The 56860-nt window shown below is 58.1% G+C and carries 56 protein-coding genes (2 of these 56 running past the window's edge); 27 read left to right on the forward strand and 29 right to left on the reverse strand.

Translation table 11 applies throughout. The features are described 5' to 3' along the window. A protein-coding gene (locus ACR0JG_RS15330) for a DUF2235 domain-containing protein (RefSeq protein WP_480570826.1) crosses the window boundary here: on the reverse strand, nucleotides 1–382 show its start. It extends 695 nt beyond the left edge of the window; the window shows 382 of its 1077 coding nt (coding positions 1–382); its start codon is at nucleotides 380–382; its stop codon lies beyond the left edge, outside the window. After that, nucleotides 360–2651, reverse strand: a complete 2292-nt coding sequence (locus ACR0JG_RS15335) for a xanthine dehydrogenase family protein molybdopterin-binding subunit (protein ID WP_480570829.1) — start codon at nucleotides 2649–2651, stop codon at nucleotides 360–362. Before ACR0JG_RS15335 ends, ACR0JG_RS15330 begins: the two co-directional genes overlap by 23 nt. 177 nt (nucleotides 2652–2828) lie before the next feature. Here ACR0JG_RS15335 and ACR0JG_RS15340 point away from each other — a divergent pair, with 177 nt between their 5' ends. The 4 genes from ACR0JG_RS15340 to ACR0JG_RS15355 all read left to right on the forward strand — a co-directional run bounded on the left by ACR0JG_RS15340 (nucleotide 2829) and on the right by ACR0JG_RS15355 (nucleotide 8662). After that, on the forward strand, nucleotides 2829–3728 hold the full coding sequence (locus ACR0JG_RS15340; protein ID WP_480570832.1) for a phytanoyl-CoA dioxygenase family protein: 900 nt from the start codon (nucleotides 2829–2831) through the stop codon (nucleotides 3726–3728). Between the two features lie 93 nt (nucleotides 3729–3821). Next, complete coding sequence (locus tag ACR0JG_RS15345) at nucleotides 3822–6983, forward strand: valine--tRNA ligase (protein ID WP_170424249.1); 3162 nt, start codon at nucleotides 3822–3824, stop codon at nucleotides 6981–6983. A 146-nt stretch (nucleotides 6984–7129) separates the two neighbouring features. Beyond that, entirely contained in the window at nucleotides 7130–8290 is a 1161-nt protein-coding gene (locus ACR0JG_RS15350) for a benzoate/H(+) symporter BenE family transporter (protein WP_480570835.1), read from the forward strand. A 39-nt stretch (nucleotides 8291–8329) separates the two neighbouring features. Beyond that, nucleotides 8330–8662, forward strand: a complete 333-nt coding sequence (locus ACR0JG_RS15355) for a DnaJ family domain-containing protein (protein ID WP_170663858.1) — start codon at nucleotides 8330–8332, stop codon at nucleotides 8660–8662. Here the strand turns inward: ACR0JG_RS15355 and ACR0JG_RS15360 are convergent, their stop codons facing one another. Further along, complete coding sequence (locus tag ACR0JG_RS15360) at nucleotides 8663–9445, reverse strand: crotonase/enoyl-CoA hydratase family protein (protein WP_170612155.1); 783 nt, start codon at nucleotides 9443–9445, stop codon at nucleotides 8663–8665. Between the two features lie 149 nt (nucleotides 9446–9594). Here ACR0JG_RS15360 and ACR0JG_RS15365 point away from each other — a divergent pair, with 149 nt between their 5' ends. Then, on the forward strand, nucleotides 9595–10704 hold the full coding sequence (locus tag ACR0JG_RS15365; protein WP_480570838.1) for a pyridoxal phosphate-dependent aminotransferase: 1110 nt from the start codon (nucleotides 9595–9597) through the stop codon (nucleotides 10702–10704). Between the two features lie 81 nt (nucleotides 10705–10785). Here the strand turns inward: ACR0JG_RS15365 and ACR0JG_RS15370 are convergent, their stop codons facing one another. The 6 genes from ACR0JG_RS15370 to ACR0JG_RS15395 form a co-directional block, all read right to left on the reverse strand. Then, entirely contained in the window at nucleotides 10786–11976 is a 1191-nt protein-coding gene (locus ACR0JG_RS15370; RefSeq protein ID WP_480570841.1) for a pyridoxal-phosphate-dependent aminotransferase family protein, read from the reverse strand. Between the two features lie 51 nt (nucleotides 11977–12027). Then, a complete protein-coding gene (locus tag ACR0JG_RS15375; protein WP_170397269.1) occupies nucleotides 12028–12660 on the reverse strand; it encodes a bifunctional 4-hydroxy-2-oxoglutarate aldolase/2-dehydro-3-deoxy-phosphogluconate aldolase in 633 nt (210 codons plus the stop codon). A gap of 4 nt (nucleotides 12661–12664) precedes the next feature. Continuing rightward, nucleotides 12665–14470, reverse strand: a complete 1806-nt coding sequence (gene edd / locus ACR0JG_RS15380; RefSeq protein WP_480570843.1) for a phosphogluconate dehydratase — start codon at nucleotides 14468–14470, stop codon at nucleotides 12665–12667. A gap of 2 nt (nucleotides 14471–14472) precedes the next feature. Continuing rightward, nucleotides 14473–15918: a glucose-6-phosphate dehydrogenase gene (gene zwf / locus ACR0JG_RS15385; protein WP_480570846.1), complete on the reverse strand. Its 1446-nt coding sequence runs from the start codon at nucleotides 15916–15918 to the stop codon at nucleotides 14473–14475. A 165-nt stretch (nucleotides 15919–16083) separates the two neighbouring features. After that, on the reverse strand, nucleotides 16084–18327 hold the full coding sequence (ptsP, locus tag ACR0JG_RS15390; RefSeq protein ID WP_170397273.1) for a phosphoenolpyruvate--protein phosphotransferase: 2244 nt from the start codon (nucleotides 18325–18327) through the stop codon (nucleotides 16084–16086). Between the two features lie 45 nt (nucleotides 18328–18372). Then, nucleotides 18373–19611: an aspartate kinase gene (locus tag ACR0JG_RS15395; protein WP_170397275.1), complete on the reverse strand. Its 1239-nt coding sequence runs from the start codon at nucleotides 19609–19611 to the stop codon at nucleotides 18373–18375. Nucleotides 19612–19766: 155 nt separating this feature from the next. Here ACR0JG_RS15395 and ACR0JG_RS15400 point away from each other — a divergent pair, with 155 nt between their 5' ends. Beyond that, nucleotides 19767–20123: a hypothetical protein gene (locus tag ACR0JG_RS15400; protein WP_170397277.1), complete on the forward strand. Its 357-nt coding sequence runs from the start codon at nucleotides 19767–19769 to the stop codon at nucleotides 20121–20123. Here the strand turns inward: ACR0JG_RS15400 and ACR0JG_RS15405 are convergent. The 5 genes from ACR0JG_RS15405 to ACR0JG_RS15425 all read right to left on the reverse strand — a co-directional run bounded on the left by ACR0JG_RS15405 (nucleotide 20117) and on the right by ACR0JG_RS15425 (nucleotide 23167). Beyond that, nucleotides 20117–20755 carry an SDR family NAD(P)-dependent oxidoreductase gene (locus ACR0JG_RS15405; protein ID WP_480570848.1) on the reverse strand — a complete coding sequence of 213 codons (639 nt, stop codon included), beginning with the start codon at nucleotides 20753–20755 and terminating at the stop codon, nucleotides 20117–20119. The genes ACR0JG_RS15400 and ACR0JG_RS15405 overlap by 7 nt on opposite strands. Nucleotides 20756–20758: 3 nt before the next feature. Next, complete coding sequence (locus tag ACR0JG_RS15410; protein ID WP_170799855.1) at nucleotides 20759–21214, reverse strand: DUF1178 family protein; 456 nt, start codon at nucleotides 21212–21214, stop codon at nucleotides 20759–20761. A 71-nt stretch (nucleotides 21215–21285) separates the two neighbouring features. Beyond that, nucleotides 21286–21771: an NUDIX hydrolase gene (locus ACR0JG_RS15415; protein WP_170799852.1), complete on the reverse strand. Its 486-nt coding sequence runs from the start codon at nucleotides 21769–21771 to the stop codon at nucleotides 21286–21288. An 80-nt stretch (nucleotides 21772–21851) separates the two neighbouring features. Beyond that, nucleotides 21852–22619: an EcsC family protein gene (locus ACR0JG_RS15420; protein WP_170404266.1), complete on the reverse strand. Its 768-nt coding sequence runs from the start codon at nucleotides 22617–22619 to the stop codon at nucleotides 21852–21854. Nucleotides 22620–22672: 53 nt separating this feature from the next. Beyond that, nucleotides 22673–23167, reverse strand: a complete 495-nt coding sequence (locus ACR0JG_RS15425; protein ID WP_170397287.1) for a GNAT family N-acetyltransferase — start codon at nucleotides 23165–23167, stop codon at nucleotides 22673–22675. 72 nt (nucleotides 23168–23239) lie between these two features. On the opposite strand from ACR0JG_RS15425, the gene ACR0JG_RS15430 reads away from it, so the two are divergent. Next, nucleotides 23240–23845, forward strand: coding sequence for a flavin reductase family protein (locus tag ACR0JG_RS15430; protein WP_170397289.1), 606 nt, complete (start codon nucleotides 23240–23242; stop codon nucleotides 23843–23845). Beyond that, the gene (locus ACR0JG_RS15435; protein ID WP_480570851.1) at nucleotides 23845–24489 is read left to right on the forward strand and encodes a CatB-related O-acetyltransferase; all 645 of its coding nucleotides are present in this window, start codon (nucleotides 23845–23847) and stop codon (nucleotides 24487–24489) included. The genes ACR0JG_RS15430 and ACR0JG_RS15435 overlap by 1 nt, the downstream gene beginning before the upstream one ends. A gap of 30 nt (nucleotides 24490–24519) precedes the next feature. On the opposite strand, the gene ACR0JG_RS15440 is transcribed toward ACR0JG_RS15435, so the two are convergent. Then, on the reverse strand, nucleotides 24520–26154 hold the full coding sequence (locus tag ACR0JG_RS15440) for a SulP family inorganic anion transporter (RefSeq protein WP_170404268.1): 1635 nt from the start codon (nucleotides 26152–26154) through the stop codon (nucleotides 24520–24522). Nucleotides 26155–26359: 205 nt separating this feature from the next. Between ACR0JG_RS15440 and ACR0JG_RS15445 the strand changes: the two genes are divergently transcribed. Next, a complete protein-coding gene (locus ACR0JG_RS15445) occupies nucleotides 26360–27232 on the forward strand; it encodes an S-methyl-5'-thioadenosine phosphorylase (RefSeq protein WP_480570854.1) in 873 nt (290 codons plus the stop codon). A 2-nt stretch (nucleotides 27233–27234) separates the two neighbouring features. On the opposite strand, the gene ACR0JG_RS15450 is transcribed toward ACR0JG_RS15445, so the two are convergent. After that, nucleotides 27235–28092 carry an alpha/beta hydrolase gene (locus ACR0JG_RS15450; RefSeq protein WP_480570857.1) on the reverse strand — a complete coding sequence of 286 codons (858 nt, stop codon included), beginning with the start codon at nucleotides 28090–28092 and terminating at the stop codon, nucleotides 27235–27237. Nucleotides 28093–28376: 284 nt separating this feature from the next. Between ACR0JG_RS15450 and ACR0JG_RS15455 the strand changes: the two genes are divergently transcribed. Beyond that, a complete protein-coding gene (locus ACR0JG_RS15455; protein ID WP_170397298.1) occupies nucleotides 28377–29006 on the forward strand; it encodes a LysE family translocator in 630 nt (209 codons plus the stop codon). Nucleotides 29007–29008: 2 nt separating this feature from the next. Here the strand turns inward: ACR0JG_RS15455 and ACR0JG_RS15460 are convergent, their stop codons facing one another. Further along, entirely contained in the window at nucleotides 29009–29182 is a 174-nt protein-coding gene (locus ACR0JG_RS15460; protein ID WP_170397300.1) for a hypothetical protein, read from the reverse strand. A 107-nt stretch (nucleotides 29183–29289) separates the two neighbouring features. Here ACR0JG_RS15460 and ACR0JG_RS15465 point away from each other — a divergent pair, with 107 nt between their 5' ends. From ACR0JG_RS15465 to ACR0JG_RS15475, 3 genes are all read left to right on the forward strand, one after another. Continuing rightward, on the forward strand, nucleotides 29290–29424 hold the full coding sequence (locus ACR0JG_RS15465; protein ID WP_480570860.1) for a hypothetical protein: 135 nt from the start codon (nucleotides 29290–29292) through the stop codon (nucleotides 29422–29424). 82 nt (nucleotides 29425–29506) lie between these two features. Then, nucleotides 29507–30046: an adenine phosphoribosyltransferase gene (locus ACR0JG_RS15470; protein WP_010441681.1), complete on the forward strand. Its 540-nt coding sequence runs from the start codon at nucleotides 29507–29509 to the stop codon at nucleotides 30044–30046. A gap of 171 nt (nucleotides 30047–30217) precedes the next feature. After that, nucleotides 30218–30700 carry a fasciclin domain-containing protein gene (locus tag ACR0JG_RS15475; RefSeq protein ID WP_480570863.1) on the forward strand — a complete coding sequence of 161 codons (483 nt, stop codon included), beginning with the start codon at nucleotides 30218–30220 and terminating at the stop codon, nucleotides 30698–30700. A 39-nt stretch (nucleotides 30701–30739) separates the two neighbouring features. On the opposite strand, the gene ACR0JG_RS15480 is transcribed toward ACR0JG_RS15475, so the two are convergent. The 11 genes from ACR0JG_RS15480 to coxB form a co-directional block, all read right to left on the reverse strand. Further along, on the reverse strand, nucleotides 30740–32152 hold the full coding sequence (locus tag ACR0JG_RS15480) for an FAD-binding oxidoreductase (RefSeq protein ID WP_480570866.1): 1413 nt from the start codon (nucleotides 32150–32152) through the stop codon (nucleotides 30740–30742). Between the two features lie 38 nt (nucleotides 32153–32190). Beyond that, complete coding sequence (locus tag ACR0JG_RS15485) at nucleotides 32191–32982, reverse strand: MBL fold metallo-hydrolase (RefSeq protein ID WP_480503856.1); 792 nt, start codon at nucleotides 32980–32982, stop codon at nucleotides 32191–32193. 128 nt (nucleotides 32983–33110) lie between these two features. Further along, on the reverse strand, nucleotides 33111–33695 hold the full coding sequence (locus tag ACR0JG_RS15490) for a GNAT family N-acetyltransferase (RefSeq protein WP_170397308.1): 585 nt from the start codon (nucleotides 33693–33695) through the stop codon (nucleotides 33111–33113). Continuing rightward, on the reverse strand, nucleotides 33695–34957 hold the full coding sequence (locus ACR0JG_RS15495) for a M16 family metallopeptidase (protein WP_170626462.1): 1263 nt from the start codon (nucleotides 34955–34957) through the stop codon (nucleotides 33695–33697). Before ACR0JG_RS15495 ends, ACR0JG_RS15490 begins: the two co-directional genes overlap by 1 nt. Then, nucleotides 34954–36342, reverse strand: a complete 1389-nt coding sequence (gene thrC / locus ACR0JG_RS15500; protein ID WP_170397312.1) for a threonine synthase — start codon at nucleotides 36340–36342, stop codon at nucleotides 34954–34956. The genes ACR0JG_RS15495 and thrC overlap by 4 nt, the downstream gene beginning before the upstream one ends. Continuing rightward, nucleotides 36339–37016: an SURF1 family protein gene (locus ACR0JG_RS15505; protein WP_170424281.1), complete on the reverse strand. Its 678-nt coding sequence runs from the start codon at nucleotides 37014–37016 to the stop codon at nucleotides 36339–36341. Before ACR0JG_RS15505 ends, thrC begins: the two co-directional genes overlap by 4 nt. A 156-nt stretch (nucleotides 37017–37172) precedes the next feature. Next, nucleotides 37173–37988 carry a cytochrome c oxidase subunit 3 gene (locus ACR0JG_RS15510; protein WP_170397316.1) on the reverse strand — a complete coding sequence of 272 codons (816 nt, stop codon included), beginning with the start codon at nucleotides 37986–37988 and terminating at the stop codon, nucleotides 37173–37175. Nucleotides 37989–38010: 22 nt separating this feature from the next. Further along, a complete protein-coding gene (locus ACR0JG_RS15515; RefSeq protein WP_170466145.1) occupies nucleotides 38011–38586 on the reverse strand; it encodes a cytochrome c oxidase assembly protein in 576 nt (191 codons plus the stop codon). Continuing rightward, nucleotides 38586–38747: a hypothetical protein gene (locus ACR0JG_RS15520; protein WP_010441671.1), complete on the reverse strand. Its 162-nt coding sequence runs from the start codon at nucleotides 38745–38747 to the stop codon at nucleotides 38586–38588. The genes ACR0JG_RS15515 and ACR0JG_RS15520 overlap by 1 nt, the downstream gene beginning before the upstream one ends. Next, nucleotides 38744–39700 carry a heme o synthase gene (gene cyoE / locus ACR0JG_RS15525; protein ID WP_170466148.1) on the reverse strand — a complete coding sequence of 319 codons (957 nt, stop codon included), beginning with the start codon at nucleotides 39698–39700 and terminating at the stop codon, nucleotides 38744–38746. The genes ACR0JG_RS15520 and cyoE overlap by 4 nt, the downstream gene beginning before the upstream one ends. Before the next feature lie 74 nt (nucleotides 39701–39774). Beyond that, complete coding sequence (coxB, locus tag ACR0JG_RS15530) at nucleotides 39775–40686, reverse strand: cytochrome c oxidase subunit II (protein WP_170466151.1); 912 nt, start codon at nucleotides 40684–40686, stop codon at nucleotides 39775–39777. A 176-nt stretch (nucleotides 40687–40862) separates the two neighbouring features. On the opposite strand from coxB, the gene tldD reads away from it, so the two are divergent. From tldD to ACR0JG_RS15555, 5 genes are all read left to right on the forward strand, one after another. After that, a complete protein-coding gene (gene tldD, locus ACR0JG_RS15535; RefSeq protein WP_480570869.1) occupies nucleotides 40863–42284 on the forward strand; it encodes a metalloprotease TldD in 1422 nt (473 codons plus the stop codon). Nucleotides 42285–42525: 241 nt separating this feature from the next. Continuing rightward, nucleotides 42526–43662, forward strand: coding sequence for a DNA-processing protein DprA (dprA, locus tag ACR0JG_RS15540; protein ID WP_480570872.1), 1137 nt, complete (start codon nucleotides 42526–42528; stop codon nucleotides 43660–43662). Nucleotides 43663–43831: 169 nt separating this feature from the next. Next, nucleotides 43832–46456, forward strand: a complete 2625-nt coding sequence (gene topA, locus ACR0JG_RS15545; RefSeq protein WP_480570875.1) for a type I DNA topoisomerase — start codon at nucleotides 43832–43834, stop codon at nucleotides 46454–46456. A 92-nt stretch (nucleotides 46457–46548) separates the two neighbouring features. Then, on the forward strand, nucleotides 46549–47253 hold the full coding sequence (locus ACR0JG_RS15550; protein ID WP_170404323.1) for a CoA transferase subunit A: 705 nt from the start codon (nucleotides 46549–46551) through the stop codon (nucleotides 47251–47253). Further along, nucleotides 47253–47879 carry a 3-oxoacid CoA-transferase subunit B gene (locus ACR0JG_RS15555; protein WP_170397333.1) on the forward strand — a complete coding sequence of 209 codons (627 nt, stop codon included), beginning with the start codon at nucleotides 47253–47255 and terminating at the stop codon, nucleotides 47877–47879. Before ACR0JG_RS15550 ends, ACR0JG_RS15555 begins: the two co-directional genes overlap by 1 nt. Before the next feature lie 45 nt (nucleotides 47880–47924). Here ACR0JG_RS15555 and ACR0JG_RS15560 read toward each other — a convergent pair whose 3' ends face one another. Then, complete coding sequence (locus ACR0JG_RS15560; protein ID WP_480570878.1) at nucleotides 47925–48791, reverse strand: lytic transglycosylase domain-containing protein; 867 nt, start codon at nucleotides 48789–48791, stop codon at nucleotides 47925–47927. Between the two features lie 352 nt (nucleotides 48792–49143). Between ACR0JG_RS15560 and ACR0JG_RS15565 the strand changes: the two genes are divergently transcribed. From ACR0JG_RS15565 to ACR0JG_RS15605, 9 genes are all read left to right on the forward strand, one after another. Next, a complete protein-coding gene (locus tag ACR0JG_RS15565) occupies nucleotides 49144–49341 on the forward strand; it encodes a hypothetical protein (protein WP_480570881.1) in 198 nt (65 codons plus the stop codon). Between the two features lie 94 nt (nucleotides 49342–49435). Beyond that, nucleotides 49436–49618, forward strand: a complete 183-nt coding sequence (locus ACR0JG_RS15570) for a hypothetical protein (protein WP_480570884.1) — start codon at nucleotides 49436–49438, stop codon at nucleotides 49616–49618. Nucleotides 49619–49784: 166 nt separating this feature from the next. Continuing rightward, nucleotides 49785–50666: a Flp pilus assembly protein CpaB gene (cpaB, locus tag ACR0JG_RS15575; protein ID WP_170424295.1), complete on the forward strand. Its 882-nt coding sequence runs from the start codon at nucleotides 49785–49787 to the stop codon at nucleotides 50664–50666. 196 nt (nucleotides 50667–50862) lie between these two features. Continuing rightward, nucleotides 50863–52269, forward strand: a complete 1407-nt coding sequence (locus tag ACR0JG_RS15580; protein ID WP_170397343.1) for a type II and III secretion system protein family protein — start codon at nucleotides 50863–50865, stop codon at nucleotides 52267–52269. A 17-nt stretch (nucleotides 52270–52286) separates the two neighbouring features. Further along, nucleotides 52287–52913 carry an OmpA family protein gene (locus ACR0JG_RS15585; protein WP_480570887.1) on the forward strand — a complete coding sequence of 209 codons (627 nt, stop codon included), beginning with the start codon at nucleotides 52287–52289 and terminating at the stop codon, nucleotides 52911–52913. Nucleotides 52914–53114: 201 nt separating this feature from the next. Next, complete coding sequence (locus ACR0JG_RS15590; RefSeq protein WP_170424297.1) at nucleotides 53115–54347, forward strand: CpaE/TadZ family protein; 1233 nt, start codon at nucleotides 53115–53117, stop codon at nucleotides 54345–54347. Between the two features lie 17 nt (nucleotides 54348–54364). Further along, nucleotides 54365–55804 carry a TadA family conjugal transfer-associated ATPase gene (locus ACR0JG_RS15595; protein ID WP_170397349.1) on the forward strand — a complete coding sequence of 480 codons (1440 nt, stop codon included), beginning with the start codon at nucleotides 54365–54367 and terminating at the stop codon, nucleotides 55802–55804. Between the two features lie 12 nt (nucleotides 55805–55816). Next, complete coding sequence (locus tag ACR0JG_RS15600; RefSeq protein ID WP_170397358.1) at nucleotides 55817–56785, forward strand: type II secretion system F family protein; 969 nt, start codon at nucleotides 55817–55819, stop codon at nucleotides 56783–56785. 11 nt (nucleotides 56786–56796) lie between these two features. Beyond that, a protein-coding gene (locus tag ACR0JG_RS15605) for a type II secretion system F family protein (RefSeq protein ID WP_170397360.1) crosses the window boundary here: on the forward strand, nucleotides 56797–56860 show its 5' portion. The gene runs 914 nt beyond the window's last position; only the first 64 of its 978 coding nucleotides appear in the window; the start codon lies at nucleotides 56797–56799; its stop codon lies off the right edge, out of view.

The following is a 56860-nucleotide window of genomic DNA, read 5'->3' on the forward strand; positions in this document are numbered from 1 at the left end:
GGCTGCGGACCCCGTATGCGCCGCGCGAATAGCCGATGAAAAAGATCTTGTCGCCGGGTTTGTAACGCGAAGCCAAATAACCATAGGCCCGACGAATCTGACGGTTGATACCCCGCCCCATCATCACGTCCATAGTGGACTTCCAGCTTTCCCACTGCACGCCGGATTCGTAGAAAACCGAAACCTGGCTGCCCATCTCGCAGCACAGGCGCAGAGTCTGGCCCGCGTGGGTTTCCCGCCCTGCTTCCAGCGTCGACATGGTGCCGTCAAGAATGATGACATGGCTGACAGGTTCGCGGTGGCGCGTTTCGGCCGAGTGCTCGGACCGCAGAGGCCGTCCGAGCCATCCCAGTACCTTTCTACTCAGCCGCGACAGAACCATGCGTCAACAATTCCCAAACTTTGTGAGGTGTGAAAGGCATATCCGCCTGCCGCACCCCGTGATCCCAGAGCGCATCCTGTACCGCGTTCGCCACTGCGGCCAGTGCGCCCACGGTGCCTGCCTCGCCACAGCCTTTCATCCCCATCGGGTTGGCGGTTGACGGAACCGGCGCCGAGGTAAACTCTATCATGGGTATCTCAGCAGCGCGGGGCAAGGCGTAGTCCATGAACGAAGCCGTGAGCAGTTGCCCCTCGGCATCATGAACAACATGCTCGGTCAGTGCTTGGCCGATACCCTGCACTACCCCGCCATGCACCTGCCCCTCGGCCAGCATCGGGTTGATAAGATTGCCGAAATCATCCACCACCGTGTAGCGGTCGACCCATGTTTCACCAGTGAAAGAATCGATAACGACTTCGGCAACATGTGCACCATTGGGATAGCTGCGTGCATCTAGCGTGGCGCGGGCTTCGTGCTGCAACAGATCGGTGCGCCCGTCGGCGCGCGCCATCTCGGCCGCCTCGGTCAGCGTGGGGGTCAGGTTGGACCCCGGCGCGCGGAAGGTTTCATGGTCGAAGGTCACATCGCTTTCCTCGACCCCCATCTTATCCGCAAGATAGGGCGTGAATGCGGCGATCATCGTATCAACTGTGACCAGTGTCGCGTTGCTTTGGGTCGTGACCGAGCGTGATCCGCCGGTTCCGCCGCCCTGCGCCAGCCTGTCCGTGTCGCCTTGCACAACATTGATCAGGTGCGAAGGAATCCCTGTCTGGTCCGATAGGAACTGGGCATAGACGGTCTCGTGCCCTTGCCCATTGGACTGAGTGCCGACATAGAGGTTCACCGTTCCGTCCTCGCAAAACTCGATCTTCGCGCCTTCGGAAGGGTCTCCCAAAATACTTTCGATATAGTAACAAAGCCCCTGACCCCGGATCAGACCGTTTTCGGCATCCGCCGCCTTGCGGGCCTCGAAGCCCGTAGTCTGTTCGGCGGCGCGGCTGAGGACCATGTTGAACTCACCCACATCATAGGTTTCGCCGGTTGCGGTCTTATAGGGGAAAGCTTCGGGTCGGATGAAATTCTTGCGCCGCAACTCCCACGGATCAATCCCCAACTCACGCGCAGCACGGTCCATGACGCGTTCCAGCACATAGATTGCCTCGGGTCGCCCGGCACCGCGATAGGCGTCGACCTGCGTGGTGTTGGTGAAGAATCCTTCGACCCGCAAGTAGGTGGTCTGAACATCGTAGACACCCATCAAAACCTTACTGAACAGGCTGGTCTGGATCGCCTGCGCGAAATGGCTGTTATAAGCGCCAAGGTTGATCTTGCTGTGGACCCGGTAAGCAGTGATCTTGTGATCGGCATCAAAGGCGAGCTCCGCCAGTGAGGTCAGGTCGCGGCCGTGGTGATCGGACAACATCGCTTCGGACCGGTCCGACATCCAGTGCACGGGCTGGCCCAGTTTCATGGCAGCAACAGCAACGGTGAAATATTCGGGATAAGGCATCGCCTTCATACCAAATCCGCCGCCGACATCTGGCGTAGTAACACGGATCGCCTCGGGGTCCAGTTTCAGCTTTTGTGCCAGTTGCGCTTTCATCCCCCAGACACCCTGCCCGCCATATGAGAAATGCATACGGCCACCCGACCAATCGGCCTGACAGCCACGCGGTTCGATCGAGCTCACGATGACCCGGTTGTCATGCACGTTCAGCGCGACGGTGCGCGCCGCTGCCTGAAAGGCGGCATTGGTCGCCTTCTCATCACCCAAGCCCCAGTCAAAGGCGCGGTTGTCGGGGGCTTGTGGATGCAAAGGTTCGCCACCCGCAGCGACATCCATCTTGACCGGCAGGTCTTCGGTTTCCATCCAGATCAATTCGGCTGCATCGCGGGCCTGTAACAACGAGTCGGCAATGACGACCGCAACGGGTTCTCCGACGAAACGCACGCGGTCCTTGGCCAGCATGTTCCGCTCGGACGCAGCGCCTTGACTGCCGTCGCGGTTGGCGACTGTAGTCGCGTTCATCACCGTATCGATCCCGGCAGCAGTCAGATCTTCCAGCGTCATGACCAAGCGCACCCCATCCGCTGTACGTGCATCTTCAAGGTCCAGCGACGTGATCGTGGCATGCGCCACCGGGCTGCGAAAGAATGCTGCGAACAGCGCATTCTCGGGCACAGAATCGTCCATGTATTGTCCCTGCCCGGTCAGAAACCGCTGGTCCTCGGTCCGTTTGATGGGCTGGCTTTTGCCGAATTTTTCCATGAGATGATCCTCTGGCTGCCTGAATGCGCGACCCTAGCGTGAAGCAGGACCTTGTCCAGTGGCTGAGAAAATTAACCCCGCACGGTCTGAAAGCGACATTCATGTCTGGAAACAGCGTTGCGCGCCGATCTGGGCCGCGCCTAGGCTGAACCTAAATTCAGTCGAGTGGAGGTTTCCATGCCCAAAGAAATCAAGCTGACGAATGGCCGATTGGACAGCCAAAGTGCCGAGGCCTATTGGGATGATGGGTTTATATTTCCGATCCCCGTGTTCTCTGCCGCAGAAGCCGCCGGGTACCGTGCCGAGTTGGAAGATGTCGAGGCCAGCTGGCGCGAGGATGACCTGCCGCTACCCCTGAACATGTACAAACGCATCAACGCGCATGTGGTGATGCCATTTGCCACTCGCATCGCGTTGGACCCGCGCGTTTTGGACGTTGTCGAAGGTGTTTTGGGCCCAGACCTGCTGTTGTGGTCGGCTGAGCTGTTCATCAAGGAACCGCGCACGACGCAAGTGGTGGGCATGCATCAGGACCTGACATATTGGGGTATGGGTGAAACCTCGGACCAGTTGACCGCCTGGATCGCCCTATCCCCTGCGACGGTTGAGAGTGGCTGTATGGATTTCGTGAAGGCCAGCCACAAGAACCCGATCCTGCCGCATAATGATACGTTTTCCGACAACAACCTTCTGTCGCGTGGGCAAGAGGTAGCAGTCGATGTCGCGGAGGAAGACAAAACCCATATCGAGTTGCAGCCCGGCCAGATGTCGCTGCACCATGGGCTGACCATTCACGGGTCAGGGCCGAACGTATCTGATGATCGTCGAATTGGCCTGGCTATCCGTTATCTCAACCCCAATGCGCAGCAAAAAGTGGCGGATCGCGACTATGCCATTCTGGCGCGGGGCGAGGACCGGGTGGGGAATTTCATCCATATCCCTGAGCCGACCGAGCTGTTTGCTCCTGAGGCGCTGGACCTGCACGCGCGCATCCGCAGCGATCAGGCCAAGGCGATGGGGCAAGGGGCCAGCAAAAAGCTGGATCTTTATGCGCCCGCCCCATCAAATCCCGGCTGATCATTGCAGGACCGCCGCGCAGGGCCTTCCCCTTCCTGCGTCCATTCGCTATTGCAGGCGCTGACCCGATATTGTTGACGCAGGACGCATCCCATGGCGATGGAAAAGACATTCAACGCGGCCGAGGCCGAGGCCCGCATCTATCAGGCCTGGGAAGCGGCCGGAGCCTTCAAGGCAGGCGCGAACAAATCGCGCGACGAGAGCTTTACCATCATGATCCCGCCACCGAACGTGACGGGTGCGCTGCATGTGGGCCACGCGTTCAACAACACACTGCAGGATATACTAACCCGCTGGCACCGGATGCGCGGGTTCGACACGCTATGGCAGCCCGGTCAGGACCACGCTGGTATCGCCACGCAGATGCAGGTGGAAAAGATGTTGGCCAACACCCAGCAGCCGGGACGTCGTGAGCTGGGACGTGAGGCGTTTCTGGACAAGGTCTGGGAATGGAAGGGAGAATACGGCGGCACGATCATCGAGCAGCTCAAGCGCCTGGGCTCGTCCTGTGATTGGTCGCGCAACGCCTTCACTATGGCGGGTGCGCCGCGTGACCCGCGCACGGGCCACGAAAATTCTGCGAATTTTCACGACGCGGTGATCAAGGTCTTTGTCGACATGTACGAAAAGGGACTGATCTATCGCGGCAAGCGGTTGGTCAACTGGGACCCGCATTTCGAGACCGCGATTTCGGACCTTGAGGTCGAGAATATCGAAGTTGCGGGCCATATGTGGCACTTCAAGTATCCGCTGGCGGGCGGTGAGACCTATACCTACGTCGAGAAAGATGAGGACGGGAATATCGTGCTGGAGGAAGAGCGCGACTATATCTCGATCGCCACGACCCGCCCCGAAACCATGCTCGGCGACGGCGCAGTTGCGGTTCACCCATCCGATGAGCGCTATGCGCCCATCGTCGGAAAACTTTGCGAAATCCCGGTAGGCCCGAAAGAGCATCGCCGTCAGATCCCGATCATCACCGATGATTACCCTGATCCAGATTTCGGCTCGGGCGCGGTGAAAATCACCGGTGCACATGACTTCAACGACAATATGGTCGCCAAGCGCGGCGGCATTCCAATGTATCGCCTGATGGACACCAAAGGCGCAATGCGCGCCGATGGTGCGCCTTATGCCGAAGAGGCGGACAAGGCGCAGGAATACGCGCGCGGGCGAGAGTTCACCGAGAACGAGATCGACGCGATCAACCTGATCCCTGATCATCTGCGCGGCCTCGACCGGTTCGAGGCACGTGCGAAGGTGGTTGAGGAGATCACTGCAGACGGTCTGGCTGTCATGACTCGCGCCGATGACCCACGTCTGGGTTCGACCGCTTTAAAGCCGGAACACGAAGGCGCGGACAAGCTGGTGCCGCTGGTCGAAAGCAAACCGATCATGCAGCCCTTCGGCGACCGCTCGAAAGTCGTCATCGAGCCGATGTTCACCGACCAATGGTTCGTCGACGCCGCCAAGGTCGTCGGCCCTGCGCTGGACGCGGTCAAGGACGGCACTGTCAAGATCATCCCCGAGTCGGGCGAGAAGACCTATTACCACTGGCTGGAAAACATCGAGCCGTGGTGCATCTCGCGCCAGCTATGGTGGGGGCATCAGATACCGGTTTGGTATGGCCTCGATCTCTCGGCTGAGAATTTCAAGGACGACGAAAACGACGGCGACCTTGATTTGGTCGAATTGGGTCGTTTGCTGAACGAAGGCGGCATGCTGCATCGTGGCAATGTCATGGAATGCGCGGCAAGCCTTGAGGCCGTTACAGAGAAATTCCTCGACGACAATGCCAATATACCCAGCCCGCTGAGCCACGCGACGGTCATCGAAGTTGCCGATAAGCAGGAAGCGATCCATCAGTTCGCCGAAAGCCTTGCTCAATACGCAGTCGAACAAGACCCGACCAAGCTGGTCTACCCGGTCTGGCGCGACCCCGACGTGCTCGACACATGGTTCTCTTCCGGCCTCTGGCCTATCGGCACGCTGGGCTGGCCCGAAAAGACCGAAGAGTTAGAGCGCTATTTCCCAACCGATGTGTTGATCACCGGCTTTGACATCCTGTTCTTCTGGGTCGCGCGGATGATGATGATGCAACTGGCCGTAGTGAACGAGATCCCGTTCCACACCGTCTATCTGCACCAGCTCGTCCGCGACGAGAAGGGCAAGAAGATGTCCAAAACCACCGGCAACGTGATCGACCCGTTGGAGATCGTGGACGAATTCGGTGCTGACGCGCTGCGCTTTACCAATGCCTCGATGGCGGCTATTGGCGGGGTACTGAAACTGTCGCGCGAGCGCATCACAGGTTACCGTAACTTCGGCACCAAACTGTGGAACGCTGTCCGCTTTGCCGAGATGAATGAGGTCTTCACCGACGCTGTCCCGCAACTGGACGTGGCTGACCTGAAACCCAAAGCCGCCGTGAACCGCTGGATCATCGGTGAAACCGCCCGTGTGCGGGAAGAGGTCGACGCGGCGCTGGAAAGCTATCGTTTCAACGACGCGGCCAACGGGCTTTATGCCTTTGTCTGGGGCAAGGTCTGCGACTGGTACGTGGAACTCTCTAAACCCTTGCTGCAAGGCGATGACGCCGAGGCACAGGCCGAGACCCGCGCCACCATGCGCTGGGTTCTGGACCAGTGCATGGTTCTGCTGCACCCGATCATGCCTTTCATCACCGAAGAGCTGTGGGGCCTGACCGGTAAGCGTGCCAAAATGGTCGTACACGCAGATTGGCCGACCTATGCCGCTGCCGACCTGATCGACGCGGATGCGGATCGAGAAATGAACTGGGTGATCTCGGTGATCGAAAACACCCGCTCGGCCCGCGCACAGATGCGGGTTCCTGCTGGCCTCTATGTGCCGATGCTGGTGACTGAGATTGACGCGCACGGCCAAGCGGCATGGGACCGCAACGAAGCGCTGATCAAACGTCTGGCGCGGATCGACAGCCTGACCAAGGCGGATGAACTGCCCAAGGGCACGATCTCGATTGCCGCACCCGGCGCCTCCTTTGGCCTGCCACTGGCGGACATCATCGACATTGGTGCGGAAAAGGAACGGCTGGAAAAAGCCAAAGGCAAGTTGGCCAAGGAACTCGGCGGTCTGCGCGGGCGCCTGAACAACCCGAAATTCGTGGCATCGGCCCCGGAAGAGGTTGTTGCGGAAGCCAAAGCTAACCTTGCCGCCCGCGAAGAAGAAGAAGCCAAGCTAAACGAAGCTCTCGCCCGTTTGGCTGAAATCGCCTGATCTTTTTCCTGCTGCTGATATATTGAAATCGAACCTCACCACCCAACCGGCGGTGAGGTTTTTCTTTACCCTCAGAGCTTTCCCCTTGTTCACGCCACGCCCCGCTTGTTAGCACTTCGACGACACAACCTGGCGAGGCACTGACGATGCGATCTTTCCCTCCGATGCAGACCGTCTCAACCGGGTTGGTTGTGGCCATTGTCGGGTTCTTCAGCTCGTTTCCCATCGTATTGCAAGGGTTGGGCGCAATGGGAGCTTCATCGCAGGAAGCCGCCTCGGGTCTGATGAGTGCGGCGATTGCCATGGGGCTTGCAGCCATTGTCCTCAGCCTGCGATACAAAATGCCGATCAGCGTTGCGTGGTCGACTCCGGGGGCCGCTCTGTTAGCCGTCTCGGCCACCCCGGTCGAGGGATTTTCAGGCGCGATTGGTGCGTTCCTGTGCGCCGGAGCATTAACGGTTCTGGCAGGGCTGTGGAAGCCGTTGGGACGATTGGCAGCAGCAATTCCCACAACACTGGCGCAAGCAATGCTGGCAGGCGTGCTCTCGCCACTATGCCTTGTGCCCTTCAAGGCGGCGATCGAGATTCCATGGCAGGCGTTGCCGGTGATCCTGACGTGGTTTGTCGCGGGCCGTTTCAATCGGTTGATCGCGGTTCCGGCAGCTGTGGTCGCGGCGGCTATCATTGTGTCGCTGAACGCAGGAGATGCCCAATTGATGCCGGATCGTTTGATCGCGGCTCCGATCTGGACCATGCCATCATTCTCGGTCGCGTCGGCCATCGGGATCGGCGTACCGCTGTTTATCGTCACGATGGCGACACAGAATATCCCCGGCGTCGCGGTGATGCGCAGCTTTGGCTTTGATCCTGTTCCCGGCCGGTTGTTTTCATCCGTCGGTGGCGCAAGCATGCTTTCGGCCCCTTTCGGGGCGCCCGCAACCTGCCTGGCCGCAATCACCGCAGCGATGTGTTCCAACGAGGAAAGCCACCCCGAACCGGCGCAGCGTTATTGGTCGGCAATCATGGGTGGCGTGTTCTACTGCCTCTTCGGTATCTTTGCCGTGGCGATCACCAGTTTTGCCGCCCATGCCGACCCGCTGCTTATGGGCACTCTGGCAGGTGTGGCCCTGATCGGGGTCCTGGCCAATGCCATGCATGCCGCGCTGGACGTCCCTGTCGAGCGCGAAGCGGCTATTTTGACACTGGCCATCACAGCCTCTGGCATAACGGTTTTTGGGTTGGGCGCGGCAGTCTGGGGGCTGTTGGCTGGGGGTATCGCATATCTGGCAACAAAACGAGTGCGCTGAGCCCTTTCATCAGAACCCCTCAGGCGGTAAAATGAGCGCATGTTCGGATCGCTTGGAAAACTGATTGAACGCCAGATCAAAAAGGCGCAAGCCGAGGGCCAACTGCAGGGTCTTGAAGGCGAAGGTGCCCCGTTGCCCGACCGCTCGGGCGAGGCACAAGGCGATCCCGCCATTGCTGCGGGTCATCGGATCATGGCGCAGGCCGGAGTTCTGCCCGAGGAGTTCGACATCAAGAAACAGCTCGACGCCGCCCGCAAGGAGTTTGCAGCGCTGACTGCCAATCAGGACCGCAGGGCAGCAATGAAAAAGATTGCTGATCTTGAGATGCGATACAACATGGCCCGCGATGCACGGCGCGCATTCATGCGGTGATCATTTGAACTCGGGCTTTCGGCCCTGCATCTGTGCCATGACAACTTCCATTTGATCCGACTTACCGATCAGATCGACCTGTTCGGTAGATTCGGCCAACAGCACATCAGCACGGTCACGGGTTTCGGCCACATCAATCAACCGTTTGGCGGCGCGGATGGCGGACGGGCTTTTACCCGCGATGTCCTCGGCCAGCGCCAGCGCTTCGGTCAGGGGATCATCCGACAGTTTGGTAACAAGCCCCCAATCTGCCGCCTGTGGCGCTCCGATAGGCCGGGCGGTATAGGTCAGCAGGCGCAGCACGTCCGAGCGCACGAGCTCTGGCAGCAGAACCATGCCGCCCATGTCGGGGATAATGCCCCATTTCATCTCCATCACTGCCAGCTTGGCTTCGGGATGCGCGATGCGGATGTCAGCACCCAGCGCAATCTGTAGCCCACCGCCATAGGCGACGCCTTGAATAGCGCAGATCACCGGCACCGGGACGCGCCGCCAGATCAAGGCAAGTTCCTGCATTTCATTGGCATCTTCGTGGCTGCGGGTCATCAGCCATTCGGTTGGGTCTGTGTGCGCCATGCTGGCAAAGCTGGCCATATCGAGCCCAGCGCAAAAGCTTTTGCCTTCCCCCGATAGCACCACGGCGCGGATGTCGGCTGCGGCGACCTCTTGACCGGCCGAAAGGATCGCCTTGATCATCGCATCGTCCAGCGCGTTCATCTTGTCGCCACGGGTCAGCGTGACACGTGCGATGTGGTCTTTGTATTCGATGGATACGCGGGACATGGGACCTCCGGGGCGTGATTTGCTGTATAAACATGCCAGCAAGACGCCAGCAGCACCACAGCGACGTCAGGGCAAACCGCGCATCCGAAGCCTCCTTTGAACTTCTGGCAAGGCTTGCCCCGCCTGATCGGTTGCGCTTATCTGCGGCCATGACTGGTCCTCGTTATACCCCGCTTGCCCTCACGCTGCCCGCGACCGTGCCTTTTGTCGGCCCCGAAACGCAGGAGCGCCAACGTGGCGCGCCCTTCGTGGCCCGGATCGGTGCGAATGAAAGCGTGTTTGGCCCGTCCCCGCGCGCCATCGATGCAATGCAACGGGCCGCGGGCGAGATATGGATGTATGGCGATCCCGAGAATTACGAACTACGCCATGCGCTGGCGGTACATCATGGGGTCGCGCCTGAAAACATCGTGGTTGGCGAAGGCATTGACGGGTTGCTCGGCTATCTGGTGCGCCTGCTGGTTGGTCACGGCGATGCAGTTGTGACTTCGGATGGAGCTTATCCGACTTTCAATTACCACGTGGCCGGGTTTGGTGGGGTATTGCACAAGGTCCCCTACCACGACGATCACGAGGACCCGACGGCGCTGTTCGCCAAAGCGGCGGAGGTAGACGCCAAGTTGGTCTATCTGGCCAACCCGGACAACCCGATGGGAACATGGCATTCAGGTAAGGATATCGTGTCCGCTCTGGAGGCTTTGCCAGAGGGCTGTTTGGTGGTTCTTGACGAGGCATATGTCGAATGCGCGCCCGAGGGGACCGCTGCACCTGTCGCTGCTGATGATTCACGTGTGATCCGGATGCGAACGTTTTCCAAGGTTTATGGCATGGCCGGGGCGCGGGTAGGCTATGCTATCGGCTCATCCGAGTTGATTGCGAGCTTCAACAAAGTGCGCAACCATTTCGGCATGAACCGAGCCGCGCAGGCAGGGGCATTGGCCGCGCTAAAAGATGAAGATTGGCTGACGCATGTGCAGCAAAGGATTGCCGGGTCCCGGAACCGCATCGAAGAGATTTCACGGTCGAATGGTCTGCTGCCTTTGCCGTCTGCGACAAACTTTGTGGCGATTGATTGTGGGCGCGATGGGGTGTTTGCCAAGGCCGTGTTGGACACGCTCGTTGAACAAGGCGTGTTCGTGCGGATGCCATTTGCCGCGCCCCAGAACCGGTGCATTCGGGTCAGCTGCGGAGGTGAGGTGGAAATGACGGCGTTTGAAGCTGCTCTGCCCACGGCCCTGGCAAAAGCCCGAGCCTCGTAATGGGGGCTGTCTGCCCCCTATCGCGCCCATGCGCGATTTCCCCCGAAGGTATTTCGAGCCAGATGAAGAGGCGGATCGGGCTTATCCGGCCAGCGTCGCGGCGGCGGCTTCGAGCGCACCCTGACCACGGGGGATATCGAGCGCAGCCATAGCGGTTTCGACGCCACCCAGCATGGCCATGACCATTTGAGCGTTTACGTGCCCCATGTGGCCAAGGCGGAAGCAGCCGTCCCAATCCTCCATTCCCAGACCGATGCCCAGCGTCAGACCCAGTTGGGTTTCGGTATAGCTGCGCAACGGCGTGCCGCGCCCCACGGTCAGGCGGAGGGCAGTGACCGCGTGGCTGCGATGGGCCGGGTCGGTGACGTTGAAATGCAGCGCGCCACTTTGCGCCCAGATTTCACAGGCGGCCCAGATGGCCGTTGCCAGGTGTTCATGGCGGGCCCAGACCTGTTCGATCCCTTCGCCATGGATCAGGTCGAGCGCCGCGCGCAGGCCATACAGGTGGTGGGTTGGCGCGGTGCCGTTGAAATACTGATAGAACAGATCGGGATTGGCGCGCGGCTGCCAGTCCCAATAATGCGAGACGCGGGGCATTGTGGCGCGCTTGGCTTGCGCCTTGTCGTTGAAGAAGACAAAGCCGGTGCCCGCCGGGGTCATAAGCCCCTTTTGGCAAGCCGTGACAGTGACGTCGACACCCCAGGCATCCATCTCGAACCGGTCGCAGCCCATCGACGCGATGCAGTCAGCCATCAGCAAGGCTGGGTGGTCAAGGTCGTCGAGCAACGCTCGCAGGGCCGGGATATCGTTGCGGATCGATGTGGACGTATCGACGTGGACTGCAAGGACCGCTTTGATCTTGTGGCTGGTATCGTTACGCAGGGCCTCGGCGATGCGGTCAAGATCCCAGGGCGTGGACATTCCGAAATCGATCAGGTCAACCTTGGCGCCGATTCCTTCGGCCATCTCGGCCCAACCGTGGGTGAATCGGCCAGAGGCCGGGGCAAGCACGGTTTCACCGGGTGCAATGACGTTGGAAAGCGCAGCCTCCCATGTACCGTGGCCGTTGGCGATATAGATGGCGACGTTGTGCTGGGTTCCGGCAACGCGTTTCAAGTCTCGGGTGAGCGCGGGCATCATCTCGATCAATTCGCCGTCATAGATATTGGGCGACGGACGGTGCATCGCCTGCAGCACCGTATCGGGCATGACCGAAGGGCCGGGGATGGCCAGATACTCGCGCCCATGCGCGAGGGAGGTTTGGTTTGTCATGAGGGCAACCTGTTTGAATTGAGGCCTACCCTAGCGTCTTGCCCTGCGGCGTCAATCCAGCAGACTGGCGGCCTCGCGGGCAAGTGTTTCGATCCCGGACCAATCACCGTTTTGAACCATCTGCTTGGGCGCGACCCAGCTGCCGCCGGCGCAGACAACATTCGACAGTGACAGGTAATCGAGGGCATTTGACGGCGATACGCCACCAGTTGGGCAGAAGGTGATCTGCGGTAGCGGTGCGCCGATGGCTTTTAGGGCGGGAGCCCCTCCTGAGGCCTCGGCGGGGAAGAATTTCAGCATGTCATAGCCCTTTTCCAGCAGAGCCATGGCTTCGCTTGCAGTAGCCGCACCGGGGAGAAGGGGCAGTCCTTCGGCTTCGCAGGCGGCGATCAGGGCATCGGTCGCACCGGGGGAGACGCCGAACTGAGCGCCAGCCTCTTTGGCAGCGCGGACATCTTCGGGTGTGACCAGTGTACCCGCCCCGACAACACCGCCGGGGACGTTGGCCATGGCGCGGATCGCGTCGAGCGCGGCGGGAGTGCGCAAGGTGACTTCAAGCGCCGGGAGGCCACCTGCGACCAAAGCTTCGGCCAACGGGCGCGCATGTGCCGCGTCGTCGACGACCAGGACTGGAACAATCGGGGCCAGCGCGCAGATCTCGCGGGTGCGTTGGGTTTTGGACATTGGGTTACACTCCGAAAATGCTGGCGCCGGTGTCGGCTGAGCCGACATTCTGACGGAAGGCGCCGAAGAGGTCACGGCCAACACCGTGTTGGTTTGCCGTAAGGTCGGCGGTGGCCGGATTGCGGTCGAGAACACCGGGGGTCAGGATTTCCAACTCGCCCTTGACCGCATCAACGCGCAACAGGTCACCGTCTTGCAGATAGGCGATCGGTCCACCATCCAGCGCCTCGGGGCAGACGTGGATGGCGGCGGGCACTTTGCCGGATGCGCCCGACATACGGCCATCGGTGACCAGAGCCACCTTCTGCCCCCTGCCCTGCAGGATCGACAGGATCGGCGTCAGCGAATGAAGTTCAGGCATACCGTTGGCTTTTGGCCCTTGGAAGCGAACAACAACGATGACGTCATCGGTGAATTCTCCGGCTTTGAAAGCGGCTTTAACGGCGTTCTGGTCGTGGAATACACGCACGGGCGCTTCGACCACTTGGTGTTCAGGTGCTACAGCCGACACCTTCATGACCCCTGTGCCCAGATTGCCCGTCAAGCGAGAGAGCCCGCCCGTGGGTTGGAACGGGTCTTTGGCCGGGCGAACGATCTTTTCGTTCAGACTGTGGCCCGCGCCCTCTTCCCAGACCAACTCGCCGTCTTTCAGCTTGGGTTCTTTGGTGTAGTTGTGCAGGCCCTGCCCCGCGACAGTCAGCGTATCGGAGTGCAGCAAGCCATCTTCCAGCAGCGTACCGATGGCGAAGCCCAGGCCACCCGCAGCGTGGAAGTGGTTCACGTCTGCCAGACCGTTGGGATAGACGCGCGCGACCAAAGGCACGACAGCGGAGATGTCGGAAAAATCCTCCCAGTCCAGCACGATACCACCGGCACGCGCCATGGCGATCAGGTGGATCAGTAGGTTGGTGGAACCGCCGGTGGCCATCAGGCCGACGATGCCATTGACGAAAGCGCGCTCGTCAAGGATCTGGCAGACCGGTGTGTAGTGATTGCCCAGCGCGCTGAGAGACAGGGCGCGGCGCGCGCCTTCCTCGGTCAGGGCATCGCGCAGGGGGGTGTTGGGGTTGATGAAGCTGGACCCTGGCAGGTGCAGGCCCATGAATTCCATCAGCATCTGGTTGGTGTTGGCAGTTCCGTAGAAGGTGCAGGTGCCGGGGCCGTGATATGCGGCCATTTCGGCCTTCATCAGCTCTTCGCGGCCCACCTCTCCGGCGGCGAATTTCTGGCGGACCTTGGCCTTTTCGTCATTCGGCAGGCCACTGGTCATCGGACCTGCAGGCAGGAAGACGGCAGGAAGATGCCCAAAGGCTTGCGCGCCGATGATCAGGCCGGGCACGATCTTGTCACAGACGCCCAGGAAAACGGCGGCGTCATAAGTGTTGTGGCTTAGCGCCACTCCGGTCGCCAGCGCGATCACATCGCGCGAGAACAGAGATAGTTCCATCCCCGCCTCGCCTTGCGTGACGCCGTCGCACATGGCTGGCACGCCGCCTGCAACCTGCGCTGTGCCGCCTGCTGCGCGGATCGCATCGCGGATCAGGGCCGGGTAGCGTTCGAAAGGCTGATGGGCCGAGAGCATATCGTTATAGGCGGTAACGATCCCCAGATTGCCAGCCGTGCCGGTGGCCATGGAGTCCTGATCTTCGCCCGCCCCGGCATAGGCGTGGGCCTGCCCGCTGCAGGACAGGTGCGCACGCGCAGGGCCCTTGGATTTGGCCTGCTCCATTCGTTCAAGATGCGGGCCACGCAGATCGGCGCTGCGGTCGATGATGCGTTTGGTGACGTCGGATATAACTGTGTTGACCATGATTACCCTCCGATCTGACGCCAGCGGCGTCCATCGCGATGCATCAGCATCAATGATTCTTCAGGCCCCGAACTGCCCTGATCGTATTTCGCGGGCTTATCTCCACGCTCTTCCCAGCCGTGAATGATGGGATCGACCCAGGCCCATGCGGCCTCGGCTTCATCCCCGCGCATGAACAAAGTCTGGTCGCCGCGGATGACATCCATGATCAAGCGTTCATAGGCATCCGGGGATTGGCCGTCGTCGCCCAGCGCATCAGCGAAACTCATATCGAGTGCAACGTCGGACAGGCGGAACCCGCCCTGCCCCGGTTCCTTGATGGTAGTGCGGAGCGTGATGCCTTCATCCGGTTGCAGGCGGATCACCAGCACGTTGCCATGCAATGGTCCGACATTCGGAAAAATCGTATGCGGCGGGTCGCGGAAGAACACTGCAATCTCGGATTCACGTGCGCGCAGGCGCTTGCCGGTCCGCAGATAAAACGGGACACCGGCCCAGCGCCAGTTGCCGATATGCGCCTTCAGCGCAATGAAGCTTTCGGTACGGCTGGCGGGGTTGCCGACGTGATCCAGATAGCCATCGCCCCCTTTTTCGGTGCGGTACTGACCACGAGCGATATCCTTGGGTTCCACCGGCTCCAGCGCTTCGATCACTTTGACTTTCTCATCGCGCACCGCGTTGGGTGAGAATTTCGAAGGCGGTTCCATCGCTGTCAGGCACAGCAATTGAACCAGATGGTTCTGGATCATGTCCCGCATCGCGCCGGACTGATCATAATAAGCACCGCGCCCTTCGACGCCCACGGTTTCGGCCACGGTGATCTGGACGTTATCAACATGAGTGGCGTTCCAGAGCGGTTCGAAAAGCGAATTGGCAAAGCGCAGCGCCATCAGGTTCTGCACGGTTTCCTTGCCCAGATAATGATCGATCCGGTAAATCTGATGTTCTTCAAAACAGGCCCGTAGCCCTTCGTTCAACGCTTTGGCTGATGCCAGATCGTGACCAAAGGGTTTCTCGACCACGATACGACTGTCAGGTGTGGACAGGCCGTGCTCGTTCAGACGTTGGGCGATGCCCGAGAAAAGGCTTGGGCCTACTGACAGATAGAAGGCGCGTACCACATCCGGTCGCAGCGTTTTCGCAAGATCAGACCAACCCGCATCGCCAAGCGCATCTACCGGAACATACTCGACGCGGGTCAGAAAGCGATCAAGCGTATCCTTTTTGAAACCCGGCGCAAACTCTTGCATCGACGCACGCAGCTGTTCACGGAACCCGTCGCTGTCCATGTCGGATCGGGCGGTTCCAATGATGCGCGCATTCTCAGGCATCTGGCCGACTTCGAAGCGATGATAGAGGCCCGGCAGGATTTTACGCTGCGCCAAATCGCCCGTCGCGCCGAACAACACAAGGTCGAACGGATCTACCGGAATTACGCGTGAGACCATTGCAAGGCTCCTTTCGAATTCCCCGCCAGCATAAGCGAGGTTTCAGCCCGGGATTAAAACGCATGTGCGTCATTAACTATGTTATCGCTAACATTTACCGGCTGAATAGAAAACCTGAGCGCAAAAATCAAGCGCGGATTTGCAGCTAGCATCGCGGAAGATCAGTCAGGACTGCGTCCGCAGCCAGTCCATCACCGCCGGACGCACGGATTGTTCCCCACGATGGCGGGCATCGGCGATAATTTTACGCACATCCTGAAGGTTCGACCGCAACAACAGGCTTTTGACCGGCCCGATTGAGGCGGGGCGCATCGAAAGGGTACGGATGCCCATGGCCGCGAGACACAGCGCCTCGACGGGACGACCAGCATCTTCGCCGCAGAAGCTAAGCGGCGTGTCCGAGATCGAGCATCTCTCAACGATACGTTCAATGAAACTCAGAAAGCTGACATTCAGAGTATCGTAGCGACGGCGAACCAGTTCATTTTCGCGGTCGGCGGCGAAGAAAAACTGTTTCAGGTCGTTCCCACCGATCGAGATAAAGCCGACTTCGTCAAAGAACTTCTGCGGCGCAAATGCCAGCGAAGGCGTTTCCAGCATCGCCCCCACTTCGAGCGATTCAGGCAGAACATGGCCCAGACGCCGTTCACGCTCGATCGTTTTCTTGACCTCCCAGCGCGCCTCACGGAATTCGTCAGCCTGCGCGACAAACGGGAACATGATCGTTAGGGGGCGGCCATCGGCGGCCCGGATCAGCGCCTGCAACTGCATCCGCATCACGCCGCGCTTGTCCAGACCCACCCGGATCGCCCGCCAGCCCAGCGCAGGGTTCGGTTCTTCCACATGCTTCATATAGGGCAGAACTTTGTCTGACCCGATATCGAGTGTACGGAACACCACACGCTTTTCGCCCGCAGCATCCAGAACCCGTTTGTATTGCGTTACCAGCTCGGATCGCTTGGGCATCTGATTGCGGATCAGAAACTGCAGTTCGGTGCGGAACAGGCCCACGCCCTCGGCACCAGAATTGCTAAGTGAGGGCAGATCGGCCATCAGGCCCGCATTCATCACCATGTTGATTCGCGCACCATCCTGAGTAACGGTGGGCGTTTCACGGATCGAGGCGTAGCGCTCCTGCGCTTTGGCCTCCATCGCGATCTTGTCACGGAATGCACTAACAACGGTGTCTTCGGGGCGCAGATGAACGACACCGCTATCGCCATCAACCAGAATGTGATCGCCGTTCAGGGCTTCGGTGGTGATGCGACCTACATGCACCACCAGTGGGATCGCCAACGCGCGCGCCACGATAGTGGCATGGCTTCCGACCGAGCCTTCTTCCAATACGATCCCTTTGAGAGAACGGCCATATTCCAGCAGATCACCGGGGCCGATATTTCGCGCAATTAGGATCGGATCGGGCGGCAGGTCAGCCCCGTTGCCGTTGCCCTGTCCAGTCAAAATTCGCAGCAACCGATTGCTGAGGTCGTCCAGATCGGCCAACCGTTCACGTAAATACGGATCGGTGACCTGCCCCATGCGGGCCCGCGCCTGAGATTGTTCTTTCTCGACCGCCGCCTCTGCGCTGAGACCAAGAGCGATGTCCTCCTCCATCCGGCGCATCCAACCCTTGGAGTTGGCGAACATCCGGTAGGCTTCCAGAACCTGCAACTGCTCTTTGTCGCCGCCCTGAGAAATCTCAAGCATCTTGTCGACGCCGACGCGTAGCTCTTCAACGGCCTCGGTCAGCCGCTCACGCTCACGATGCGGGTCTTCGGCAATGGGATTGGTGACAACAACACGAGGTTCATGCAGCCAGACATGGCCTTCAGCAGATCCCTCCTGCGCCGGGCCACCGGTAAGTTGCACCGATTGCTGGTGCAGCGGTGACAAGGCCGCGCCTTCGCCGACGAACGCGCCCAGTTCGGCCATTTCGGCCAGAACCATCGCGACAACTTCCAGCGCATAAACCTCATCCGCCGAAAACTCGCGCGCGTCCCGGGACTGAACCACCAGCACGCCCAGTTTCTGACCCAGACGCTGTACCGGCACACCAAGAAAGGACGAATACCGTTCCTCGCCGGTTTCCGGCATGTACCGAAAGCCCTTGGCCGAGGGCGCGTCCGCCGTATTCACCACCTTGCCAGATTTGGCGACGCGACCGACCAGCCCTTCGCCCATACGCATCCGCGTCTTGTGCACCGCTTCTGGGGACAGACCTTCGGTGGCGCACAGTTCAAGCGTATCCTCATCCCGAAACAGGTAGATCGAGCAAACTTCGCGACCGGTACTGTCGGCGATCAGGTGCGTGATCCGGTCAAGACGTTCCTGACCGGCGGCTTCGCTCGCCATTTCTTCGCGCAGCCGTCCCAGCAACTTGCGAGATTCTGTTTCCGTGCCTTCCGCCATGGCCCACCCACGTTACGGTTTCAGACAGGACACTTGGCTGAAAGCTCAGGCCGCCTTGTCCAGTTCAAAGGCATCATGCAGTGCCTGAACCGCAAGTTCCATGTATTTCCTGTCGATCAGGACGGAAATTTTGATCTCGGAGGTTGTAATGACCTTGATGTTAATCCCCTCATCCGAGAGAATCTTGAACATCTTGGCCGCAACACCGGATTGCGAGCGCATACCGATCCCGACAACTGAGACCTTGCAAACATCCTCATCCGCAACCAGTTCGGCGTAGTTCAGCTCACCCTGATCCTTGATCGCCAGCAATGCCTTTTCGGCGCGGGAGACCTGATTGGTCGGACAGGAGAAGGTCATGTCGGTGCGCCCTTCGTCCGAGATATTCTGGACGATCATGTCCACGTTCACGCCCTCGTCGCTGAGCGCGGTAAAGATGATCGAGGCGATGCCGGGACGGTCCGCCACGGAAACGACGGTCATCTTGGCTTCGTCGCGGGAATAGGCCACACCGGCCACAACATTGGATTCCATGATATCCTCCTCGTCGCAGACCAGTGTACCGGCCTCGTCGGATTGTTCCTCAAAGCTTGAGAGAACGCGCAGTTTCACCTTGTAGCGCATCGCCAGCTCGACCGAGCGGGTTTGAAGCACTTTGGCCCCCAGCGAGGCCAGTTCGAGCATTTCCTCGAACGAGATTTTGTCCAGCTTGCGCGCCTTTTCACAGATGCGCGGGTCGGTCGTATAGACACCGTCCACATCCGTATAGATGTCGCAACGCTCGGCTTCGAAAGCGGCAGCAAAAGCCACGGCAGTGGTGTCCGAACCGCCCCGACCCAGCGTGGTGATGCGACCTTCGGGGCTGATGCCCTGGAAGCCCGCGACCACCGCAACGCGCATCCCTTCGCCGAATTTCTGGTTGATATTCTCGGGCGGGATTTCTTCGATCCGGGCCGCTGAATGGGCACCGTTGGTGATCAGCGGCACCTGCCAACCCTGCCAGCTGCGCGCCGGGATGTCCATTTCCTGCAGGGTCAGCGCCATCAGGCCAGCTGTAACGTTTTCACCAGAGGAGACAACGGCATCATATTCGCGCGCGTCATAGAGCGGAGAGATTTCATCGACCCAGCCCACCAGCTCGTTGGTCTTGCCGGACATCGCCGAAACGATGACGATGACGTCATAGCCTTTGGCTACCTCGACACCAACCCGTTTGGCAGCACGGCGGATCCGGTCCAGATTGGCGACCGATGTGCCGCCGAATTTCATCACGAGTACGGGCATGGGGGCTAGTGTCTCCGCGCCTTGAATTGCTGATCCCGTGCCTCTTATGCGAGGGGGGGCGCAAGGGCAAGTGGGCAAAGTCTGCACCGCAGTGCTTTACTTTGGTCGTGCGTGGTGTAAGCGTTCGGTCAAAGTCTTATTCCACGAGGATTTCAATGTTCCGCTTTGCCCTTGCCCTAAGCCTGGTTTCGACTGCCGCAAATGCCCAAGTGGCAACCTTATCGGGAACGGATGGCGAGAACTCATTAGGCACCGTTCCATGCGCTGCATTGGCAGGTGATACACTGGCCAGTTGTCCGGCCGAATTGCGGAAGCGCGAAGATGGAACGGCGACGTTGGCGGTTCAGTTGAACACTGGCGAGGTCCGGCGGATTTACTTCACCAAAGGCGTGCCGGATTCCAGCAGTTCGACATCGAAACTGACCTATGAGACACGCGGTGATATCATGGTGATCTTCATTGATCCCGGTGAAGTCTACGAAATCCCCAAGGCGGCCCTGAACTCTCAGTAAGGGTGCGCCCGACCATCCCAGGTTTCAAAACAACCGGTAGTATCGAGCGAGAGAGCCGCAAATCGCTCGATCAAGCCGTTTGCCGCCTGATCGACCGTGATCTCTGCCGCAGCTCCACCCATGTCCGTCTGCACCCAGCCCGGGTGATAGATACCCACCGCAATGCCATCCGCCCGCAAGTCAGTTGCCAGATTGCGGCCCAAATTCAGCGCCGCCGCCTTTGACGCACGATAGATATAGCTGCCACCCGGCGCGCGCGTATGTGACGCCATCTGAGACGAAACGATGGCGATCCGGCCCCGCGCGGTTCGCAGGTTCGGCAACAAGGACTGAATGGTCAGAAACACGCCTGTCACGTTGGCGGCAAAGCTTTGCGCCCACATCTCGGCGGGATAGCCACTTATGTCGTGTCCTTTGTCCAGATAAACGCCCGCATTGCAGATCAGCAGGTCAATCTGGCGGCCTCGCAGTTGCGCGGCCATTGCAGCGTGCTGTTCTGGGTCCGTGACATCCAGCACGATATCTGCGCTACCGTCTCGGGCAGTTCCGGTCACTTCATGACCTTCTGCACGGTATTGATCCGCAACGGTTTTCCCGATCCCTCGGTTCGCGCCCGTAACAACGATGTGCATGGGTCAGTTGGTCTTGCGGCTAGGAACAAACGGCAACGGTGCGACCGGCACGCCGTCTTCAATCAGCGATTGCGCCTCTTCGGGCTTGGCCTCACCATAGATCGCGCGCTCGGGCGCATCCCCCAGATGGATTTTGCGGGCTTCTTTGGCGAAATCCTTGCCCACATAGTCCGAGTTTTCCTCGACCTTTCGACGCAGTTCGCTGAGGACCTCAGCGATCTCGGGCGAAGGTGTTGCCATGCTGATCTCATCCGCAGAAGGCTGCTCTGGTGCAACCTCGGTCACCGCCTTGCGCGCAGGTCGGACACGCGGTGTCATCACCGCCTTTTCCACCTTGTCGCAGCCGCAGACCGCGCAGGTTACCAACCCGGCCGCTGACAGTTTGTCAAAGGCGGCTGCGGATTGAAACCAACTGTCAAAGCTGTGGTCATTGCTGCATTTCAATGCGTATTGAATCATATCACATCCAAAATCCGGTTGGCGAATAGATACCGACCAACATGGCAATATCAAGTCTTGATCTTGTCGCGCTACTGCCGGTGCAGCCCGAATCCACCCAAAAGCGCGGCGAGATCAGGCGACGCCACTTTCGATGACGCCTTTTTGGGCGAAACCCATTTGCGCCTGCGCTCACCCGCTTCGGGAAAATGCGCCTCGGATCGCTGCACATGCAGCGGAAACACATCAACCAGACACAGCGCCGATGGCTTGCCAGGCCGGTTCTTGATATAGGCAAACCGACCAAGGCTTTCGCTTCCGCACTGCCCCAAAACACCAGCCTCTTCCCAGGCCTCGCGGGCGGCTGTTTCAGACGGGGTCAGCCCGTTGATCAACCACCCCTTCGGGATGATCCAGCGCCGCGCCCTGCGCGTTGTGATCAACAAAATCTCTGGCAGGCCATCATTGGTTCGATAGCAAAGCGCAGCGGATTGAGCATAAACAGGCAGCGCCCCGGAAAGGGAGAGGTTCTCGGCCGAACGATCGGCGATAGCACCATTACTGCGCCCGTCAAACACGGTTCATATCCACTGCTCGCTCCGCTTATGTTGCGGTTTATAAAGTGATATTTATCATATCCGGCAGAGTCTGCCAAGCTTTACGGGAAAGCCCCCTTGTTCAGAGCCATCCGGCCCGACAAACGCCGCACCAGCTCGTCATGAGGGATGTCGGCATCAATCGCCAATCGACGCAGCCCAAAATGCACATGCGCGATCTGCTGGTAGTAGCGGGTATAGACAAAATTTGTACCGCCCCCGGCAAGCGCCCCAAGCAACGGTACAGACTGCGCCGCCAGCTTCTGGCCCAGCACTACGGACAGGCGCGGCGCCACCATCGCAATGAGGCGTTGCATGGTCGGTCCGGTCAGGGTCATGCGCATTGAGAAAAAGCCCAGATCAGCCCCGTCATCCTCGGCCAAAGGACCTGCGGCTGACAACACTCGGATCGAGTCGAATTTCACGTTCTCGGCGGTCGGATCAAACCCTTCCCGCATCGCTGCGCCTTGGATCGCGCGCAGCATCATGGCGGTTGTCGCGGGCAGCTCGACAAGTGCTGTGGACACTCCACCCAGACCTCCGGCTGCGCCCATGGCAGTAGTCAAGGCTGTGTTGACCCATGGTTTCTGGTCCGGCACGGCACGCCGAGAGCCTTCGGCCGCATGCATGGCAAGCCAAAGCGCCTGTTCGGTTGCTTCGGTCAGACCTTCTCGCACCGGCTTAGGTAACTGATCCAATAAGGATTCCGCCGAACCACCAAGCTTGTTCAGCAGATTCACTCCTGCGCCACCTGCCGCACCGTACAGCTGCGCAAGCCGATCAAGCTCGGCCTCGGGATCGAGTTTTTCGACAAGAACCACGTCCTGCATCTGTGCCCTCCTGTCCTGAAAACATCGGGACTTTGCAGCGGGTTTTCAATGGGTCAACGGGTCCAGCGACTAACAAGCCCCTGAATTTCGGACCAAACTCCGGGGGTCAGTTCCAAACCCAGTATGCGATCAGGGTTGGTGGGCGGGGGCATTTCGACACCCGTCAGCGGGGTGAACCCGAACCGGGCATAATAGGGCGCATCGCCCACAAGCATGACGCGATCCCACCCTTTGGCGCGTCCGGCCTCTACCCCCTGATGGATCAGATATCCGCCCAACCCTTCGCCTTGATGGGTCGGGTGGACCGCCACTGGACCTAGCAGCAGCGCGTCATGTTCACCCACATGCACGGGCCAAAACCGGATTGCACCAGCCAGAATGCCCTGCCCATCGCGCGCGACCTGCGACAGGCCAGCGACAGGCGGCACGTCATCGCGCAGACGATAAGACGACAACGCCTCGCGCCCCGGAGCAAAGCACAGGTCATAGAGCGCTTCGACCTCCCACCAGTCTTCCGGCTCTTCCGGCCTGATCTTGAATTGCTGCACGCGCGCCCTCTTATCCTTGCTGGAAATCGCCCTAGCACTTCGATAGGCCTTGGGCAAACGCTTGGAGTCCATATGTTCTATCGCCCCGAAGACGGCCACGGCCTGCCACACAACCCCTTCAACGCCATCATAACCCCACGCCCTATCGGCTGGATTTCGACGCGCGATGCTGACGGGATCAACAACCTGGCCCCGTATTCCTTCTTCAATGGTGTCGCTTATACACCGCCCCAGGTGATGTTCGCCTCAACCGGCTCCAAACACGATCAGGATGGCGGCAAGGACAGCATCGCCAATATCGAGGCCACGAAGGTATTCTGCGTCAACGTGGTGGCCCATGCGCATCGCGACGCAATGAATGCCAGCTCAGAGGGTTTGGGAAAGCACGTCGACGAGTTCACTCATGCTGGGCTGACACCCGTTGAATGCGAAACCATAAATTGCTCTCGGGTCGAGGGAGCGCCCGCAGCGCTGGAATGCAAACTTACCCAGATCGTAACTCTGCCGGGTGAGTCCAATCGGGTGGTGTTCGGAGAGGTCACTGGTGTGCACCTGCACGATGACCACATCCGTGACGGCAAATTTGACGTGACCTCATTCAACCCGCTCGCGCGGTTGGGTTATCGGGACTATTCTGTGGTGACAGAATTGTTCAGCCTTTCACGCCCGGATGACTAATGCCACTGCCTGATCCTACACGCAGATATCCGATTGTTCTGCCCGACGGCACTAGCCACAACGGAACAGTGTTTCTGTCTCAGGCCATCGATCATCCCCGCTTTGAGGCAGGAGCTTACACTTATGCGTCGGATTTCGATGCACCGAAGGACTGGGCGCAGCGGCTTGCACCGTATCTGTTTCCCTTTTCAGAAGAAAAGCTGATGCTGGGCAAGTTCTGCCAAATCGCTCATGGAGTAAGGTTTATCACAGCCTCCGCAAATCACGCGACCGATGGCTTGACCTGCTTTCCATTTCCAATCTTCGATCCGGATCGCATGTCAGGCTACCAGCCTGATACACGTGATACCGTTATCGGGCACGATGTCTGGATCGGTTACGGAGCTTTGATTTTACCCGGAGCGCAGATCGGAAATGGCGCGATTGTTGGCGCAGGCTCGGTCGTGCGGGGTCAGGTTCCACCCTATGCAGTCGTAACCGGAAATCCGGCAAAAGTCCGGCGCTATCGTTTTGATCGCGATGTGATTGAAAGGCTGCAAGACTTGCGATGGTGGGATTGGCCCGCAGAAACCATCACTCGGGCCGAAGATGCCTTGCTTTCAGGCAATATCGATGCGTTGGAGCGCATTGCTTCTGAGATATAAGGCGGCCAATCCGGCCGCCCTTTCGCGTATTCAGTGCCCGCCCAGAATACCGGTGCGGACCGAATAATCCACAGCCAGTTCGTAATCCGGGTCATCATCGCTGTCGACCATCAGATGGCCGGCCTTGTTCAGCAGTGTATGACAGTCACGGCTCAGGTGCCGCAGCATGACGCGTTTGCCAGCCGCTTCGTATTTGGCGGCGATGTTTTCGATAGCCTGCAGCGCGGATTGGTCCACCACACGGCTGGCTGCAAAGTCGATGATGACGGTCTCGGGGTCGTTTCTTACGTCGAACAGCTCCACGAAGCCCTCGGACGAGCCAAAGAACAGCGGGCCCTGAATTTCATAGACCTTCGCCCCTTCTTCCGTTTCCGAGTCGCGCGTAACCGCGTGGATGCGTTTGGCGTTATTCCATGCATAAGCCAGGGCAGAGACAATCACACCTACCACAACAGCCACCGCAAGGTCTTCCATCACGGTGACGACTGTCACCAGTACGATCACGAACGCATCCATCAAAGGCACCTTGCGCATGATCTTCAGCGAATTCCAGGCGAAGGTTCCGATCACCACCATGAACATCACACCGACAAGTGCGGCCAGTGGAATCTGCTCGATCAGAGGCGAACCCACCAGGATGAAGAGCAACAGAAATAGCGCTGCAGCGATACCTGCGATACGCGTGCGCCCGCCTGACTTCACGTTGATCATCGACTGACCGATCATCGCACAACCGCCCATACCACCAAAGAAACCGGTGACTACGTTCGCTGTGCCCTGCGCGATACATTCCTGCGAAGCACCACCGCGCTTGCCGGTGATCTCACCCACAAGGTTTAGCGTCAGCAGGGATTCAATCAGACCGATTGCGGCAAGGATCAGGGCATAGGGCAGGATGATTTCAAAGGTCTCCCAGTTCAGCGGCACCATAGGTATATGGAAGCTGGGCAGGCCGCCTTCGATCGAAGCCAGATCACCGACACGCGGGACGTCCAGCCCAATGCCAATGACCAAAGCAGCGACAACAAAAATCCCGGCCAGAGGCGCTGGGATGACGCGGGTGATGCGGGGCATGATCCAGATCACAGCCATGGTCAGAGCGACCAGACCCAGCATTGTGTAGAGCTGTAGGCCCGAAAGCCACTCGCCACCGCCCATGCCGTGGCCGGTATTTTCCATGGTTCCGGGCACTTTGAATTGCCCCAGCTGCGCCAGAAAGATCACAATCGCCAGGCCGTTCACAAAGCCCAGCATCACCGGGTGCGGCACAAGACGGATGAACCGGCCCCAATGCATCGCTCCTGCGATAATCTGCATAATCCCCATCAGCACCACTGTAGCGAACAGGTATTCGACCCCGTGCTGCGCAACCAATGCGACCATGACAACCGCAAGCGCCCCGGTTGCGCCCGAGATCATGCCGGGGCGACCACCGATCAACGCAGTGATCAGACCAACCAGGAATGCGGCATAAAGCCCGACCAGAGGGTGCACCCCGGCGACAAAGGCAAAGGCCACGGCTTCGGGGACCAGCGCCAAGGCGACGGTGAGACCGGACAGCAACTCGATCCGCAGGCGGGAAAAGGTCAATCCCTCATCCGGGACCCAGCGCAAATCGGGTTTGGCTATACGATTGGCAAAGCTTGCCAGCATGGCTCGGGGCATGGATCGGTCCTGTTGGTCGGTTTTGTTCGCGCGAAAGGGGCCTTCTAGCGGTCAAACCGGTCTTGAGATACCGCGCCAGGCGGGACCCTGATATGCGCCGTGCGCATAGCTTGACCCAAGCGCACACAAACCGTTGAACCCACTTGTCAAATGAAGCTGTGGCCCGCAGAACTCACACAGCAGGAATTTTCAACGGAGAGCACTCGTGACCCAAACAAAAATCGCCGTCGTTGGAGGATCAGGCATTTATGACATCGATGGTCTAGAGAATGCCGAGTGGGTCACTGTGGAAACGCCATGGGGCAATCCGTCGGATCAGATCCTGACCGGGTCGCTGGATGGGGTCGAAATGGCCTTCTTGCCGCGTCACGGTCGCGGACATGTGCACTCGCCGACCGAGGTGCCCTATCGCGCCAATATCGACGCGTTGAAACGGCTTGGCGTAACGGATGTGATCTCGGTCTCGGCCTGCGGGTCGTTCCGCGAGCATATGGCGCCGGGTGATTTCGTGATCGTGGATCAGTTCATCGATCGAACATTTGCCCGTGAAAAGAGCTTTTTCGGGACTGGCTGCGTCGCCCATGTCAGTGTTGCGCATCCGACCTGCCCGCGCCTGTCGGACGCTTGTGAGACTGCTGGCAAGACGGCTGGCATCACCATCCACCGAGGTGGAACCTATCTGGCGATGGAAGGACCGCAATTCTCGTCATTGGCGGAATCCAAATTATATCGCGAACAATGGGGGTGCGACGTGATCGGCATGACCAACATGCCCGAAGCGAAACTCGCCCGCGAGGCCGAGCTTTGTTATGCCTCAATTGCCATGGTCACCGACTATGACAGCTGGCACCCTGATCACGGTGAAGTCGACGTGGCCGCCATCATCGCCACGCTGACCGGTAATGCGGAAAAAGGCCGGGCATTGGTCAAAGGTCTACCCACTCTGCTGGGGACCGACCGTGCGCCCTGCCCGCATGGCTGCGACCGGGCGCTGGAGTATGCCATCCTGACCGCGCCTGAAAAGCGCGATCCGGAATTGTTGGCCAAGCTGGATGCTGTGGCTGGGCGGGTGTTATAAACTCAGTACTGCGACAGTTTCTTTTGCACTTCGTCCCATAGGCCACGCGACCACAAATCGTTGTGGGTGCCGTCGGGGATCACGTAAATCTGCGCGGTATCAGACATCTCGGCCAGAGCTTTTCCGTGATGCAGTGGAATAGTTTCATCCTCGGTGCCGTGAAAAATCAACGTCGGCACCGAGATCTGTTCGATAAGATCACGTGTGGCGAACTGATCCCTCATCAAGGCTGAGACCGGCAGAAAAGGATAGCGTTCCGCCGCGACATCAACGGTTGCAGTGAACGGGGCCTCAAGCACCAGAAGTTCTGCATCAGGACGCTCGGCAGCCACAGCGGCGGCAATGCCGGTGCCAAGGCTCTGACCGTGCAGCACCACAGCTTCGCCCTGACCCGCCAGCCTGTCATAGAGCTGAACTCCATCAGAGATCAGCGCCAGTTCCGAGGGCTCGCCTTCGCTGCCCGGAAAGCCGCGATAGCTGGGGGCAAGCAGCCCGTAGCCCGAGTTGAGGATTTCGCGCAGCCGTTCAGCGCGGTCCCCCAGATTGCCGCTTTGGCCGTGGAAGAATAGGACGGTCGGTGCATCCGGGATTGCAGCGGGTGCAGCCCAGACCGTCAGGGCAGTACCATCAGCCATTGTCAGCGACAGCGCATCAACATCCGCCAACCCCACCGAAGCCGGATCCGGTAACGTACCTTCGGGTTTGTACAGCAGAGATTGCTGGTTGAAAAACATGTATCCGAGGACGCCCGCATACAAGATCGCCGCGGCCAACAGCAGTCCTACCAAGATTCTTTTGAGGCGCTCGACACCGGATCTGGCGCGGCCGGTATCGGCCTCAGCGTGTTGGGTTTGAACCATGGCTCCCTCCTTTGGGTCGCATTGCGAGAGTGGGGTGCATTGGAGGCGTTTCAAGATGCATAAGCCAAGCTTCATCCAATCTTAAACCTGTTGCGGCAATCCCAGATCGCATTGCACGCCTGAATTCCCTGCCCCATGTCCTCGGTATTTAGGCGACCCCGGCTTCGCAAATCCGAACGCCAACCCGTTGGAGCCGGTGTTTCACCACGAGAATGTGCCCGCAAAGCCTTGACCAATACGTCGTGCCAAGGCTTGGTGTGGGAAACACTCTAATAGGATACTCCATGTCCATTGAAATCTGGCTGGCCTTTGTGGCCGCTTCGACCGCGCTGCTGCTGATCCCAGGCCCGACCGTGTTGCTGGTGCTTAGCTATGCGCTGTCGAAAGGACGCAGTGTGGCGGTTGCCTCGGCCACCGGGGTCGCATTGGGGGATTTGGTGGCGATGACCGCGTCGCTGCTGGGGCTGGGGGCGCTGGTGCTGGCCTCTGCCACACTGTTTACCGTGCTGAAATGGGTTGGGGCAGCCTATCTGGTCTGGCTGGGTGTCAAACTCCTGCGCAGCGCGCCGTCGGGCGGGCTGCAAGCAATTGAAACCGAACGTGACGTGACCGCCCGCAGTGTTTTTGGCCATGCCGCTGCAGTCACCGCGCTGAACCCGAAGTCCATTGCCTTCTTCATCGCTTTCGTACCGCAATTCTTGCGTCCAGCCGAGCCTTTGGGTCCGCAATTCGCGATCCTGATCGCAACATTTGTGGGTCTCGCGGGGCTGAACGCGCTGGCCTATGCGCTGCTGGCGGACAAGTTACGCCGGATGATCGGACGCGCGAATGTCATCACGACCATGACCCGGTTCGGAGGGTTGACCCTGATCGGAATGGGCATCGCCACAGCGGTTCTGCGCCGCCCGGCGTGATTTCAGTTTTCAGCGTTTTCCTTCATGAACCCCCGGATAAACCGGCGGATTTCGCGGGCGGCAGAGGTGTCCAGATCCCTGCACAACTCGACGAATGCATCGCGCTCATCCTTGTCGAGGCGCAAAACCAACTGACTGTTTTTCTTGGTAGATTTCTTTCCATCTTTCTTGGTCACACGTCCAGTCCCCGTCCTGCCCTTGATTCTAAGTGCGATACATTGTATATACATAGAATATAAAATGTAGATATCGCGCACATAACAGCAAAAGCGAGATTAAAGCAATGAACTTTCATGTCGCGCAAGCCATTCTTCTTCGGGATCAACGCAACTGGCGCAAGCCGCACCTGTCCTGGCTTCCGAACGCGCTGTATCGCTACTACGGTCTGCCTAACGCCATGCGAGGCCGCAGCAAGTAGCCGCAGGGTCCAGAGTTCTCTTGCATGACCGCACCTTATGGGCGAAATACCCCGCGCGTGTTTGATGCCAAAGGGGTGGCCCATGTCCAGAAACAAAACGGTCAAGGATTACATTCGGACCATCGTCGATTTCCCGCATGAAGGGATCATGTTCCGCGATGTCACCACCCTGTTTGCCGACCCGCGTGGGTTCCGCATGGCAATCGACCAGATGTTGCACCCTTACGCCGGTGAGCGAATCGACAAGGTTGTGGGCCTTGAGGCGCGCGGCTTTATTCTGGGCGGTGCGATTGCCCACCAGCTGAGCGTTGGATTCGTGCCGATCCGCAAAAAGGGCAAACTGCCCGGCACCACGATCAGCCAGGACTACAAGCTGGAATATGGCGAGGCGATCGTCGAAATTCACGATGACGCCATCCAACCGGGTGAGAAGATCCTGGTCGTTGATGATCTTCTGGCTACCGGAGGCACCGCCGCCGCGGGGATCAAGCTGATCGAACGGCTGGGCGGCGAGATCATCTCATGCGCGTTCATCATCGATCTGCCCGAATTGGGTGGTCGCAAAGCGCTGGAAGATTTGGGCATGGACGTGCACGTTCTGTGCGAGTTCGAAGGGCTCTGATCTCCACAAAATTCACAAACTCGTGACTGGAAATCGCGTGCGCCGCAGGCTTAGCGCGATTGGGGTCACATTCAAGAAACAGTTGCCTCTGGATTCTGTGATCTTGTCGCGACCTGACTGCGTACCCCGAATGATGCCACCTAGGGCATTCTCAACAAGGGAAATCATGTCATGTTGCGCAAATTCGCTGTTGCTGGAGTTGCCAGTCTTCTGTTGACCACCTCTGCTTTGGCAGATGGGCACGCCAAGGATATCGTCGATACTGCGGTGGGCGCGGGCAGTTTTGAAACGCTCGTCGCTGCCGTTCAGGCCGCCGAACTGGTTGAAACGCTGAAAGGCGAAGGGCCGTTCACCGTTTTCGCCCCAACGGATGAGGCTTTTGCAGCGCTCCCCGAGGGCACGGTCGAAAATCTTCTGAAGCCCGAAAACAAGGAACAGTTGGTCGCAGTGCTGACCTATCACGTTGTCCCGGGCAAAGTGATGTCGGGTGATCTGTCCGATGACATGACCGCCGCCACCGTGCAGGGCGGAGATATCACCATCGATCTCGACAATGGCGTCATGGTGAATGATGCCAACGTTGTGCAAGCCGATATCGAAGCCGAGAACGGCGTGATCCATGTGATCGACAAGGTCATTCTGCCCGCGTCGTAAAGAACCGCAGCGCCCCGGTATACGTCCGGGGCGCGTCTATTAGGCCAGAACCGCCCCGGGGTTCATAATCCCCTGAGGATCAAGCGCTGCTTTGATCGCCCTCATGGCCTGCAACTTGACCGGATCGCCATAGCGTTCCAGATCATCTGTCTTGAGCCGACCGACACCGTGTTCGGCGCTGACCGATCCACCAAATTCATGAACCAGATCATGTACCGCGCGTTTGACCGCGCCCCGCTGTGCGACAAACTCCGCCTTGTCCTGCCCGGCAGGTGGAAATACGTTGTAGTGCAGATTACCGTCGCCCAGATGGCCAAAGCAGTTTACGCGAAACGGCCCCTGCCCGGCCACCACATCCGCACCGCGCCGAATGAACTCTGGAATGCGGGAAATCGGGACCGAGATATCATGGCTGGAAACTGATCCGATCAGCCGGTTGGCCTCGGGGATGCGCTCGCGCACGGCCCAGAGTTCGGACCGCTGTGCTTCGCTCTGCGCGATGACCGCATCGCGGACCAGATCGCGCTCATCAGCGGCGACATAAATCGCCTCAAGCATGTCCGAAGGGTCTTGGCCGACCGACAAGCCCAGCTCGATCAACACACTCCATTCCGGTGTTGCCGCAAAGGGTTGCCGCACGTCGGGCAAAACCTCGGTCAGGAATTCGAGGCCCTGCCCATGGATCAACTCAAACGTACTGACCGCTTCTCCCACTTGATCCCGCGCCACTGACAACAGATCAATGGCAGCCTCGGGTGAGGAGACCTGAAACATTGCGGTTCCAACGCCCCTGGGTCGCGGGAACAGCTTCAACGCTGCCGCGGTGATGATGCCAAGTGTCCCTTCGGACCCGATCATCAGGTTTCGCAGGTCATAACCGGTGTTGTCCTTACGCAACCGGCTAAGCCCCTGCCATATCTCACCACTGGGCAATACCACTTCAAGCCCCAGGCACAGATCGCGTGCATTGCCATAGCGCAGCACATTCACGCCACCCGCATTGGTGGCCAGATTGCCGCCAATCCGGCAAGAACCCTGCGCAGCCAGCGACAGGGGAAATAGACGGTCCGCGTCTTCAGCGGCGGTTTGGACATCGGCCAGAATGGCACCGGCCTCGGCCACAAGTATGTTCTCGGTGGGGTAAGTCGCGCGTATCGCCGTCATCCGTTCCAGGGAAACGATCAAAGGGACAGGACCATCCGGAACAACCTGCCCTCCTACCAGACCGGTGCCGCCGCCATAAGGGACAACAGGCACCCGAGCGTCTGCGGCCAATTGCACCAGAGCCGACACATCTTCCACAGTGCGTGGCAAGGCAAGCAAACCGGGCTGCCCGACAAACCGCTGACGCGGCTCTTCAAGGTAACGATCTGCAATCGGGCGCAAGACGTCAGCACCCAATCGGGTTCTGATTGCTTCGGCAAGGCGGCTGTCTGCAGGGTTCAGTTTCATGGCTCTTCCCTGCCAAAGGCCACGGGCCGCGACAAGCCCTATTCCAGCTCTATCAGGTACTGAGGCTCCAGCACCACAACCGTCGGCCTGTCGGGCAGCGTGCGCAACGAGACGACAATCTCGGACACCCCATCCCGTTCAACCGGGAATTCATCCCGAATATCCACCAAAAACCGCTGGAGCGAAAAGTCCGAGAACCAATGCATCGGGATAATGACCGAGCTTTTGAGGCGTTTCAGAACCTGAACCATCTCGGGCAAGGGCATCGTGGTGCCTCCGTCCACCGCCGCCATGACCACATCCAGCCGACCCAGTGCAGCGAATTGTTCATCCGACGGAATGTGATGCAGGTGCCCCAGATGGCCGATGCACAACCCTTCGACCTCGAACACAAAGATCGAGTTTCCGCGGTCTTCAATACCGCCATAGGCCGAACGGATATCGGTCGACACATTGCGAATCAGCATCTCACCCAGATCAAGATGGTGCTCGATGCCTTCGCCGAACTCGCCCCAGCCCGGCAAGACATACGGGATGGCCGGATCGGGATGGGCAGTCCAGTGGGTGCTGTGCGCATGGTTCATTGTGACCACGTCAGGAATTAGCGCAGCGCCGCCGATAAAACCGGTGAAATCGGTCACCGCGTTCAGCCCGCCCTGTGTCTGGATCAGAAACGATGCATGCGCGACATAGCTGATACGAACCGAAAACTCGGGCACGGGATCCTGCCACGCCGCTTTGTGAAGATATTCAATCCCCGGTGCCGCATCTGCGATGGCGATACAGTGACTAGGCCGCCGCTCCTGCGCCACAGCCCCGCATGCAATCATCATCAGTCCCGCAACAAACCGCCACATAGGGCAAGTGTAGCGCAATGGGCCAACAAGTCATGCCCTTGTTGATCTGGCCACGGATATCTCCAGGACAGGAGGCTTGCCATGCCTGGCGGCAGAGCCCTCTAGCCTGCCTCAGTCTTGCCCCGACGATCGGACCTTAGGCTGGCATACAGAACATGTGTTCGCCAGCGCCCATTGATCTGCAGATAAGACTGCGCCACGCCTTCGTATTTGAAGCCTGAGCTTTCCAGCAGACCGCGAGAGGCCTTGTTCTCAGGCAAACACGCGGCCTCGATCCGGCTTAAATCCAGACGGGTGAAGGCGTGATGAACAACGGCGCCAATTGCTTCGCGCATGAACCCCTGACGCGCAAAGGCCTGCCCGGTCCAATAGCCCAAGGTGCCAGCCTGCGCCGGACCACGGCGAACATTGTCCAACGTGATCGCCCCTAGCAGAATATTGTCTGTGCGACGAAACAGGAACAGAGGTATCGCCGTTCCACTCGCGACTGAGCGCTGGGCCCAATAGACCCGGTTGGTAAACGACTTTCGGCTCAGATGGTCCTTGGCCCAAACCGGCTCCCACGGCACCAGATAGTCCTTTGAAGCACGCCGCAGGGCGGTCCAGTCGTTGAAGTCGGAATGCATGGGCGGGCGCAGCGTCAAGCGCTCGGTTTCGAGTTTCAGCTTGCGTCTGCCTAACAGCATCACGCCGCACGCCTCTCCTGCAGATCCACCAGCGTCGGTGCGCCCGAGACCGGCCCATACAACGCCAGCGCTGCAGGGGCTTTGACTGCCATGTCTTCGGCAAAGGCACGCACGTCCTCGGTGCTGACCGCATCGATCTTGGCCACGGTGTCCTCAAGCGAGGGCACACGTCCCCAGATCTGCACCAGCCGCGCCAGCCGTTCGGCCCGGTTCGACGGGCTTTCCAGCCCCATCAGCATCCCGGCCTTCATCTGGGCCCGCGCGCGGGCAACCTCTTCTGCGCTCATGTCTTCGGCAGCGCGCTTCATCTCGTCGATGGTAATCGTCGCCAATTCGCCCACCTGATCGGCCGAGGTGCCTGCGTAAATCGTTGTCGTACCGGTATCCGCATAAGCACCGGTCTGAGCAAAGATCGTATAGCAAAGCCCGCGCGTCTCGCGCACTTCCTGAAACAGGCGCGAGGACATGCCTCCACCCAGAGCGGTCGAGTAAATCTGGGCCGTATAGATCGCATCATCGCGATAGCCCGGACTTTCCAGCGCCAGCGCGAAATGCGCCTGCTCCAGTTCTTTCTCCTGCCGCGCCTCACCACCAGTGAACCGCGCAGCGTCGGGGATCAGACCCTTGCGCGGCTGCAGGTGGCCGAACATCTCTTCGGCCAGTTTCATCAGCGCATCGTGGTCCACAGCTCCAGCTGCAGACAGGATCATCTGTTCCGGCCCGTAGTGTTCGGCCACGAAACCAGACAAGTCCTCGCGGGAAAACGCACTGACGCGCTCGGTCGGGCCCAGAATGGTGCGGCCAAGGGGTTGGTCGTGATAGCTCTGCTCTTGCAGCCAGTCAAAGATTACATCGTCCGGCGTATCATAGGCCTGACCGATCTCCTGCAGGATCACGCCGCGCTCGACCTCGATCTCGCGCGGGTCGAATACCGGGTTCAGGACGATGTCGCCGATGACATCCATGGCCAGCGCCACATCGTCCTTCAGTACGCGTGCATAATAGGCCGTAACTTCGCGCGAGGTATAGGCGTTGATGTACCCGCCCACATCCTCGATCGCTTCGGCGATTTGCAGCGCAGAACGCCGCTGGGTTCCCTTGAACGCCATATGCTCAAGGAAATGCGCGATACCGTTCTGCTCGATCCGCTCGTGCCGGCCACCGGCGGTTACCCAGATGCCGATGGCCGCAGATTGCAGCCCCGGCATATGTTCACTGACGATACGAAATCCGTTCTTCAGTTGGTCCTGTCTGACTGTCACTCAGCAATATGCCTTCTGATATGATCCTCAAGGGCACCCAGATCGTTCGCAACGCGGGTCACCCGTTCCGGACGTTCATACAGATCAGACATGCGGGATGGAAGAGGCGGATGTTCGCCGCTTGCCTTCTCGACCGCCGCCGGGAACTTCGCGGGATGCGCGGTTGCGAGCGTGATCATGGGCACATCGGCAGCGCGGTGGTCTTCAGCCACTTTGATCCCAACGGCGGTGTGCGGACAAACCAACTCGGCGCTGTGGACCATCGTGCGCCTGATCGTCTCAAGCGTCTCGTCCTCAGAAACGCGGCCCGAGTCAAAGCTTTCTCGCAGAGCCTCCATCGCGCCTTGGCTGACATTGAAGCCTCCGCTCTTGAGTTCATCCATCAACTGAGCGACTGCGCCGCCATCTTCGCCATAGGCGTAGTACAGTGCACGTTCAAAGTTCGAGCTGACCTGAATATCCATCGACGGGCTGATCGAAGGGATCGTGTCACCCTTGAAATACCCCTCGCCTGAGAGGCAACGGTGCAGGATGTCGTTCTGGTTGGTCGCCACCACCAGACGATCGATGGGCAGCCCCATGCGTTTGGCCAGATAGCCTGCGAAGATATCACCGAAATTCCCTGTCGGCACGGTAAAGCTGACCTTGCGATGTGGCGCGCCGAGGCTGACGGCGGCGGAGAAATAGTAAACGATCTGTGCCAGCACACGGGCGAAGTTGATCGAGTTCACCCCGGCCAGCTTCACCCCATCACGGAAGTCGAAATCGTTGAACATGTCTTTCAGCGCGGCCTGACAGTCATCGAAATCGCCATCCACGGCCAAAGCGTGCACATTGCTGTCGGCAGGAGTCGTCATCTGACGGCGTTGCACTTCCGAAACACGGCCATGCGGGAACAGGATGAACACATCCACCGCATCCAGGCCACGGAACGCTTCGATTGCGGCAGAACCGGTGTCACCGCTCGTCGCGCCGACAATGGTAACGCGATCTTCGCGCCGTTTGAGCGCGACCTGGAACAGCTGGCCGATTAGCTGCATGGCAAAATCTTTGAAGGCCAGTGTGGGTCCGTGAAACAGCTCCAGTAGAAAATGGTTCTCGTTCAGCTGCTTCAAGGGCGCGCGGGCGTCATGGCCGAAGCCCTCATAAGCGCGCGCTATGATCTTTTTGAACTCATCATCGGAGAACGAGCCACTCACATAGGGCCACATCACGCGGAATGCGATTTCTTCGTAGGACAGGCCAGCCAACGCAGCAATTTCGTCCTGCGACATCACCGGAATTTCAGCGGGCAAGTACAGACCACCATCACGGGCCAGTCCGGTCAGCATCGCCTCTTCAAAGGTCAGTTCGGGCGCCTGCCCGCGGGTCGAGATGTATTTCATGTCGCGTCACTTTCGGAATTGGCACGGCTGCGCCACAGGAAGTATCCGGTCATTGCGGCCCAGACCAGAGCAAGACCAAACCAGATGATTGCGTATTGCAAATGATCGTTGGGGATGCCCGCCGTATCCACCGGCATTGGCGTTACATTCGGATCGGTTTCCGAGCGGGCAATTAGCAACACCGGCTCAGCCCCCAGCGCGGCGGCCAGATTGGGCACATCTCGGGCGAACCAGATGTTGCCGTCAATATCTGCGTCAGGCGTGTAGCCATCAACTTCATCGGGCCAGTGCAGGTTGCCGGTGATTTCCATCGGGCCAGTCAGGCGAACAGCCTGCTTGGCTGTGGTCGGCACAAAGCCGCGATCCACCAGAATAGTCCGGTCGTCGGTGGTAAAGGACTGGATGATCCGATACCCCGGCCCCACCTGCTTGACCGAAACCAAAACGTGGATCTCGCCCGGTTCGATCTCGCCTGTGACCGTCACCGGCAGGTATTTGTCCGCATCTTCGGACACCTGCAATGGCAAGGCGACAGGATCGGCAGCGATGCGGCTTTCGATTTCGGCCAGCACCTCCTGTTTCCAGGTCAGCCGCTGCAGTTGCCAAATGCCCAGCGACAACAGCAGGCCCAGACCGGCAAAGCCGAAGATCAGCAGAAACAGAATGCGACGCATATTGGGATCAGACCTTGTTGCGGGAACCGGCGCCTTGTTAAGGGGCACGTGAACCGAAGTGCAACCATGTAATTGTATGGGGCGCAATCTTGCGCCCCTGATTGAGAAAAAGCCGCCCCGTGGGGCGGCTTTTGCAATTGGATCACCTGCGTGGCGTTACATCAGCGGGGCCTGACCCCAGATGTAGACGGCGAAAAACAGGAACAGCCAGACGACGTCAACGAAGTGCCAGTACCAAGCGGCAGCCTCGAAACCGACGTGTTTCTCGGGCGTAAAGTCCCCCTTCAGGGCGCGGATCAGACAGACCGACAGGAAGATGGTGCCGATAATCACATGCGCGCCGTGGAAACCGGTTGCCATGAAGAAGTTCGAATAGAACTGATCGCCACCGAACTCCCAACCCTCATGGGCCAGTAACTCATAGTATTCAAACGCCTGAAGCGCAGTAAAGGCGATGCCCAGAACGATACCAATGGCCAGACCATTGATCAGCGCCTTGCGGTCATTGTCATGAACAAGCGCGTGGTGGGCCCAAGTAATCGCACAACCCGACAGCAACAGGACCAAAGTGTTGATCAGCGGCAGGTGGAACGGATCAACGGCGTGGATATCCGGCTGGATGTATTCAGTACCGGCATAGTCGTACATCGGATACATGCGATGTTTGAAGAACGACCAGAACCAGGCGAAGAAGAACATCACCTCGGACATCACGAACAGGATAAAGCCATAGCGCAGGCCGATACGCACGACCGGCGTATGATCGCCCTGACGGCTTTCAACCACGACTTCGGACCACCATGCAAACATGGTATAAAGAACCCCGACCAGCCCCATCCAGAAGATCCACGGGGTAATCCCGTGCATCCAAAGAACGGCCCCGAACAGCATCACAAATCCGCTTACCGCGCCGATCAGTGGCCAGATTGACGGGTTCAGAATGTGGTAATCATGGTCTTTTGCGTGTGCCATCAGCGTCCCTCACCTACAGGCGTTAGTTCTTGTTTGTCTCAGCCTGCACATCAAGGGCGGCATAGCCCTCGGGCAGATCAATCTCATAGAATGTATACGACAGCGTTATCGTATGCACATACTTGGCTTCCAAATCTTCGACCATTTCCGGGTCGACGAAGAAAGTCACCGGCATCTCAACCCGCTCTCCGGGCTGCAGAACCTGCTCTTCAAAGCAGAAACAGGCAATTTTCTGGAAATATCCACCGGCAGAATACGGGGCGACATTGTACGACGCCTGCCCCGCAATCGGGCGGTCGGTTGGATTATAGGCTTCATAGAAGGCCAGGCCAGTCTCACCAATGCGGACTTCCATCTCGCGCTCGACCGGCTTGAATTCCCAGGCCATGTCTTTGGCTTTTGAGGCGTCAAAGCGCACGGTGATGGTGCGGTCCAGAATCTCGTCAGGAGCAACTTCGGCCACGCCGGTGGTCCCACCAAACCCGGTGACCCGGCAGAACCAGTCATAAAAAGGCACAGCAGCCCAAGCGAGGCTGCCCATCAGGACAACCACACCAACCGTCTGCGCAACAGTTTTCTGAGGACCGGTCAGCGCCATCAGTTCTGCACCTCCTGTGGTGCCATATTGAAATCAGTGCCCGAGACCTTCACGATCGTCAATCCAAAGATGATCACGATGAACGCGGCCAGTGTCAGGCCCACGCCCAGATTGCGGCTGAACCGGCGCTGATGCAGTTCGTGGCTTTTACGCAAGCTCATGACCAGCCCCCCAGACCATAGGGTTTCAGTAGCGCTTCGGCCAGAATCGCGCCAAAATGCAGGAAGAGGTACAGCAGCGACAGCTTGAAGAAACTGCGTTCGACCTTGAAGTTATCGGCCTCCGAATCGTCTTCGTTTCGACGAGAAATCTGCCAGGCCCCCCGCAGAAACAAGCCATTCAGAACCAGCGCAACAACTAGATAAATCGGGCCTCCGATATCCGAGAACGCAGTCCCCACCGCCAGCAACGCCAGCAACGCGGTATAGACCAGAATATGCCAGCGCGTCGCGCGTCGACCATGGGTGACGGTCAACATCGGCACCCCGGCATCGTCATAGTCCGAGCGCATGAACAAGGCCAACGCCCAGAAATGCGGAGGTGTCCACATGAATGTCAGGGCAAACATCAACCACGGTTCGAGCGTCATCGAGCCAGTGGCCGCGACCCATCCGATAACCGGCGGGAACGCCCCCGCGGCACCACCAATGACGATGTTCTGAGGCGTCGAGCGTTTCAGCCACATCGTGTAGACGACAACATAGAAGAAAATAGTGAAGGCCAGAAACGCCCCTGCAAACCAGTTGGTTGCCAAACCCAGCATAATCACGGACAGGCCAGACAGAGCCAGACCAAGCGCCAATGCCTCGCCTTCTTCAACTTTGCCAGAGGGGATTGGACGGCCTTTGGTGCGCTTCATCACGCGGTCGATATCCGCGTCCCACCACATGTTCAGCGCGCCGGATGCACCGCCACCAATAGCGATGAACAGGATGGCGCAGAAGCCAACAAACGGATGTATCGGAACCGGAGCCGCAAGCAGTCCGACCAAAGCCGTGAATACGACCAGCGACATCACGCGCGGCTTCAGCAGGGCGAAATAATCACCAAAGCTGGCCTCGTCCGCGCGGGTCTGCGCAGAGACGGTGCTGGCATTGAAGCTTGCGTCGCTCATATCCGGTCCTTTTCGGGGCAAAAGCTGCGCGATTTCCGCGCAGCCCGCATGTGTTTACCTAGGCCGCAAAGGGCTTAGTTCGAGGCCACTTGGTAGGAAGCAGGCTGACCTGCATACTCTTCAAGCGCGCCCTGTAGCCACTGTTCATATGCCTCTTCGCTGACCACTTTGACAGTGATTGGCATATAGGCATGGTCTTTACCGCACAGCTCAGAACACTGTCCGAAATAGACGCCTTCCTTGTCCGCTTCGAACCACAGTTCGGCCAGACGACCAGGAACGCCGTCCTGCTTCACGCCGAACGAAGGAATGGTCCAGGAATGGATCACGTCCGATGCGGTAACCTGCATCACGACAATCTTGCCAACCGGAACAACGACGGCGGTATCGGTGGCGAGAAGCCATTCGTCTTCGCCATAGCCTGCATCGGCCAGCTTCGCCCGCATCGCATCGTCCAGAACAAACGGTGTTACGTCGGCATCCGCCGGGCGCGCGCCCTCGTCCAAGGTGGCCGGGTGGCCCAGGAGATAGCTATCGAAGGCAAATTCATGATCGACATATTCGTAGGTCCAGTACCACTGGTTCCCCACGACTTTGATGGTGATGTCGCCTTCGGGAATCTCTTGTTGCTTGAAAAGAACCGGCAGCGAGAAAGCCCCGATGAAGACCAGAATCAGGATCGGGCCCAAAGTCCAAGCAATCTCAACCGGAGTGTAATGCGAGAACCGAGCCGGGTTCGGGTTTACGCGCTGGTTGTAGCGTACGATGCAGTAAACCAGCAGACCCGCAACAAACACACAGATCGCGGTGATGATCACCAGAATCATGTTGTCCAGCGACTGAATCCCTTCGGCAAGGCTGGTGGCAGCAGGCTGGAACCCCATGCCGCCGTCAACCGGCTTGCCAATAATCTCAAGCTCCTGAGCCATGGCGGGAAGGCTGGAGAGGGCCGTAGCAAGCCCGGAAAGCATCAAAGCATTCTTCATTTTCTGTCCTGATCGTTTGATCTTTGCGTCTCTCGCGAAAAGGTGTGAATCGGTCGCACCTCTCCCGTTGTCTTTGGCCGCGTTAAAAACCATATTCCGTCGGGTAGATAAAGCAAAATGCTTGCGTCAAACAGACGCTATTTTTGATCTGGATCAAACCCGAAAGGTCACAACTGATGACTCAGGCCCCGTTTCGCCCGTTTGAAAGCGTTCTTCCCAAGGATGAAGCGCTTGCTGTACTGAAGGCTGCAACTGATGGCGCCGAGGATGGGGAACTGTTCGTAGAACGGCGCAAATCCGAATCTTTGGTGTTTGATGACGGTCGATTGCGCACGGCCTCTTACGACGCTTCCGAGGGATTCGGTTTTCGCGCGGTGCAGGGTGAAGTGGCTGGATACGCGCATTCAACGGATGTTTCGATTCCCTCTCTGAAGCGCGCAGCCGAAACCGCACGGTTGGCGGTCGGCGATGGTGGTGGGACGCTGGCCGGGCCACCACGTGCCACCAATACCAGGTTATATACCGATGAAGACCCGATCGAATCCGCCGCCTTCCCGGTCAAAATCGAGACACTGCGCGAGATAGACGCTTTTACCCGTGGTCTGGATTCCCGGGTTGTGCAAGTCAGCGCCACGATTGCCGCTGCAGTGCAGGAGGTCGAGATTCTTCGCCCCGATGGTGTGCAGGTGCGCGATATACGCCCGATGACCCGCCTGAACATCTCGGTTATAGTAGAACAGAACGGCAGACGCGAAAGCGGTTCTGCCGGAGGTGGCGGTCGCGTGGGGCTGGATGGCTTGATCGATCCCTCAGACTGGCAAGATAAGGCGCGTGAGGCTCTGCGGATCGCTATGGTCAATCTGGATGCCGTCCCTGCCCCTGCCGGCGTAATGGAAGTCGCGTTGGGCCCCGGTTGGCCCGGTATTCTGTTGCACGAGGCCATCGGCCACGGGCTTGAAGGTGATTTCAACCGCAAGGGCAGTTCCGCTTTTGCCGGGCTGATGGGGCAGCAGATCGCTTCGAAAGGTGTAACAGTCGTGGATGATGGGACGATTGCAGACCGACGCGGTTCGATATCAGTGGATGACGAGGGTACACCCAGTTCGCGTACAGTTCTGATCGAGGATGGAATCCTCACCGGATATATGCAGGACCGCCAGAACGCACGCCTGATGGGCGTTGCTCCAACCGGGAACGGCCGGCGTCAAAGCTATGCCCATAAACCGATGCCGCGCATGACCAATACGATCATGTTGGGTGGCGATGCCGATCCGGCCTCGTTGGTGGCAGATATCAAAGACGGCATCTGGGCTGTGGGCTTCGGCGGTGGCCAGGTCGACATCACCAACGGCAAGTTCGTGTTCTCCTGCACCGAGGCATATCGTGTCGAGAACGGCAAGATCGGCGCTCCGGTCAAAGGCGCGACGCTGATTGGCGACGGCCCCTCGGCGCTAAAACGCATTCGGGGACTGGGCAATGACATGGCGCTGGATCCCGGCATGGGCACATGTGGCAAGGATGGGCAATGGGTGCCGGTCGGTGTCGGCCAACCTACCGTTTTGATGGATGGGCTGACTGTGGGCGGCTCTGCCACCTGAGTCGGCTCAAAAGAAGAATCAAGGCGCGAAGGGTTAACACACTACCCTTCGCGTCAAATCAAAAACTCAACCATGGACTATGTGTGCCAAGAAAATTCGCACGAATTTTCTCTTTTTCTTTCAATGAGATAATCATCTCTCCGAGGGATGGATTCGAAAAATACCGATCTAATTTTCTAAGATTCACAGGCTGTTAACCCGCTGCACCGTAAACCAGTTTTGCAATCAGGCGGAGCATCGGATGACCGAAGAGCAGCTTTCTTCCAATCACCCCCCACTCCCACCCACCACGGAAGAGGACCGGTTTTCCTGGCTCCGTCTGTTGCGCTCACGCAAAGTAGGGCCGGCAACATTCCGGCGCTTATTGCGCGAACATGGCTCGGCGCAGAACGCGCTGGCCGCGTTGCCGGAAATGGCGCGCGCTGCCGGGATCGAGGATTATGAAATCTGCCCGCCCGGCGTAATTGAGGCGGAGCTCAAGGCCGCAAAGGTCGCCAAAGCGCGGCTTTTGTGCCTTGGGGCCGCCGATTACCCTTACGCGTTATGTGACCTTTCGGATGCGCCCCCGATGCTTTGGGCAATCGGCGATCCGTCGATCTTGAAACGCCGGGCAATTGCCATGGTCGGGGCACGGAACTGTTCTTCGCTGGGCGCGCGCATGGCGCGGGCGTTGGCGACGGATCTGGGTAAGCAAGACTATGTCGTGGTCTCGGGGCTTGCCCGCGGCATTGACACCTCGGCGCACCTCGCCACGTTGGCGACCGGTACTGTGGCAGTGTTAGCAGGTGGGGTAGATGTGATTTATCCGGCCGAAAATGCCGATCTTGCGCGAGATATCGCAGAAACCGGTCTTCGCCTGTCTGAACAACCGATGGGCACAACACCTCAGGCACGACATTTTCCGCGCCGCAATCGCATTATCTCGGGTCTGGCGCAGGCAGTGGTCGTTGTCGAGGCCGCGGCGAAATCCGGCAGCTTGATCACCGCGCGGGACGCCCTGGACCAAGGGCGCGAGGTTCTGGCCGTGCCCGGCCATCCCTTTGACGCCCGCGCGGCAGGATGCAATCTGCTGATCCGAGACGGGGCGACACTCGTCCGCAATGCAGAAGACGTGATTGATGCTTTGCCCAAGCAACAGCTACAATCCTCTGCCCAACAAATCCTACCCCTTGGACCCGAGGCAGACTCAGCCGAAATCACGCCCCAAGCCTTGCACGAGGCGATTCTGACTCGACTTGGCCCATCTCCGATCGCAGAAGACCAGTTGATCCGAGACATCGCTGCATCTGCGGGCGAAGTCGGCCCTGTGTTGGTCGATCTGGAGCTTGAGGGCAAGATTCAGCGACAACCAGGCGGCCTGCTGTCACTTTGCGCCTAAGTTATCGAATGGATTCGACACCTGATTCCGCGAGCGGCACGACCAGATCAGGCTTTAATACAAAGTATTTTTGGTGGTGAAAACGAACGCATTGACAATTCGATCTTGCCCCACACATTTTGCACGGTCATACAAAGCGCAAAATCCGTCGAGCGAGGATTCCTCTTAAATGCCCGTAGTTGTTGTAGAATCTCCGGCCAAAGCAAAAACGATCAATAAATATCTTGGCCCCGACTACACCGTTTTGGCCTCATATGGCCATGTGCGGGACCTGCCGCCGAAGGATGGGTCGGTCGATCCCGAGCATGAATTTTCAATGAAATGGGAGGTCGGCAATGACAGCCGTAAGCATGTCAAGGCGATCGCCGACGCTCTGAAAGAAGACAACGCACTGATCCTCGCGACCGACCCTGATCGAGAAGGCGAGGCAATCAGCTGGCACCTCCAAGAAGCGCTGACCAAGCGGCGTTCGATCAAGAAGGACACGCCAGTCAGCCGTGTGACGTTCAACGCGATCACCAAGGACGCCGTGACCGAGGCGATGCAGAACCCGCGTGAGGTCGATATGCCGCTGGTCGAGGCTTACCTGGCCCGCCGCGCGTTGGACTATCTGGTAGGGTTCAACCTGTCACCCGTTCTGTGGCGCAAGTTGCCGGGTGCCCGTTCAGCGGGGCGCGTGCAATCGGTCTGCCTGCGCCTCATCGTTGAACGCGAGATGGAGATCGAAGCCTTCAAGCCGGTCGAATACTGGTCGGTCAAAGCTGTGTTCGAGACGCCTCGGGGCCAGACCTACGAGGCGCGTCTGGTCACGCTGGCAGGCAAGAAACTGGACAAGCACGATCTGGCCAACGCAACGCAAGCCGAACTGGCGGTTCAGGCGATCACCAGCCGTGATCTGAGCGTGACATCGGTCGAGGCCAAGCCTGCCGCGCGCAACCCCTCTGCCCCGTTCATGACGTCGACCTTGCAGCAAGAAGCCAGCCGCAAGTTCGGCATGGGTGCACGCCATGCGATGCAGGTGGCCCAGCGACTGTATGAGGCCGGATACATCACCTACATGCGAACCGACGGCATCGACATGGCCCCCGAGGCCGTGGCGGCAGCGCGCGATGTAATCGCCGACCGTTATGGTGCGGAATACGTGCCAGACAGCCCGCGCATGTACAAAAACAAGGCCAAAAACGCTCAGGAAGCACACGAGTGTATTCGCCCGACAGATATGTCGCGCGATGCCAAGGCGCTGAAGGTGACCGATGAGGATCAGCGCAAGCTTTATGATCTGATCTGGAAACGCACCATTGCCTGTCAGATGGCTGCCGCACGGCTTGAACGCACGACTGTTGAGATTACCAGCACGGACGGTCAGGTTGGCCTGCGCGCCACTGGTCAGGTGGTGCTGTTCGATGGCTTCATGCGCGTTTACGAAGAAGGCCGCGATGACGTGGTCGACGATGACGACAAGCGCTTGCCACAGATCATGCAGGGCGATCCCGCACGTTTTGCCAAGACCTCGCTGCGTGATCAGTTTGCCAAGGCCACCGCCGACTCGGAAAAGGCCGCCATTCTGGCCGAGAACGAATCCGTTCTGGCGCTGCAGCACCACACCCAACCGCCGCCGCGCTATACAGAGGCGACGCTGGTCAAACGGATGGAAGAGCTGGGGATCGGGCGTCCGTCGACCTATGCCTCGATTGTCACCACGATTCAGGATCGTGAATATGTACGTAAAGACAAGAATCGGCTGATCCCAGAAGAAAAGGGCCGGATCGTCACCATCTTCCTGCTGAATTTCTTTCGCCAGTATGTGGGCTACGAGTTCACCGCCAATCTGGAAGAAGAGCTTGACGACGTCAGCGCAGGTGAACGCGACTATAAGGATCTGCTGGGAAAGTTCTGGCGCGATTTCTCTGCCGCGATTGGTGAGACATCGGAGCTGCGTATCTCGGAAGTGCTGGACAAGCTGGACGAAGCGCTGGCACCGCAGCTGTATCCGCCGCGTGAAGATGGCTCGGACCCGCGCATTTGCCCGAAATGCGGTGTTGGCCAGTTACATCTAAAAACTTCGCGCACCGGCGGGTTTGTCGGTTGTGGCAACTATCCTGAGTGCACTTATACCCGTCCGATCGCTGGTGAGGGCGCGGAAGGTGACGAGCGTTTGCTGGGCGAAGATGCGGGCGATGAGATCTGGCTGAAATCCGGTCGCTTTGGGCCATATGTCCAGCGTGGAGAGCCCACGCCTGAGAACAAGAAGCCTCCTCGTGCGTCCCTGCCCCGTGGCTGGAGCAAAGACGACATGGATCTGGAGAAAGCTCTGACGCTTCTGTCCTTGCCCCGTCAGATCGGCGAGCACCCCGAAGGTGGCATGATCAGTTCGAACTTTGGTCGCTTTGGACCTTATCTAATGCATCAGTTGGCCGACGAGGCAAAGCCTGTCTACGCCAACCTCAAAGACCCGAACGATGTGTTTGAGATCGGCATGAACCGCGCCGTCGAACTGTTGGCCGAAAAACGCGCCAATCCAGGTCGCGGACGTCGGGCGGCCGCGAAGCCGCTGAAAGAGCTGGGCGACCATCCCGATGGCGGCGCGATGCAGGTACTGGACGGGCGCTATGGACCGTATGTGAAATGGGAAAAGGTCAACGCGACGATCCCCAAAGACATCAAACCCGAGGATGTGACCCAGGAAATGGCCATCGAACTGGTCAATGAACGCGCGGCCAAGAAAGGCACAAAGAAAAAGGCAGCCCCCAAGAAGAAAGCTGCTGCCAAGAAGACCACCAAGAAAGCAAGTTAGGTAGAAATACCACCTGCCCCTTGGATTCGTTGACTTCCCCGTGACGTGGCGGCACAAATCGGCCCAACACCATGTCATTGGGGGAGTTTTCCATGAAGAAAATCTATGACAATGCCGATGAGGCGCTCGATGGGGTGATATCGGACGGCATGCTGATCGCTGCGGGCGGCTTTGGGCTGTGCGGTATCCCGGAAATGCTGCTTGAAGCGATCAAGGCCTCAGGCGCGAAGGACCTGACGTTTGCCTCAAACAACGCAGGTGTGGATGATTTTGGCATCGGCATCCTGCTGCAGACTAAGCAGGTCAAAAAGATGATCAGCTCTTACGTTGGGGAAAACGCCGAATTCATGCGCCAGTATCTGAGTGGAGAACTGGAGCTGGAATTCAATCCACAAGGCACACTGGCCGAGCGGATGCGGGCCGGTGGCGCTGGCATCCCCGGGTTTTACACCAAGACGGGCGTAGGAACGGTGATCGCGGAAGGCAAAGAGCACAAGGACTTCAACGGCGAGACCTATATCATGGAGGAAGGCATCTTCGCCGACCTCGCGATCGTAAAGGCGTGGAAAGCCGATGACACCGGGAACCTCGTGTTCCGCAAGACCGCCCGCAACTTTAACGTGCCCGCAGCGACTTGCGGCAAGATTTGTGTGGCTGAGGTTGAAGAAATCGTCCCGCGCGGCTCGCTGGACCCGGATGGCATCCACCTGCCCGGCATCTATGTGCATCGCATTATCCAAGGCAGCCACGAAAAGCGCATCGAACAGCGCACCACCCGCAAGAAGGAGGACGCATAATGCCCTGGGATCGCAATCAGATGGCCGCACGTGCGGCAGAAGAGCTGGAAGACGGCATGTATGTGAACCTCGGCATCGGTATTCCGACGCTGGTGGCGAACTATGTAGGGGACAAGGACATCACCCTACAGTCCGAAAACGGTATGCTGGGCATGGGGCCTTTCCCGTTTGAGGGCGAGGAAGACGCTGACCTGATCAACGCAGGCAAGCAGACGATCACCGAACTGTCCCGCACCTCTTACTTCGATAGCGCGACCTCGTTCGCCATGATCCGAGGCGGTAAGATCGCTGCTGCGATTTTGGGTGCGATGGAAGTGGACGAGAAAGGAGACCTGGCCAACTGGATGATTCCCGGCAAGCTGGTCAAAGGTATGGGCGGTGCGATGGATCTGGTCGCTGGCGTTGGTCGCGTGATCGTAGTGATGGATCACACCAACAAGCACGGTGATTCAAAAGTGCTGAAGGAATGCACGCTGCCTCTGACTGGCCAAGGCGTTGTGGATCGCATCATCACCAATCTGGGTGTTCTGGATGTCGTCGAAGGCGGCCTGAAGATCGTCGAACTGGCCGATGGCGTCAGCGAGGACGAGATGCGAGGAGCGACTCAGGCAACAATCGTAGATTGACCTCAGGTCAATGAAACATAAGGCCCGCTGCGACGCGGGCCTTTTTTAGTTCGAAGTCTGAAAAATGCAGGGGTCCGAAACGAACTGCGGTGTTGTTGTACAAAGAGCACTCGCGACCTGAAACGCGGCCAGAACCTTGGGCACGTAGTCTCTGGTCTCGGCATAGGGTGGCACACCACTATACTTGCGCACGGCCCCTTCGCCCGCATTGTAGCCTGCCAATACGAGAATCGGGTCATTGTCGAACTCGTTCATAAGCCAATGCAGGTATTTGACCCCACCTTCGATATTCTGTTCAGGTTTCAGGCTGTCCACTACCCCAAAACGTTCGGCGGTAGCTGGCATCAATTGCATCAAGCCCAGCGCCCCGGCAGAACTGACAGCCTGTGTGCGGCCCGCAGATTCTACCGAGATAACGGCCAGGACAAGTGCGGGTGAGACATTGGTCCCTACGGTCGAACGTAGAATATCCACCCCTCGCTTTTCTGCGATGTCTTGCAAGGTCTGCAGACGCGGCGCCGCGACACCCGTGGCAGTGAGCGCTTGAACGGCCTCTCTCAGCCTACCTGCGCTGGCCTGCGCCAGATCGGGGGATACCCGGCTCCAGAATGCTTTATAGGAGCCAACTGGCTTGGTCGCCCCCGCAATCTTCTGAGGAACCGATGGGGGCGGCTTTGCGATAGCGGCAATCTCAGGCACTTCCAGCTTGGCGCCAGTGCTGGGGGCTGATGGTGATGCTGCATGTTGTTCGGGCGTGATCTGAATCGTCACGCGCGGACGTGTCCCCGGTTTCGGGGCCTTTATGCGCTTATAGACGCCGCGCGGCTCGGTTTCGGTTGCAGTGACAGGAATCGCACCCGCCATCAGAAACACCGCTGCACCGGCGCATAATACTGCGTCCCGGAAATACATTTGCCTGCCTCGATTTCTTATCTTTTGAAGCATTTTGAACATCATAACGGCCCGCAACACCAGAAAAACCAAGCGAATTGGGGCAATTTCGCCTCAATTGCCGCCATTTTGCATCGCCCACACAACGGAAGTACAAAAAAGGTGTGATTTTTTATATTTATTTTCAATTAGTTACTAAATTCACCAACAAAAAATTAAGCTTTGAGCAAAAAAATATTGGTTTGGCCCAATTCCTGCCACGCACAGGGGTCAAACATATATCCATACCGAGACGATCGGGAGCGGACTGAGAGAGAAAGCTCTGAAAGACGCCGAGGTTAATTAATTTTTGATCCTTTAGGAGGGACATAACATGATCAAGTTCATCAAGAACTTCCGCAAAGACGAAGACGGCGCCGTAACTGTAGACTGGGTCGTTCTGACCGCAGCTGTTGTTGGCCTGGCAGCCGTTGCTTACAACCAGATCCACAATGGTGCCAGCAGCCTGGCAGGCAACATCGATGACGCTCTGGGCTCTGCAACTGTGACGCTGCCGACGACCAACAACTAAGACTTAATCGGTCTAGTCTTAAAATTTAGGGCCATGTCTTTACACAAAGACGTGGTCCTTTTGTTTTCAAACAAGATTGATCCGGTGTAAATCAATGTTGAACAAGTTAAAGAGTTTCAGAACTGACGAGATTGGCGCAGTTGCGGTAGACTGGGTCGTCCTGACTGCTGTAGTCACAGGCCTTGCCGCAACGATGTATTTCTTCCTGAGTCAATCACTTCAGAACGCAGGACAACCAATCGTTGGTGTCGAAGTTGAAGAAATCGAGTTTGACTAACGTGAACCCGCAACAATCCGTTTTCTCTCCGTCGCTCTGCGCGAATTCACCTTTTTAAGGAATTGCAGCGGGATTGTCCGCTTTTTCGACACAATTCAAAAGTAACTTGGATGCTGAATCACTGTGACTTCGATTGTCATGGTCCAGAGAAGAAAAAGAGGGACAAATGCGAGCTGTTTTTGGACTTGTTCTTATCATCGGGGTCGCGTTGGCCGGTGGTGCTGTCTATATGGCACGCGAATACATCACGGACAATCAGGCCAAACTTGCTCAGGAACGCAAGTTGCGCGAAGAGGCGCTTGCCAATGCGCAGGCGGGCATCGTCCCGACCGTAGGCGTTTTGGTTTCGAATCGCTCCTTCAAATACGGCGAACGTTTGAACCAGGAAGATATCCGCGTCGTTCAGTGGCCTGAGGATGCGATTCCCGAGGGTGCCTTCGTGGACATGACAACCCTATTCCCGGAAATCAAAAACAATGAACGATTCGTTCTCCGCGCGATGGAGAAAGACGAAGCGATTATGGAAGTCAAAGTCACCAATCCAGGCGAGACTGCTGGCCTCAGGTCACAATTGCCCAAGGGAATGCGCGCATTTGCGATAAGCGTTGATGTGGCATCTGGCGTATCAGGCTTTTTGCGCCCGGGCGATACGGTGGACGTGTATTGGACCGGCTCATTACGTGGCACCAGCGATTCTGGCCGCGGTGAGATTACTCGTTTGGTACTGACGAACATCGAATTGGTCGCTGTTGATCAGTCGGCGGGTCTGGATGTGACCGGCACAACCATTGCTCGAACGGTCACAGTTGCAGCGACGCCACAACAGATCGCCGCTTTGGCGCAGGCTCAGAACACGGGTCGCATGTCGCTGGCACTGGTTGGCGCTCAAGATGACAAGGTGGCAGAGGTGGTTGAAGTCGATCAGCAGTCTTTGCTTGGCATTGAAGAGAGGGCCCCGGCCCCCGTCGCGGCTCCGGAGAAGGTCTGCACAATCCGCACCCGTCGTGGCGGCGAGACGGTAGAGACCCCAATTCCCTGCACAAACTAACTAATTTTCAGACCTTTACGAGACAAAGACCGCGCATTTTGCGCGGTCTCTTTCTTTGTGTTGTTGCGCATAATCCACATAAGGAACTTTCCAGAAACCATTGATTATTGCAATAAATCTGGTTCTGTCGCAGGGTTTCATAGCATAGGGCATAAGACCCAAAAAAAATCGAGTGGTGATCGGAGAGGCAGGTCACATGACAATACGTTCCTGGATCAGCGCAACCCTGCTGGGGTTGTCGCTAGTTGTGAGCCCAATCGGCGATGCCGCTTGGGCCCAAAATCTTCGCGTGGTTAAAAAGGGTACGGCGGAAACGCTGGATGTCCCCGTAAATCGCGCAATCGTGGTGGAGAGCGAACAGCCGTTCGCAGACATCAGCATTGCTAATGCAGGCATAGCGGATATTTCGACCCTGTCGGACCGCACTATCTATGTTCTCGGTCGGGCACCGGGTACAACCACCCTGACAATGTTCGACGGCGCGGGTAATCTGATTACCAACGTGCGTGTGCGTGTTTCCCCTGATGTTTCGGAATTCAAAGAACGCTTGCGTCAGATTCTTCCCAGTGAGCGAATCGAGGTTCGGACCGCCAATGATGGGATCGTCTTGTCGGGAACAGTTTCCAGCAGTGCCAAACTGGCGCGTGCGCTTGAGTTGGCAGAACGGTATGCCCCTGAACGTGTATCGAACCTGATGAATGTCGGTGGCGTGCAGCAGGTCATGCTGAAAGTGCGCTTTGCGGAAATGAACCGCTCTGTAGCCAAAAACTTGTCGGCATCGTTGGGCTTTGGCGGTGGCGACACCACTGCGGGCTTCAATTCCTTGAATAACCAGGGCGCACTGAACAACGCACTGGCGAACAACATCCCGTTTGTTCAGACAAATTCCGGTGCCATTCTCTTCGGTTTCGGCGCGGGGTCGACACAGGTTAGACTGCTTTTGGAAGCCCTTGAAACCAAGGGTTTGGTTCGCAGCTTGGCAGAACCGAATCTTTCTGCACTGTCTGGCCAAGAGGCGGAGTTCCTTGCCGGTGGTGAGGTGCCAATCCCAGTACCCCAAGGCGACGGTGTCGTTGCGATTGAGTATCGTCAGTTTGGCGTACAGCTGCTGTTTGTTCCGCGCGTCGTCGATGGCAACCTGATCAACCTGGAACTGGGTGCATCAGTATCGAGCATCGACCAGAGTGCGAACTTCACGATCAACGGCGACAATGTTCCTAGCTTCATCACGCGTCAAACACGGACAACCATCGAGTTGCGCGACGGTGAGAGCTTTGCCATTGCAGGCCTAATCCAGGATGATTTCACGGATCTGAACAGCCAGGTTCCCTGGCTTGGCGATGTGCCTGTATTGGGCGCGTTGTTCAGGAGCGCTCAGTATCAGCGTGAGCAGAGTGAATTGATCATCATCATTACCGCGCATCTGGTGTCGCCCACTCGTGGCGAGGCGCTTGCCCTGCCGACCGATCGTGTGAAACCGCCCAGCGAGTTCGATCTGTTCGTAAACGGCAAGATCTCTCGGACTGAACGCGCCGGAAATGGTGCAGCCTCTGAAGTTGCCAATCAGGATTTTGGCACCTCTTACGGCTACGTGCTGGACTGATAGAGAGGATAGAACCAATGGAAAAGTGGATCATCACACTGGGTCTTTCGGTTGCTGTCGCCGGTTGTACACGCGAGGCCGGGTACGAAATCGATCAGGGCACGTTTGGTAACGCTACACTGAACAACATTCAGGTCATGAATGGTGAGTTGACGTATGGCCAAATCCTCGCGCGGCGTTTCGCTGCCGAGGTGCCAACACAGATCAACTTTGCCTTCGATAGCGCGCAATTGGACGCTTCGGCGCAACGAATCCTGTTACAGCAGGCGGCCTGGATCAAACAGTTCCCCGAGGCGCGGTTCCGTGTCTATGGGCACACCGATGCCGTTGGCTCTGAAGCATATAACAAGCGATTGGGCCAGCGCCGCGCCAATGCCGCCGTTGCATTCCTGACACGACAAGGAATATCGCGCTCACGGTTGGAAGCCGTTGTTTCCTTTGGTAAATCCAGGCCGTTGGTTGCCACCCAAGATCGGGATCGACGCAATCGGCGGACAGTGACCGAGGTATCCGGCTTCTTCGACCGGCATCCAAATATTCTGGATGGAAAATATGCGGACGTGATCTATCGCGAATACATCTCAAGCGCGATCCCGCAAAGCTATATCCAACGGCAAGAAGACGCCGGCGGCACCGACAACTAATATACCGAAAATGGGCGGCATTGTCGCCCATTTCCCTACAATTGGTTCTTTTGCGCCCAATTCTTGCCTAACTTCCAAGCCACTTTGTGAACAATTGGGTGACCTGCGGCCAAAATCGACCGCATCGGGCGACAGCATACCAGAACTGAATCTTCTCGCGTTCAAATGGTTTGCTCAGCCCTCTCGATGAGGATTGTGTTAATGACGAGCGCGACGCCGCAAGACGATAATAACGCCATTTTGGCCTGCACCATCAGCCGTGATGTCCAGAACTTCGACCTTTTGATCGAGGATATGGAAGCTGCGCTGGGCGAACGCTGGGGTGATCTTGGATTTGCCGAAGCGCTTGCGTTCTTTAGCCAACCCGAAGCCAAGACGCTTCAATTTGTAGCGCTGGCGCTGGACGGCGATGATGAAGACAACCTGACACTGATGGGTGAGATCATCACTCAGGCCAAGGAAAAAGGCATCAAGGTTGTCTTGATCGCCGAGGATGTCACCCCTGCCGCATTGCATCAGCTGCTACGCAGAGGTGCGGACGAGTTTGTCCCCTACCCGCTTCCCGAAAATGAACTTCAGGAAGCCATCGATCGTATGCAACAACCCGATCCGGTTGTGGCACCACAAGCAGCGCCTACTGCGACTAACGGCTCCTCGAAAGAAGGGGCGCTTTTTGTCGTGCAGGGCCTGGCTGGTGGTGTCGGTTCTACAACCATGGCGGTCAATCTGGCATGGGAACTTGCAACGGTTTCAGCCAAAGAAGCCCCGAAAGTGTGCCTGATCGATCTGGATCTGCAATACGGCACAGTTTCGACCTATTTGGATCTGCCTCGTCATGAAGCCGTGTTCGAAATGCTCTCAGACACGGATTCGATGGACGAAGACTCTTTCGGACAAGCGCTCCAGACGTTTGAAGAGAAGCTGCAAGTTCTAACAGCACCATCTGACATGGTGCCGCTGGACATCATCACGCCTGAGGACATTCAGCGTGTGATCGACACCGCACGCGCGAATTTTGATTATGTCGTCATCGACATGCCAAAAACACTTGTTCACTGGTCAGAAACGGTTCTGCAGGCCGCCCATGTCTATTTTGCGTTGCTTGAGCTGGATATGCGCTCGGCCCAGAACGCATTGCGTCTGAAAAGGGCACTGCAGGCCGAGGAATTACCCTTCAACAAACTGCGATTTGCTATGAATCGGGCTCCGAAATTTACCGATCTCAACGGTAAAAGCCGGGTTAAACGTATGGGCGAAAGTCTGGGTATTTCCATTGATTTGCTTCTGCCCGATGGCGGCAAACCCGTCATGCAAAGCGGCGACCACGGTTTACCGCTGGCAAATTCAGCGGCCAAGAACCCACTGCGCCGGGAAATCGCCAAATTGGCTCAATCGCTTCATAGCCTTGGCAGCAGTGACGCCGAAGCCGCATAACTCAAAGGGGAGCTGCCGTGTTTTCAAGATACAAAAAACAGCCTTCGGCGCAGCCGGTTGAAACCCAGGCGTCGAAAGTCGAGGCCCCGGCAGCAGCAGCTGCGGCACCAGCTGCCAACGCAATTGCGCGCAAGCCGGTCAAGAAAAAGGCAGCAGAAGTTGTTGGAAACGACAAGGAACGCAAGCGCAAGGAACGGCTGGGCGAAATCAAGCTTGAGCTGCACCGCGAGCTTCTTGAAAACCTGAACCTCGCAGCCCTTGAAAAAGCTGAAGAATCAGAACTGCGGACAGAAATCAGCGCGATTGCCAGCGAAGTTCTGGAAGCCCGCAACATCGTTCTGAACCGTGAAGACCGCAGCCAGCTAAACAAAGAGCTTTATGACGAGGTCACTGGCCTCGGGCCGCTGGAAGCGCTGCTACAAGACGACTCGGTCAACGATATTCTGGTCAACGGCCCCCAGCAGATTTTTGTCGAACGGGCCGGTAAGCTTGAGATCAGCGACATCACGTTCAAAGACGAAAAGCACCTGATGCGGATCATCGACAAGATCGTTTCTGCCGTTGGTCGCCGTGTCGATGAATCCAACCCGTATGTTGACGCCCGCTTGGCTGATGGCTCACGTTTCAATGCGATGGTGCCACCGATTGCGGTGGATGGTTCGCTTGTTTCCATTCGTAAGTTTAAGAAAGACAAGCTCGGCATCGACGATCTGGTCAATTTCGGTGCGTTTACCGAAGAAATGGCAGCCTATCTGCAAGCCGCCGTGTCGACTCGTCTGAATATCATTGTTTCGGGCGGTACCGGTTCCGGTAAAACGACAACGCTGAACGCGCTGTCGAGCTTTATCGACGACGCCGAGCGCATTCTGACCATTGAGGATACCGCGGAACTTCAGTTGCAGCAGACCCATGTGGGTCGGATGGAAAGCCGTCCGCCCAACGTTGAAGGCAAAGGCGAGGTCAGTCCGCGCGATTGTTTGAAAAACGCCCTGCGGATGCGCCCCGACCGCATCATCGTGGGCGAGACCCGTGGCGCCGAAGTGATCGATATGCTGCAGGCCATGAATACCGGCCACGACGGATCAATGACCACGATCCACGCCAACTCGGCCCGTGACGGTATCTCGCGTCTTGAAAACATGATCGCCATGGCGGGGATCGAAATGCCGATCAAAGCGGTCCGCAGCCAGATCTCGTCGGCTGTGAATCTGATCGTTCAGGCCAGCCGTCTGCAGGATGGTTCGCGCCGGATGACATCAATCACCGAAATTACCGGCATGGAAGGTGACGTCATCTCGATGCAGGAAATATTTAAATTTCAACGGGTTGGCCTGACCCCCGACAACAAGATCATCGGTCATTTCACCGCCACAGGTGTGCGCAGCCACTATTCCGAGCGCTTCCGTCTGTGGGGCTTCGATCTGCCCGCCTCGATCTACGATCCAACCACGATGTAGGAGAACCAAGATATGCAACTGCCTGTCGAGGCACTCATCTACATCGTGATTTTCGTCGGGGTCTTTGCCCTGGTCGAAGGTATCTATCTCGTCGCATTCGGAAAATCGATCAGCCTGAACAGCCGCGTCAATCGCAGGCTGGACATGATCGATAAGGGCGTCGGGCGCGAGCAAGTACTGGAGCAGCTGCGCAAGGAAATGCAGCAGCACATGAAGTCGCAGAGCATACCGCTCTACTCGCTATTGGCAGACAAGGCGCAGAAGGCGGCGATCGCCTTCTCTCCTCGGCAGTTGATTGTGATCATGGCGCTGGTTTCAGGGCTGGCTTTTGTAGGTTTGAGCGTAGGAACAGCGACCGAACCGACGCTTCGGGCGGCTCTATCGGTCGCGATCGGGGTCGGAGCGGTGTACGCTTGGGTCAATAACAAAGCCAATAAACGTATGGCCTTGATTGAAGAACAATTGCCCGACGCGGTGGAACTGATGGTTCGGTCACTTCGCGTCGGAAACCCATTTGTTTCCTCGATCCAAATCGTTGCTAACGAGGTCGAGGACCCCCTTGCGACAGAGTTCGGTGTTATCTCGGATGAATCCGCTTATGGCCGGGATGTCGGTGAAGCACTCAAGGATATGGCAGAGCGGCTGGACATGCAGGATTTACGGTTTTTGGCCGTCGCCGTTTCGATCCAGCAGCAATCGGGGGGTAACCTTGCCGATATTTTGGCCGGGTTGGCCAAGGTGATCCGCGCGCGTTTCCGACTGTTTCGCCGGGTGAACGCTATCACCGCCGAAGCCAAATGGTCAGGCAAATTCCTGTCGGGTTTCCCGGTCGCCTGTCTTCTGTTCATCATGGTTAAGGACCCGAACTACTACGACGCCGTAATCGACGATCCGCTTTTCATTCCGGCATGTTTCTTTGTCGGCATCACGCTGACCCTGAACCTGATCGTCATGCGTATCCTGACCGACATTAAGGTTTAAGAGGCCCAAAGATGGAATTTTTGAACCAGATCAATGAACTGTTGAAGCAGAACTTGGGTGAATTCGGTCCGCTGA

It is taken from the genome of Ruegeria sp. AD5, from assembly GCF_056542345.1.

Excerpts from the sequence above, each read along its gene's own strand:
- ACR0JG_RS15395 (WP_170397275.1), bottom strand. The coding sequence starts at position 19,611 with ATGCCCGTACTCGTGATGAAATTCGGCGGCACATCGGTCGCCAATCTG.
- ACR0JG_RS15485 (WP_480503856.1), bottom strand. The coding sequence starts at position 32,982 with ATGATTGCATGCGGGGCTGTGGCGCAGGAGCGGCGGCCTAGTCACTGT.
- edd (WP_480570843.1), bottom strand. The coding sequence starts at position 14,470 with ATGGTCAACACAGTTATATCCGACGTCACCAAACGCATCATCGACCGC.
- ACR0JG_RS15600 (WP_170397358.1), top strand. The coding sequence starts at position 55,817 with ATGCAACTGCCTGTCGAGGCACTCATCTACATCGTGATTTTCGTCGGG.
- ACR0JG_RS15480 (WP_480570866.1), bottom strand. The coding sequence starts at position 32,152 with ATGAAACTGAACCCTGCAGACAGCCGCCTTGCCGAAGCAATCAGAACC.
- ACR0JG_RS15355 (WP_170663858.1), top strand. The coding sequence starts at position 8,330 with ATGTTCGGATCGCTTGGAAAACTGATTGAACGCCAGATCAAAAAGGCG.
- ACR0JG_RS15515 (WP_170466145.1), bottom strand. The coding sequence starts at position 38,586 with ATGGCGCTGACCGGTCCTCAGAAAACTGTTGCGCAGACGGTTGGTGTG.
- coxB (WP_170466151.1), bottom strand. The coding sequence starts at position 40,686 with ATGAAGAATGCTTTGATGCTTTCCGGGCTTGCTACGGCCCTCTCCAGC.
- ACR0JG_RS15505 (WP_170424281.1), bottom strand. The coding sequence starts at position 37,016 with ATGCGTCGCATTCTGTTTCTGCTGATCTTCGGCTTTGCCGGTCTGGGC.
- ACR0JG_RS15455 (WP_170397298.1), top strand. The coding sequence starts at position 28,377 with ATGTCCATTGAAATCTGGCTGGCCTTTGTGGCCGCTTCGACCGCGCTG.
- ACR0JG_RS15440 (WP_170404268.1), bottom strand. The coding sequence starts at position 26,154 with ATGCCCCGAGCCATGCTGGCAAGCTTTGCCAATCGTATAGCCAAACCC.
- ACR0JG_RS15585 (WP_480570887.1), top strand. The coding sequence starts at position 52,287 with ATGGAAAAGTGGATCATCACACTGGGTCTTTCGGTTGCTGTCGCCGGT.
- ACR0JG_RS15365 (WP_480570838.1), top strand. The coding sequence starts at position 9,595 with ATGACTGGTCCTCGTTATACCCCGCTTGCCCTCACGCTGCCCGCGACC.
- tldD (WP_480570869.1), top strand. The coding sequence starts at position 40,863 with ATGACTCAGGCCCCGTTTCGCCCGTTTGAAAGCGTTCTTCCCAAGGAT.
- ACR0JG_RS15570 (WP_480570884.1), top strand. The coding sequence starts at position 49,436 with ATGTTGAACAAGTTAAAGAGTTTCAGAACTGACGAGATTGGCGCAGTT.
- ACR0JG_RS15345 (WP_170424249.1), top strand. The coding sequence starts at position 3,822 with ATGGCGATGGAAAAGACATTCAACGCGGCCGAGGCCGAGGCCCGCATC.
- ACR0JG_RS15560 (WP_480570878.1), bottom strand. The coding sequence starts at position 48,791 with ATGTATTTCCGGGACGCAGTATTATGCGCCGGTGCAGCGGTGTTTCTG.
- ACR0JG_RS15555 (WP_170397333.1), top strand. The coding sequence starts at position 47,253 with ATGCCCTGGGATCGCAATCAGATGGCCGCACGTGCGGCAGAAGAGCTG.
- ACR0JG_RS15450 (WP_480570857.1), bottom strand. The coding sequence starts at position 28,092 with ATGGTTCAAACCCAACACGCTGAGGCCGATACCGGCCGCGCCAGATCC.
- ACR0JG_RS15410 (WP_170799855.1), bottom strand. The coding sequence starts at position 21,214 with ATGATTCAATACGCATTGAAATGCAGCAATGACCACAGCTTTGACAGT.
- ACR0JG_RS15550 (WP_170404323.1), top strand. The coding sequence starts at position 46,549 with ATGAAGAAAATCTATGACAATGCCGATGAGGCGCTCGATGGGGTGATA.
- ACR0JG_RS15405 (WP_480570848.1), bottom strand. The coding sequence starts at position 20,755 with ATGCACATCGTTGTTACGGGCGCGAACCGAGGGATCGGGAAAACCGTT.
- ACR0JG_RS15350 (WP_480570835.1), top strand. The coding sequence starts at position 7,130 with ATGCGATCTTTCCCTCCGATGCAGACCGTCTCAACCGGGTTGGTTGTG.
- ACR0JG_RS15375 (WP_170397269.1), bottom strand. The coding sequence starts at position 12,660 with ATGTCCAAAACCCAACGCACCCGCGAGATCTGCGCGCTGGCCCCGATT.
- ACR0JG_RS15520 (WP_010441671.1), bottom strand. The coding sequence starts at position 38,747 with ATGAGCTTGCGTAAAAGCCACGAACTGCATCAGCGCCGGTTCAGCCGC.
- ACR0JG_RS15510 (WP_170397316.1), bottom strand. The coding sequence starts at position 37,988 with ATGGCACACGCAAAAGACCATGATTACCACATTCTGAACCCGTCAATC.
- ACR0JG_RS15590 (WP_170424297.1), top strand. The coding sequence starts at position 53,115 with ATGACGAGCGCGACGCCGCAAGACGATAATAACGCCATTTTGGCCTGC.
- ACR0JG_RS15465 (WP_480570860.1), top strand. The coding sequence starts at position 29,290 with ATGAACTTTCATGTCGCGCAAGCCATTCTTCTTCGGGATCAACGCAAC.
- topA (WP_480570875.1), top strand. The coding sequence starts at position 43,832 with ATGCCCGTAGTTGTTGTAGAATCTCCGGCCAAAGCAAAAACGATCAAT.
- zwf (WP_480570846.1), bottom strand. The coding sequence starts at position 15,918 with ATGGTCTCACGCGTAATTCCGGTAGATCCGTTCGACCTTGTGTTGTTC.
- ACR0JG_RS15565 (WP_480570881.1), top strand. The coding sequence starts at position 49,144 with ATGATCAAGTTCATCAAGAACTTCCGCAAAGACGAAGACGGCGCCGTA.
- ACR0JG_RS15335 (WP_480570829.1), bottom strand. The coding sequence starts at position 2,651 with ATGGAAAAATTCGGCAAAAGCCAGCCCATCAAACGGACCGAGGACCAG.
- ACR0JG_RS15580 (WP_170397343.1), top strand. The coding sequence starts at position 50,863 with ATGACAATACGTTCCTGGATCAGCGCAACCCTGCTGGGGTTGTCGCTA.
- cpaB (WP_170424295.1), top strand. The coding sequence starts at position 49,785 with ATGCGAGCTGTTTTTGGACTTGTTCTTATCATCGGGGTCGCGTTGGCC.
- ptsP (WP_170397273.1), bottom strand. The coding sequence starts at position 18,327 with ATGGCGGAAGGCACGGAAACAGAATCTCGCAAGTTGCTGGGACGGCTG.
- ACR0JG_RS15370 (WP_480570841.1), bottom strand. The coding sequence starts at position 11,976 with ATGACAAACCAAACCTCCCTCGCGCATGGGCGCGAGTATCTGGCCATC.
- ACR0JG_RS15360 (WP_170612155.1), bottom strand. The coding sequence starts at position 9,445 with ATGTCCCGCGTATCCATCGAATACAAAGACCACATCGCACGTGTCACG.
- ACR0JG_RS15420 (WP_170404266.1), bottom strand. The coding sequence starts at position 22,619 with ATGCAGGACGTGGTTCTTGTCGAAAAACTCGATCCCGAGGCCGAGCTT.
- dprA (WP_480570872.1), top strand. The coding sequence starts at position 42,526 with ATGACCGAAGAGCAGCTTTCTTCCAATCACCCCCCACTCCCACCCACC.
- thrC (WP_170397312.1), bottom strand. The coding sequence starts at position 36,342 with ATGAAATACATCTCGACCCGCGGGCAGGCGCCCGAACTGACCTTTGAA.
- ACR0JG_RS15430 (WP_170397289.1), top strand. The coding sequence starts at position 23,240 with ATGTTCTATCGCCCCGAAGACGGCCACGGCCTGCCACACAACCCCTTC.
- ACR0JG_RS15470 (WP_010441681.1), top strand. The coding sequence starts at position 29,507 with ATGTCCAGAAACAAAACGGTCAAGGATTACATTCGGACCATCGTCGAT.
- ACR0JG_RS15435 (WP_480570851.1), top strand. The coding sequence starts at position 23,845 with ATGCCACTGCCTGATCCTACACGCAGATATCCGATTGTTCTGCCCGAC.
- ACR0JG_RS15340 (WP_480570832.1), top strand. The coding sequence starts at position 2,829 with ATGCCCAAAGAAATCAAGCTGACGAATGGCCGATTGGACAGCCAAAGT.
- cyoE (WP_170466148.1), bottom strand. The coding sequence starts at position 39,700 with ATGAGCGACGCAAGCTTCAATGCCAGCACCGTCTCTGCGCAGACCCGC.
- ACR0JG_RS15400 (WP_170397277.1), top strand. The coding sequence starts at position 19,767 with ATGTTCCGCTTTGCCCTTGCCCTAAGCCTGGTTTCGACTGCCGCAAAT.
- ACR0JG_RS15475 (WP_480570863.1), top strand. The coding sequence starts at position 30,218 with ATGTTGCGCAAATTCGCTGTTGCTGGAGTTGCCAGTCTTCTGTTGACC.
- ACR0JG_RS15490 (WP_170397308.1), bottom strand. The coding sequence starts at position 33,695 with ATGCTGTTAGGCAGACGCAAGCTGAAACTCGAAACCGAGCGCTTGACG.